54 protein-coding genes, 1 tRNA gene and 4 pseudogenes (2 of these 59 cut by a window edge) are annotated in these 57671 nt (G+C 52.2%); 22 read left to right on the plus strand and 37 right to left on the minus strand.

The genetic code is table 11. From position 1 onward, the window contains the following. Positions 1–92, plus strand: partial view of an AsmA family protein gene (locus NAZ64_RS10820; RefSeq protein ID WP_000766665.1) — the final stretch only. The gene continues 1618 nt to the left of window position 1, outside the view; only the last 92 of its 1710 coding nucleotides appear in the window; the start codon falls outside the window, past its left edge; the stop codon is at positions 90–92. Positions 93–194: 102 nt separating this feature from the next. Here the strand turns inward: NAZ64_RS10820 and yicI are convergent, their stop codons facing one another. Both yicI and NAZ64_RS10830 read right to left on the minus strand, forming a co-directional pair. Further along, entirely contained in the window at positions 195–2513 is a 2319-nt protein-coding gene (yicI, locus tag NAZ64_RS10825) for an alpha-xylosidase (protein WP_483640932.1), read from the minus strand. A gap of 11 nt (positions 2514–2524) precedes the next feature. Continuing rightward, entirely contained in the window at positions 2525–3907 is a 1383-nt protein-coding gene (locus NAZ64_RS10830) for a glycoside-pentoside-hexuronide family transporter (RefSeq protein WP_000834259.1), read from the minus strand. Positions 3908–4194: 287 nt separating this feature from the next. Between NAZ64_RS10830 and NAZ64_RS10835 the strand changes: the two genes are divergently transcribed. After that, positions 4195–4289, plus strand: a tRNA-Sec gene (locus NAZ64_RS10835). Between the two features lie 317 nt (positions 4290–4606). On the opposite strand, the gene NAZ64_RS10840 is transcribed toward NAZ64_RS10835, so the two are convergent. Continuing rightward, the gene (locus NAZ64_RS10840) at positions 4607–4951 is read right to left on the minus strand and encodes a hypothetical protein (RefSeq protein WP_220569548.1); all 345 of its coding nucleotides are present in this window, start codon (positions 4949–4951) and stop codon (positions 4607–4609) included. A gap of 561 nt (positions 4952–5512) precedes the next feature. On the opposite strand from NAZ64_RS10840, the gene NAZ64_RS10845 reads away from it, so the two are divergent. The 3 genes from NAZ64_RS10845 to NAZ64_RS10855 all read left to right on the plus strand — a co-directional run bounded on the left by NAZ64_RS10845 (position 5513) and on the right by NAZ64_RS10855 (position 8180). Continuing rightward, the gene (locus tag NAZ64_RS10845) at positions 5513–6082 is read left to right on the plus strand and encodes a retron system putative HNH endonuclease (RefSeq protein WP_023217901.1); all 570 of its coding nucleotides are present in this window, start codon (positions 5513–5515) and stop codon (positions 6080–6082) included. A 148-nt stretch (positions 6083–6230) separates the two neighbouring features. Then, complete coding sequence (locus tag NAZ64_RS10850) at positions 6231–7064, plus strand: DUF4942 domain-containing protein (protein WP_076935895.1); 834 nt, start codon at positions 6231–6233, stop codon at positions 7062–7064. Positions 7065–7151: 87 nt separating this feature from the next. Beyond that, entirely contained in the window at positions 7152–8180 is a 1029-nt protein-coding gene (locus tag NAZ64_RS10855; RefSeq protein WP_220569547.1) for a virulence RhuM family protein, read from the plus strand. A gap of 127 nt (positions 8181–8307) precedes the next feature. Here the strand turns inward: NAZ64_RS10855 and NAZ64_RS10860 are convergent. Beyond that, positions 8308–8611 (minus strand): annotated as a pseudogene (locus tag NAZ64_RS10860) (transposase); the annotation flags it as partial. A gap of 380 nt (positions 8612–8991) precedes the next feature. On the opposite strand from NAZ64_RS10860, the pseudogene NAZ64_RS10865 reads away from it, so the two are divergent. From NAZ64_RS10865 to misL, 3 genes and pseudogenes are all read left to right on the plus strand, one after another. Next, a pseudogene (locus NAZ64_RS10865) lies at positions 8992–9102 on the plus strand (transposase); the annotation flags it as partial. A 756-nt stretch (positions 9103–9858) separates the two neighbouring features. Beyond that, the gene (locus NAZ64_RS10870; RefSeq protein WP_000984808.1) at positions 9859–10476 is read left to right on the plus strand and encodes a transcriptional regulator; all 618 of its coding nucleotides are present in this window, start codon (positions 9859–9861) and stop codon (positions 10474–10476) included. Between the two features lie 74 nt (positions 10477–10550). Beyond that, positions 10551–13403, plus strand: coding sequence for an intestinal colonization autotransporter adhesin MisL (misL, locus tag NAZ64_RS10875; RefSeq protein ID WP_220569546.1), 2853 nt, complete (start codon positions 10551–10553; stop codon positions 13401–13403). 94 nt (positions 13404–13497) lie between these two features. On the opposite strand, the gene NAZ64_RS10880 is transcribed toward misL, so the two are convergent. Both NAZ64_RS10880 and NAZ64_RS10885 read right to left on the minus strand, forming a co-directional pair. Beyond that, positions 13498–13980, minus strand: a complete 483-nt coding sequence (locus tag NAZ64_RS10880) for a hypothetical protein (protein ID WP_000516583.1) — start codon at positions 13978–13980, stop codon at positions 13498–13500. Next, positions 13973–14830, minus strand: a complete 858-nt coding sequence (locus NAZ64_RS10885; protein WP_220569545.1) for a winged helix-turn-helix domain-containing protein — start codon at positions 14828–14830, stop codon at positions 13973–13975. Before NAZ64_RS10885 ends, NAZ64_RS10880 begins: the two co-directional genes overlap by 8 nt. Before the next feature lie 784 nt (positions 14831–15614). On the opposite strand from NAZ64_RS10885, the gene NAZ64_RS10890 reads away from it, so the two are divergent. Next, positions 15615–16295: an isochorismatase family protein gene (locus NAZ64_RS10890; protein WP_000106461.1), complete on the plus strand. Its 681-nt coding sequence runs from the start codon at positions 15615–15617 to the stop codon at positions 16293–16295. A gap of 227 nt (positions 16296–16522) precedes the next feature. Here the strand turns inward: NAZ64_RS10890 and cigR are convergent, their stop codons facing one another. From cigR to NAZ64_RS10915, 5 genes are all read right to left on the minus strand, one after another. After that, positions 16523–17002 (minus strand): anti-virulence regulatory inner membrane protein CigR, encoded by a 480-nt coding sequence (gene cigR, locus NAZ64_RS10895; RefSeq protein WP_076935900.1) that lies wholly within the window; start codon positions 17000–17002, stop codon positions 16523–16525. Between the two features lie 101 nt (positions 17003–17103). Beyond that, positions 17104–17190 carry a magnesium transporter protection protein MgtU gene (gene mgtU / locus NAZ64_RS10900; RefSeq protein ID WP_253777138.1) on the minus strand — a complete coding sequence of 29 codons (87 nt, stop codon included), beginning with the start codon at positions 17188–17190 and terminating at the stop codon, positions 17104–17106. A gap of 12 nt (positions 17191–17202) precedes the next feature. Then, a complete protein-coding gene (gene mgtR / locus NAZ64_RS10905) occupies positions 17203–17295 on the minus strand; it encodes a protein MgtR (RefSeq protein WP_001082117.1) in 93 nt (30 codons plus the stop codon). A gap of 21 nt (positions 17296–17316) precedes the next feature. Further along, positions 17317–20043: a magnesium-translocating P-type ATPase gene (mgtA, locus tag NAZ64_RS10910; protein WP_220569544.1), complete on the minus strand. Its 2727-nt coding sequence runs from the start codon at positions 20041–20043 to the stop codon at positions 17317–17319. Between the two features lie 220 nt (positions 20044–20263). Then, a complete protein-coding gene (locus NAZ64_RS10915) occupies positions 20264–20959 on the minus strand; it encodes an MgtC family protein (protein ID WP_000392699.1) in 696 nt (231 codons plus the stop codon). A gap of 505 nt (positions 20960–21464) precedes the next feature. Here NAZ64_RS10915 and NAZ64_RS10920 point away from each other — a divergent pair. Continuing rightward, a complete protein-coding gene (locus NAZ64_RS10920) occupies positions 21465–22367 on the plus strand; it encodes an EamA family transporter (protein WP_000535970.1) in 903 nt (300 codons plus the stop codon). Between the two features lie 42 nt (positions 22368–22409). Here NAZ64_RS10920 and NAZ64_RS10925 read toward each other — a convergent pair whose 3' ends face one another. From NAZ64_RS10925 to dagR, 8 genes are all read right to left on the minus strand, one after another. Next, complete coding sequence (locus NAZ64_RS10925) at positions 22410–23351, minus strand: Rpn family recombination-promoting nuclease/putative transposase (RefSeq protein ID WP_220569543.1); 942 nt, start codon at positions 23349–23351, stop codon at positions 22410–22412. Between the two features lie 235 nt (positions 23352–23586). Beyond that, positions 23587–24330 carry a 2-dehydro-3-deoxy-phosphogluconate aldolase gene (gene dagF / locus NAZ64_RS10930; protein ID WP_076935906.1) on the minus strand — a complete coding sequence of 248 codons (744 nt, stop codon included), beginning with the start codon at positions 24328–24330 and terminating at the stop codon, positions 23587–23589. Continuing rightward, positions 24317–25426 carry a D-glucosaminate-6-phosphate ammonia lyase gene (gene dgaE, locus NAZ64_RS10935; RefSeq protein ID WP_001528141.1) on the minus strand — a complete coding sequence of 370 codons (1110 nt, stop codon included), beginning with the start codon at positions 25424–25426 and terminating at the stop codon, positions 24317–24319. Before dgaE ends, dagF begins: the two co-directional genes overlap by 14 nt. A gap of 3 nt (positions 25427–25429) precedes the next feature. Then, positions 25430–26290 carry a PTS system mannose/fructose/sorbose family transporter subunit IID gene (locus NAZ64_RS10940; protein ID WP_001526325.1) on the minus strand — a complete coding sequence of 287 codons (861 nt, stop codon included), beginning with the start codon at positions 26288–26290 and terminating at the stop codon, positions 25430–25432. Further along, positions 26287–27036, minus strand: a complete 750-nt coding sequence (locus NAZ64_RS10945; RefSeq protein WP_000380259.1) for a PTS mannose/fructose/sorbose/N-acetylgalactosamine transporter subunit IIC — start codon at positions 27034–27036, stop codon at positions 26287–26289. Before NAZ64_RS10945 ends, NAZ64_RS10940 begins: the two co-directional genes overlap by 4 nt. Positions 27037–27181: 145 nt before the next feature. After that, positions 27182–27667 carry a PTS sugar transporter subunit IIB gene (locus tag NAZ64_RS10950; RefSeq protein WP_001284295.1) on the minus strand — a complete coding sequence of 162 codons (486 nt, stop codon included), beginning with the start codon at positions 27665–27667 and terminating at the stop codon, positions 27182–27184. A 10-nt stretch (positions 27668–27677) separates the two neighbouring features. Next, positions 27678–28103, minus strand: coding sequence for a PTS sugar transporter subunit IIA (locus NAZ64_RS10955; protein ID WP_000214106.1), 426 nt, complete (start codon positions 28101–28103; stop codon positions 27678–27680). A gap of 218 nt (positions 28104–28321) precedes the next feature. Further along, positions 28322–31120: a transcriptional regulator DagR gene (gene dagR / locus NAZ64_RS10960; RefSeq protein WP_024798380.1), complete on the minus strand. Its 2799-nt coding sequence runs from the start codon at positions 31118–31120 to the stop codon at positions 28322–28324. Between the two features lie 196 nt (positions 31121–31316). On the opposite strand from dagR, the gene NAZ64_RS10965 reads away from it, so the two are divergent. Together NAZ64_RS10965 and NAZ64_RS10970 are read left to right on the plus strand one after the other, a co-directional pair. Beyond that, on the plus strand, positions 31317–31610 hold the full coding sequence (locus NAZ64_RS10965) for a YicS family protein (RefSeq protein WP_000824217.1): 294 nt from the start codon (positions 31317–31319) through the stop codon (positions 31608–31610). A 105-nt stretch (positions 31611–31715) separates the two neighbouring features. After that, entirely contained in the window at positions 31716–33098 is a 1383-nt protein-coding gene (locus NAZ64_RS10970) for a glycoside hydrolase family 1 protein (RefSeq protein WP_024798381.1), read from the plus strand. A gap of 59 nt (positions 33099–33157) precedes the next feature. Here NAZ64_RS10970 and nepI read toward each other — a convergent pair whose 3' ends face one another. Beyond that, positions 33158–34351 (minus strand): purine ribonucleoside efflux pump NepI, encoded by a 1194-nt coding sequence (nepI, locus tag NAZ64_RS10975; RefSeq protein ID WP_001004800.1) that lies wholly within the window; start codon positions 34349–34351, stop codon positions 33158–33160. 215 nt (positions 34352–34566) lie between these two features. Between nepI and NAZ64_RS10980 the strand changes: the two genes are divergently transcribed. Beyond that, on the plus strand, positions 34567–34926 hold the full coding sequence (locus tag NAZ64_RS10980; RefSeq protein WP_001217953.1) for a type II toxin-antitoxin system RelE/ParE family toxin: 360 nt from the start codon (positions 34567–34569) through the stop codon (positions 34924–34926). Continuing rightward, entirely contained in the window at positions 34910–35233 is a 324-nt protein-coding gene (locus NAZ64_RS10985) for a helix-turn-helix domain-containing protein (protein WP_024798383.1), read from the plus strand. The genes NAZ64_RS10980 and NAZ64_RS10985 overlap by 17 nt, the downstream gene beginning before the upstream one ends. A 432-nt stretch (positions 35234–35665) precedes the next feature. Here NAZ64_RS10985 and NAZ64_RS10990 read toward each other — a convergent pair whose 3' ends face one another. From NAZ64_RS10990 to uhpA, 5 genes are all read right to left on the minus strand, one after another. Next, positions 35666–36118, minus strand: coding sequence for a DUF1198 domain-containing protein (locus tag NAZ64_RS10990; protein ID WP_024798384.1), 453 nt, complete (start codon positions 36116–36118; stop codon positions 35666–35668). Positions 36119–36310: 192 nt separating this feature from the next. Next, on the minus strand, positions 36311–37702 hold the full coding sequence (gene uhpT / locus NAZ64_RS10995; RefSeq protein ID WP_000879181.1) for a hexose-6-phosphate:phosphate antiporter: 1392 nt from the start codon (positions 37700–37702) through the stop codon (positions 36311–36313). Between the two features lie 142 nt (positions 37703–37844). After that, positions 37845–39173 carry an MFS transporter gene (gene uhpC / locus NAZ64_RS11000; protein ID WP_000948174.1) on the minus strand — a complete coding sequence of 443 codons (1329 nt, stop codon included), beginning with the start codon at positions 39171–39173 and terminating at the stop codon, positions 37845–37847. A 9-nt stretch (positions 39174–39182) separates the two neighbouring features. Continuing rightward, positions 39183–40685: a signal transduction histidine-protein kinase/phosphatase UhpB gene (gene uhpB, locus NAZ64_RS11005; RefSeq protein ID WP_001091247.1), complete on the minus strand. Its 1503-nt coding sequence runs from the start codon at positions 40683–40685 to the stop codon at positions 39183–39185. Further along, on the minus strand, positions 40685–41275 hold the full coding sequence (gene uhpA, locus NAZ64_RS11010) for a response regulator transcription factor UhpA (protein ID WP_220569540.1): 591 nt from the start codon (positions 41273–41275) through the stop codon (positions 40685–40687). Before uhpA ends, uhpB begins: the two co-directional genes overlap by 1 nt. A gap of 22 nt (positions 41276–41297) precedes the next feature. Between uhpA and NAZ64_RS11015 the strand changes: the two are divergent. Continuing rightward, positions 41298–41483, plus strand: a pseudogene (locus NAZ64_RS11015) (hypothetical protein); the annotation flags it as partial. Here NAZ64_RS11015 and NAZ64_RS11020 read toward each other — a convergent pair. Genes NAZ64_RS11020 through rbsK form a run of 3 tightly spaced genes read right to left on the minus strand, consistent with a single transcriptional unit; the run spans position 41429 to position 44721 of the window. Further along, positions 41429–42442: an aldose 1-epimerase family protein gene (locus NAZ64_RS11020; protein ID WP_052931543.1), complete on the minus strand. Its 1014-nt coding sequence runs from the start codon at positions 42440–42442 to the stop codon at positions 41429–41431. The pseudogene NAZ64_RS11015 and the gene NAZ64_RS11020 overlap by 55 nt on opposite strands. A gap of 11 nt (positions 42443–42453) precedes the next feature. Further along, the gene (gene fucP, locus NAZ64_RS11025; protein ID WP_000998359.1) at positions 42454–43770 is read right to left on the minus strand and encodes an L-fucose:H+ symporter permease; all 1317 of its coding nucleotides are present in this window, start codon (positions 43768–43770) and stop codon (positions 42454–42456) included. 30 nt (positions 43771–43800) lie between these two features. Then, on the minus strand, positions 43801–44721 hold the full coding sequence (rbsK, locus tag NAZ64_RS11030; RefSeq protein WP_000350272.1) for a ribokinase: 921 nt from the start codon (positions 44719–44721) through the stop codon (positions 43801–43803). 327 nt (positions 44722–45048) lie between these two features. Here rbsK and NAZ64_RS11035 point away from each other — a divergent pair, with 327 nt between their 5' ends. After that, positions 45049–45834 carry a DeoR family transcriptional regulator gene (locus NAZ64_RS11035; RefSeq protein WP_000448642.1) on the plus strand — a complete coding sequence of 262 codons (786 nt, stop codon included), beginning with the start codon at positions 45049–45051 and terminating at the stop codon, positions 45832–45834. A gap of 1 nt (position 45835) precedes the next feature. On the opposite strand, the gene ilvN is transcribed toward NAZ64_RS11035, so the two are convergent. The 3 genes from ilvN to ivbL all read right to left on the minus strand — a co-directional run bounded on the left by ilvN (position 45836) and on the right by ivbL (position 48023). Then, positions 45836–46126, minus strand: a complete 291-nt coding sequence (gene ilvN / locus NAZ64_RS11040; RefSeq protein WP_001171826.1) for an acetolactate synthase small subunit — start codon at positions 46124–46126, stop codon at positions 45836–45838. Positions 46127–46129: 3 nt separating this feature from the next. Next, on the minus strand, positions 46130–47818 hold the full coding sequence (gene ilvB / locus NAZ64_RS11045) for an acetolactate synthase large subunit (protein WP_000168438.1): 1689 nt from the start codon (positions 47816–47818) through the stop codon (positions 46130–46132). A 106-nt stretch (positions 47819–47924) separates the two neighbouring features. Continuing rightward, positions 47925–48023 (minus strand): ilvB operon leader peptide IvbL, encoded by a 99-nt coding sequence (ivbL, locus tag NAZ64_RS11050; RefSeq protein WP_001541152.1) that lies wholly within the window; start codon positions 48021–48023, stop codon positions 47925–47927. 522 nt (positions 48024–48545) lie between these two features. Here ivbL and NAZ64_RS11055 point away from each other — a divergent pair. The 4 genes and pseudogenes from NAZ64_RS11055 (at position 48546) to emrD (ending at position 51086) form a co-directional block, all read left to right on the plus strand. Continuing rightward, positions 48546–48660, plus strand: a pseudogene (locus tag NAZ64_RS11055) (hypothetical protein). Continuing rightward, on the plus strand, positions 48657–48746 hold the full coding sequence (gene tisB, locus NAZ64_RS11060) for a type I toxin-antitoxin system toxin TisB (RefSeq protein ID WP_000117642.1): 90 nt from the start codon (positions 48657–48659) through the stop codon (positions 48744–48746). The pseudogene NAZ64_RS11055 and the gene tisB overlap by 4 nt, the downstream one beginning before the upstream one ends. A gap of 92 nt (positions 48747–48838) precedes the next feature. Next, positions 48839–49699: a DMT family transporter gene (locus NAZ64_RS11065; protein WP_001636137.1), complete on the plus strand. Its 861-nt coding sequence runs from the start codon at positions 48839–48841 to the stop codon at positions 49697–49699. 202 nt (positions 49700–49901) lie between these two features. Then, a complete protein-coding gene (gene emrD, locus NAZ64_RS11070; RefSeq protein WP_220569539.1) occupies positions 49902–51086 on the plus strand; it encodes a multidrug efflux MFS transporter EmrD in 1185 nt (394 codons plus the stop codon). Here the strand turns inward: emrD and NAZ64_RS11075 are convergent. Together NAZ64_RS11075 and dsdC are read right to left on the minus strand one after the other, a co-directional pair. Further along, entirely contained in the window at positions 51013–52098 is a 1086-nt protein-coding gene (locus tag NAZ64_RS11075; protein WP_483640933.1) for a cellulase family glycosylhydrolase, read from the minus strand. The genes emrD and NAZ64_RS11075 overlap by 74 nt on opposite strands. A 63-nt stretch (positions 52099–52161) precedes the next feature. Then, positions 52162–53085, minus strand: a complete 924-nt coding sequence (gene dsdC, locus NAZ64_RS11080) for a DNA-binding transcriptional regulator DsdC (protein ID WP_001541637.1) — start codon at positions 53083–53085, stop codon at positions 52162–52164. Positions 53086–53310: 225 nt separating this feature from the next. Here dsdC and dsdX point away from each other — a divergent pair, with 225 nt between their 5' ends. After that, positions 53311–54648 (plus strand): D-serine transporter DsdX, encoded by a 1338-nt coding sequence (gene dsdX, locus NAZ64_RS11085; RefSeq protein ID WP_000543317.1) that lies wholly within the window; start codon positions 53311–53313, stop codon positions 54646–54648. Positions 54649–54665: 17 nt separating this feature from the next. Then, the gene (gene dsdA, locus NAZ64_RS11090; protein WP_000427988.1) at positions 54666–55988 is read left to right on the plus strand and encodes a D-serine ammonia-lyase; all 1323 of its coding nucleotides are present in this window, start codon (positions 54666–54668) and stop codon (positions 55986–55988) included. Positions 55989–56069: 81 nt separating this feature from the next. Here dsdA and NAZ64_RS11095 read toward each other — a convergent pair whose 3' ends face one another. The 4 genes from NAZ64_RS11095 to NAZ64_RS11110 form a co-directional block, all read right to left on the minus strand. Continuing rightward, positions 56070–56600, minus strand: coding sequence for a radical SAM protein (locus tag NAZ64_RS11095; RefSeq protein WP_017442041.1), 531 nt, complete (start codon positions 56598–56600; stop codon positions 56070–56072). Then, complete coding sequence (locus NAZ64_RS11100) at positions 56597–56959, minus strand: DUF202 domain-containing protein (RefSeq protein WP_220569537.1); 363 nt, start codon at positions 56957–56959, stop codon at positions 56597–56599. Before NAZ64_RS11100 ends, NAZ64_RS11095 begins: the two co-directional genes overlap by 4 nt. Continuing rightward, positions 56949–57296, minus strand: a complete 348-nt coding sequence (locus NAZ64_RS11105; protein WP_000703964.1) for a YidH family protein — start codon at positions 57294–57296, stop codon at positions 56949–56951. The genes NAZ64_RS11100 and NAZ64_RS11105 overlap by 11 nt, the downstream gene beginning before the upstream one ends. Before the next feature lie 119 nt (positions 57297–57415). After that, positions 57416–57671 carry the 3' portion of a hypothetical protein gene (locus NAZ64_RS11110; protein ID WP_220569536.1) on the minus strand. The gene runs 62 nt beyond the window's last position, so only the last 256 of its 318 coding nucleotides appear in the window; the start codon falls outside the window, past its right edge — the gene reads right to left on this strand; its stop codon occupies positions 57416–57418.

A 57671-nucleotide genomic window follows, 5' to 3' on the forward strand; every position in this document is an offset into this window, starting at 1 on the left:
CGGTCAACGCACAAAAGCAGCAGATAACGCAAACGATGCAAGCGGGCGTGGTGTCCGGCGGGGAAGTTACGTCAACGGAGCCAGCGCTGTAATTGAGGGCTTGCCCGGTGGCGATGGCGCTTACCGGGCTTACGGTTCTTGCTCATTTGTAGGCCGGATAAGCGCAGCTCACGGCGCCATCCGGCGATTCAGATTTAAAGCGTAATCACCATCTCATTTCCCTGCGGGGTGACCACGACGCCCAGTTCACTTTCCACATATGAACCGCATTTGGTACCGCTAATCTGCGTAATATTACGCAGACACAGCGTCCAGTTGCGCGCCTCGCCTTCGCCGCTCACCGTAATGGTATTGCCTGTGCGTTTCGCCTGCAGCGTAAAGATTGTCGAACCATCCGTAGCAGGGACTTCGCAGACCGCTTCGCAGCCGTCATCCAGATGGAATAACTGGAAGGCCGTACCCTCATGCCAGGCGTAATCGGGCTTCTGGCTATTGTTGCCCAGCGCCAGTAGTGTATTGTCACGCACGTACACTGGCAGGCTCAGGAAGCCATGCTGCTGTTTATGCCAGCGACTGCCCTGCACTTCATCGTTGCGCCACAGGTGCGTCCAGCGGCCTTCTGGCAGGTAGAACTCCACGTCGCCCGCTTCACTAAATACCGGCGCTACCATGACCGCATCTCCCAGCATGTACTGGCGATCAAGATAATCACACGCCGGATCGTCCGGGAACTCCAGCATCATCGCCCGCATCATTGGCGTACCGGCTTCGTTGGCGCGCGCCGCTTCCCGATACAGATACGGCATCATCCGGCACTTCTGTTCGGTGAAGAAGCGCACCACGTCACAGGACTCGTCGTCATAGGCCCACGGAACCCGGTAGGATTTGCTACCGTGCAGGCGGCTGTGGCTGGAGAGCAAGCCGAATGCGCACCAACGCTTGTAGACATGCGCCGGCGCGGTATTCTCGAATCCGCCAATATCATGGCTCCAGAAACCAAACCCTGACAGGCCGATGGACAGCCCGCCGCGCAGGCTTTCCGCCATCGATTCGTAGTTGGCGTAGCAGTCGCCGCCCCAGTGCACCGGGAACTGTTGCGCGCCCACCGAGGCGGAACGGGCGAACAGCACCGCCTCTTCAACGCCGACGGTCTCTTTCAGCACGTTCCACACCAGTTCGTTGTAGATGTAGGCATAATGGTTGTGCATTTTCTGTGGATCTGAACCATCAAACCACTGCACATCCGTTGGAATGCGTTCGCCGAAGTCAGTTTTGAAGCAGTCCACTCCCATCTCCACCAGGCCCTTCAGCTTGTCGGCATACCATTCGCAGGCTTGCGGGTTGGTGAAGTCGTAAATCGCCAGTCCCGGCTGCCATTTATCCCACTGCCACAAGGAGCCGTCCGGGCGTTTAAGCAAATACCCTTTCTCTTTTAGCTCCTGGAAGACCGGGGATTTCTGGCCGATGTAGGGGTTAATCCACACGCAGACTTTCAGCCCTTTCGCTTTCAGGCGGCGAATCATCCCTTTCGGATCGGGGAAAGTCACCGGGTCCCATTCAAAATCGCACCACTGAAAAGCTTTCATCCAGAAACAGTCGAAGTGGAAGACGTGCAGCGGTAGATTGCGCTCGGCCATACCGTCGATAAAGCGGTTAACGGTCGCTTCGTCGTAGTTGGTGGTAAATGAGGTGGTCAGCCACAGGCCAAACGACCAGGCGGGCGGCAGCGCCGGACGACCCGTAAATTGGGTATAGCGGTTCAGCACGTCTTTCGGGGTCGGGCCGTCGATGACGAAGTATTCCAGATACTCGCTCTCAACGCTGAACTGGACTTTGGAGACTTTCTCGGAGCCAATTTCAAACGACACGCACTGCGGATGGTTTACCAGCACACCGTAGCCACGGTTGGTGATATAGAACGGGATGTTCTTGTAAGACTGCTCGGTGCTGGTGCCGCCGTCGCGGTTCCAGGTCTCCACCGTCTGACCGTTACGCACCAGCGCGGTAAAGCGCTCGCCCAGTCCGTAGACGGTTTCGCCCACGCCGAGATCCAGACGCTCGAACATGTAGTTGCGCCCGCTGTTGGTGTCCTGTACATAGCCGTTATTTTTCAACTGGCTACCGGTGATACGTACACCGTTGCGCAGAAAATCCAGTGACCAGAGCTCGCCTTTGGTGACGCGCACGCTCAGGCTGCCGCTCTTGAGTTCGGCAAATTCGGCGTTGTTCTGCATCTCTACGTTGATATCTTGCAAGACATTGAGTGGATAATGTGGGCCGTTATCCAAAGCGCCCTGGAAGTGTTCCATCCGTACACCTATCACTCCTTCCTGCGGCGAGAAAAAGCGCAGGGTAAACAACGGGGTATCCAGTTGCCAGGTTCGTTCGCGGACATCGCGCGGCGCGGCATAGATCACCATCTCATTCCCGTGCTGTTCAACGTCGAACACCTGAACCGGGTGAATCAAATTAAGGCCAGGCTGGATCAGCCAGTTTCCGTCGCTAATTTTCATAGTCTGTTCCTTTAGTTTTGCAATTCTTTATGGGTAAATTCTTGTTCGTTGCGGTGTGCGCCCTGCGCCAGTTGTTCCAGAATGGTTTTCAGGAACGGGCTTTTCAGGGTGTAGTAGCGTTTAGCGATCGCGGCGCTCAGCAGATAACAGATGGCCGGGACGATAGTGAACAGAGCGATGATGATGCTGATCGTGGCGCTGTTTTGCGTTTTCGCCGCCGCGTCGTAACCGCCGCCGGCCAACATCCAGCCAATCAGCGCCCCGCCGAGGGCAAGACCCAGTTTCAGCACGAACAACGTGCCGGCAAAACTGATCCCCGTCAGGCGTTTGCCGTTACACCATTCGCCGTAGTCGACGGTGTCAGACATCATCACCCACTGGATAGGCGTGACTAACTGGTGCAATACGCCAATCACAAAGATAAAGACGAACATAGCGATCGTGGCGTGCATCGGTACGAAGAACATCGCCACGCTGATTACTGCGAGTAAAGCATTGGTCCACCAGAAAACGCTCACTTTGCATTTCCAGTCGGTCAACGGTTTTGCCAGCGCCGAGCCAATCAGGTTGCCGACGCAATAGGTGGTGAGGAAGGCGACAAACACGCCCGGCTTGCCCAATATCCAGGTGACGTAATACATCATCGCCCCGCCGCGCACGCATACCGCCAGAATATTCAGGATGGTGAGCAGGCCGACTATGCGCCACTGGTCGTTGTGCCAGATATCACGCAGGTCTTCACGCATGGAGGTATGGGTGGCAGGCGCTTCAACGCGCTCTTTGGTGGTAAAGAAGCAGAACGCCAGCATCAGGAACGCCACCACCGAGAGCGCCGCGATACCCCCCTGGAAGCCCAGCGCCTTATTCTCGCCGCCAATCAGTTTCACCAGAGGCATCATCAGTACGGTAGAGAGCATTCCGCCCGCCGTTGCCAGCACAAAGCGCCAGGATTGCAGGGAGATACGCTGCGTTGGGTCATTGGTTATTACACCCCCCAACGCGCAGTAAGGGATGTTGACTACAGTGTACAGAAGGGTGAGCAACGTGTAGGTGATGGCGGCATAAATCATTTTGCCGTTCAGACTGAGATCCGGCGTGCTATAAGCCAGCACACAAACGATACCAAACGGCAACGCGCCAAACAGCACCCAGGGTCGGAATTTGCCCCAGCGAGAGCGGGTACGGTCGGCCAACAGGCCCATGCAAGGGTCGGAGATGGCATCAAGCGCACGCGCCAGTAAAAACATGGTGCCGACAAAACCAGCGGGAATGCCGAAAATATCGGTATAGAAGAACATCATATATAACATGACATTATCAAAGATGATGTGGCTCGCGGCATCGCCCATACCATAGCCAATCTTCTCCTTAACGGAGAGAATCTCACTTTTCATTACGCATCCTTAACGCTTACAACGCTCACTGATACCGGTTACAGTTTTTGTAAACCTTCCCTGCGAGCGTGAATATTCCGTTATTTGGTTATCAAATTACGATTCTTGTTTTCTGTGATCAGGGTAGCGCCAAAAAGTGTGATGAAATGTAACTAATGGATTTTATGGGGGTTTATATGAAACCGATCATGGCAGAAGGAAAGGGAAGTTAAAAAAGCACGGGAGGGGATGTGGAAACGCCAGGAAGTAGCTATAATGCGCGCGCCTCCATGTAGCAATCGAGGCGCGGAAGATCGTCGTCTCCGGTGAGGCGGCTGGACTTCAAATCCAGTTGGGGCCGCCAGCGGTCCCGGGCAGGTTCGACTCCTGTGATCTTCCGCCAAAATCCTTCTCTCATGCCCACCATTCGTCCTCTATTGCGGGACAAAGTATTTGCTTATTATTAAGACTAGTTCTTGCATATAATACGAAAGGAAAGGTGGAGAGAGAAAGTGGAATATTATTTTATTAATCACCATTTACCGATTGCTAAAACCGAACGTCCATTTATTGTGGGATATCGTCCGCAAAGAAGGGATAAAAGTACGCCAGGACTAACGCGGGCGGGACTTAACTAATCACCAAACGAACTTGTGGGTCATACTTACAGACTCATCCTTTCTCAAAAGAGATAACGCTTACCAGACCAAAATTATGAGATCAACGTATAGAGCCATCCGGATAAAGATACATGCCTCCCTCCAGATACACGGGTTCTCCTTCTTCTACCGCTAAATTATGATATAGCGATTGCATTTCATCATCTGCAATTTCCTCCTGTTGGTTTTCAACTCGATAATAGGTATCTACATCATAGTTCTGTTTACGGAGATCGTCGTCGCTGTATACGCCAAGCCGTTTTTTTAAGCCTGTTATATTAAATATCCATTTTAACCCATCTTTAATATAATAGGCATCACCATAAGCATTTTCATCTGGGCATTCTTTATAGCCCATCCGCAATGCAACATCACAGCCATGCTTACTAACATATTTATAACTCATATCCCCCCCACAATATGTTGCTTCAATATCCCAGATAAAATTCCTAACGAAAACCTATCCTGATAACCTATGCCACATGAAGGATAGAATTTAAACTAAAGTACGCGTTATATTATCCCCTAAGTCCGTATCAAGTATGCGTATTCTGTAGTAGGTAGTAATATGTTCTAATTTATTAATGTGAGTTATATATGAAGAGATTATTTACAGCGATGATTATCGCTTTTATTACCGTCACGGCATCATCCGGTGCGCTTGCCTGCCCAAAGGGTCAACATCCACATGGGGGTACGGGCTCACATCATAAGGGTGGATGGTGTTCATACGAGCAGTAACGTCGCAGCTTACTCATCTACTTGAAGGCACTATAGCCTTACGTTTATTAACGCAGGCGCTACGTTTGTCGATGCCGTAACTTTCTGAAAGGGAAGGCACAATGAGGCATGTGATCAAAACTCGCCGGGGACAGATGCCTTACTCACTGCAAATGAAAATCCACCACAAGATTCGGATCAATCGACCCATCGCTGGCGAAACTTTAGACGAGACAAAGCAGATTTAGTGACGCTTCTGCTCAATGAGCAATATCATCTTTGCTGTTACAGCGAAATCCGTGCTGATTTGCGTGGCCTCGGCTATCACATTGAACACGTCGAAAATAAAAGCCAGCAGCCAGGGCGAACCTTCGATTATCAAAATCTCGCCGCCAGCGCATTAGATTCAGGGGAGAACGGCGGTCATGCCCAAGGAAAACAAGATGCTGTGGATATGGCAAAATTTATCCATTGCCATATTCGCGATTGTTCCCGTTATTTTGCTTACCTTTCTGATGGTCGGATCGTTCCTGCTGATGAGCTAAATGCACAAGAGACGGAGAACGCGCAATACACCATTGATCTACTGAACCTGAACAGCGGATTCCTTCAAACGGAACGCCGTAATCATTGGGAAGAGCTGGAACTGCTTTTTGAGGAACATATTGAGAAAGGCTGGGATCTGCAACAATTACTCCAGCTTGATCTGGTCCCTTCGCCAGATCATAAACTGCATGAATTCTTCAGCATTACACGCCAGTTTTTCCAGCAAGAAGCTGAACAGGTATTACAGAGCCACGCCCCTGCATTAATTTAACACCACTATTCCTGATTCAGGGCGACGGCATGATTTATTGCGAGTCGCCTTCCTGATTTACACCCTCAATATTTATTCACCTTTATTTCACCGCATAATGCGCCTGCCACTCCCGGCAGGCGCGTTTGCTTTTATATGGACCAAAAATATGCAAACAGAAGCTGAAGTCTTAACTGACCATAATGAGCTAATTTGCTCGACCAGTATTGAATGCATCGTCACAGGGCGCGACGCTGCGCTGAGCCTGATAGAAATCCTGATTCATAAGCTTGATGACATCTCGCGGCTTACCTCCAGCATCGGTGGTGATGTAGCGGAGCATTGGGCGATGCGACAGGGCCATTCCTTTGACTGCTGGTTGATGCAACCGGTTGATAAAGCGATGCCGGTGATCACCCGTAATATTGACCGCAGCATTTGGCGCGATCTGATGCTGAAGTCCGGGATGTTGACCTTAATGGACGCTGAAGCCCGCAGCCAGTGGGCTAAAAATCTCGAAGGAGGAGATCTTCCGGCCATCAGCGAAGCCAACATCCTGAGCACCTTTGAACAACTCCACCACAATAAACAGGATGTTTTCGAACGTGGGATTATCAATGTATTTAAAGGGCTAAGCTGGGACTATAAAACCAATAATCCCTGCTGCTTCGGTAAGCGGCTCATCGTTAACGGCCTGGTAAAGCACGACCGATGGGGCTACAGCCTGAATTGGGGCTGGCGGCGTGACCAGATTGCGGATCTGGAGCGCATGTTGTTCCTGCTGGATGGTAAAACCATTCCCGATAACCGACACGATGTGACTATCCGACTGATGGACTTCATTCGTGATAACCCGTATCAGCAGGTTTTTGAGGATGATTTATTCTCTATGCACTACTTTCAGAAAGGCAGTGGGCATATCACGTTTAAGCGTCTGGATCTGGTGGAGAAGATGAATGATATCGTGGTGAAACACTATCCGGGGGCGCTACCCGCAAAATAAACGCTATCTGCGTAATGAGCTTCACCAGGAATTTCTGGCATACTAAGCGGATTACAGCATCGCGAGTCAGATGTAAGTGGAGGCGACATGGAAGATAAATACTTAACCCAATCCCCGGCAGGTGAATTCATTATGTTTGCCAGCGGTGACGGGAAAGTGCGTGTTGAATGCCGCTTTGAAAGCAATACACTGTGGCTCTCTCAGGGAATGATCTGCGAACTATACGGTAAAGCTAAAGCCACCATCAGTGAGCATATAAAGAACATCTTTGCAGATGGCGAGCTTGAAGAAAATTCAGTTGTTCGGTTTTACCGAACAACTGCCAGTGATGGGAAAAATTATCAGATTCAATACTTTAATTTGCCGTTGATACTCGCTGTCGGCTACCGCGTTCGCTCCCCGCGCGGCACGCAGTTCCGCCAGTGGGCAACCCAGACGCTCCAGGAATACCTGATCAAAGGTTTTGTGATGGACGATGAGCGCCTGAAAAATCCGCCCGTGGGTTCATCGGCTGTACCCGACTATTTCGATGAGATGCTGGAGCGTATCCGCGATATCCGCGCCAGCGAACGTCGGGTTTATTTGCGGGTACGCGAGATCTTTGCTCTGGCCGCCGATTATCAACCGTTCCTCAAAGAAACCACGCAGTTTTTTCAAACCATCCAGAACAAGTTACATTTTGCCTGTACCGGGTATACCGCCGCTGAACTCATTCATCAGCGTGCTGACGCCTGCCAGCCGCATATGGGGCTGACCAGCCATAAAGGTGAAGAGGTGCGCAAATGTGACGTGACGGTGGCAAAAAATTATCTCACTCAGGATGAAGTCAGCGAGCTTAACCGCGTAGTTAACATGTGGCTGGATTTCGCCGAAGATCAGGCCCGTCGTCGTCAACAGGTCTTTTTACGCGACTGGCAGGATAAGCTGGATCAGTTCCTGCAATTTAACGACCGTGAGGTTTTGCAAGGCGCAGGTAAAGTCAGTAAGAAAATGGCCGATGAAAAAGCGCAGGCGGAATATAGCCAGTTTGCCGAGCAACAACGGCGTTTAAAAGAAGCCGAAGGTGAGAAAGATATCGCCGCTTTGTTACAGTGGAAAACAGAGCCTAAAAAGTAGCTCAGGATGTCCCCAAACCCCACAAGCAAAATCATTTGGGGTGCTTATGGGGGTTACTCATTTATCCAATACAAAATATAAACATAAAATCAATAAGTTAACATTCAAATACGATTCCTGTGATCGCCCGAGCCTTTATCCCCACACGTTGCATCAACCACCAGACTTTGCTTACACCGCATTGTTCCTGATATCCCGCAGATCTTGCGATAGCCATAAACACAGCCCGATTCCAGCCAGAACTGCCTGATATACCCCGTCAGATTCAGGTCAACATGATGCCGTCGTGAATGTGGCGGCTTTATCCAGGCGTAAAGACTATGGGTAGTAATATCAAGACGTGTTGCGATGCTGGAAACAGAATGGCCGCGCTCAATAATCTGTTTTACCGCTTTAATTTTAAACGCTTCGGGATAACGTTTACCGCTCATGGGCTCCTCTTTTTAAGTCATCTTAAATGACTCTGCGGTGTCTGTTAAACCTGTGGCGATTCACTCCTCCGTTTTATCCAGACGAAATTATCCTGATAATGTGCTGTAGCGGCTGAATGACTTAATGTCACACCATCCTAAACATTGAATAGTTGCTCAGTTACCTGATTTTTCATTGTTATCTATTAGATACTGCAAACATTTCATCTTTATACCTTTGTTCTTCCATACGTCCTGTTTATTCGTAACCCCTCCCATTATTATATTTCAGCAGTAAAATACCCGTATACATTCTTATACCAGGTACTCATATTACTCCACATAATCGTGCTATTCACATTTAGAGATCACGTAATCGATCTACTAACGAAGGAATCTCTATGCGTAAAGTCCGTCTTACTGAGCATCAGAACATCGCCGTAATTAAGTTGGTCGAAGCTGGACGAGCGGTTAAAAATATCTGCCAGGAGGCGGATATTTCTGAGGTGACTGACGACATCTATGGACATTAGGTTTGACCACATTATGTTTCTCACTAATGTGCTCCGGGAAAGAGTTTTCATCAAATGAGCAATTGAAAAGAGAAGCCAGAAGCTGAAGTTGCTTCGACCGATAAGTCTGTCGGTTGCTCAGACTGTCACGATCAGAATTAAGTCAGATCAACTCATTGGCAAGGTATAACTCCCGGCGTTAAGTTACAAGATTTTCTCATAGCATTAGCATTTCACCCCCTTAAAGTTTACATGCGTCTCTATAAAATAGTCTTAAATTTGTATATAAGAAGTTGATGAGAGCACAAATGTCACCATTAAGTCATTGAATAACAATGCAATGAAAGAAAAAATCTTAAATTAGGTTTTAATAATAAGAATTCATTACAGGTTTACAGGAATTACTTTTATATTTCATCACATCACCCCGATAGTGACGAAGGCAGCAGACAGATGGTATTGAGAACCATTATTTATCACTCTCATGATTTAGCAAATAGTGCTGTTTTAAGATTTTTTCTGATATTGGAGATTATGTATAAAAATCCCAATGGGTGAAATACAAATCCGAAATGATGTATTACGACTGTCGAATCTGTCATGGTTCCTTAAAGCTGTATTTTAGGTCTTTCCAGGAGTTTATGACACTGACAATAATCCGCGACTTTTGACAGTCGTAGCACTGTATATTATCTGGATTGACACATTTATTTACCAATGAAATATTAATAGAAACATCGACGGGAGTCGTTCAGGATGATGAGAAAGCCTTCACAAATTGTCCATTGCATTAGTTGCGATTTATCCTGTCAATTATTCCCTGACAGCGCAGTACGGGTGCAATACTGTCATAATGCGGCATTTTCCATCTGGCCAGATGGTAATGCTTTCCTGAAAAAAGGGTTTATTGAAAAGTTATTGCTTGATAGACACAACCATTTATCCAGCGGTTTTATCTTTGTTGATTTTTCTTTCCCGAATCTTCGACGATTTACCGATTTGCAATGGGCTGACAGTCTGGCAGACAGTGGCATGCATATTGTCCTGATTTCTGACAGAAGTTTAACTCCGCTGGCCAATTACTGGATTTTGAAAAGCAATAAAATACAAGGAATTATTTATTCCGATGACGATGATATTGTGCAACAGCAAAAGATGCACCGCTTGTTTACCGGTCGGCTCGCCAACAGTAAACGTGGACGAACGCTTAACTATACGGAATTTATATTACTGAAGCGCTTTGTATCAGGAATAAGTATTCAGCAGATTGTAAATACTGACAATATTGATATTAAGAAACTTTATGTGCATAAGCTGCGGCTTGAAAATAAGCTAGGGCATAGCATTCATAAAATAATATCAAATATTTTATAGATCCGTTTCCATTTTTATTATTTCCATATTATTGCGATGTGGAAGACGCTTTACGCCATAATGCAGGAGGCAGAATGCCAACTCCCCAAAATTACTCATTCATCGCTATAGCGGTATCAGCAGCGTTAGCCTCTATGGTATTTTCCTCCCAGGCGGCCTGGGTTGACGTTGATAGTCTGCCATCCAGTGGGCTGGTCAGCCAGTTGCCGCCGGAATTACAGGCTATTATTCCCGCTCAGGCCAGTACCGGTTTCACCAAAGTCGGTACCATGCCCAACTACGTTTATCAGTGGAACACCGGCACCATCCCGGTTTATGGCAATGGCCTCACGCTTAATGGGCCGGGCGCGGAGGCGTTTGAACACACTGTCACGGTTATTCAAAACAGCGGAACGGGAAGTCCGGGCGTGATTTTTGGCAACGACCTGACCATTCGGACGCAGTCGGCGAATGCCGCGAATAATGGTAGAGACGTCGATGGCATCCGTACTCACGGCGCGAATACTCCGGATAACCCAGTATTTATTATTACCGGTGACCGTACCCACATCTACGTGGATGGTCAGGATGGTGACGGTATTAACGCCGGATATAACTCACTGGGCCAGGGTTGGACCGGATCGGCCAATATTTACGTCGGCGACGATCTGTATATCAAAACAACCGGTAGCCAGGGACGTGGAATTACAGCCAACGCCATGAGGGATGCGTCACGTGCCCAAAATACGATTGTCGTCGGCAATCGTGCACATATTGTTACTACCGGCGACAGTTCGGAGGGTCTGCGTACCGGACAAAGTGGTTCGTTGATTCGTCTGGGTGACGATGCAACCATCGAAACCTCCGGCGCATCCTCAACGGGGATTTACGCAGCATCCTCCTCCAGAACCGAGCTTGGCAACAACGCTACTATTACGGTGAACGGTGCCAGCGCACACGCGGTATATGCAACTAACGCTACCGTTAATTTGGGAGAGAATGCCACTATTAGCGTTAACAGCGCCAGTAAGGCTGCATCCTATAGTAAAGCTCCTGCCGGTTTATACGCCCTCTCCCGAGGCGCCATTAATCTGGCAGGCGGTGCGGCTATTACTATGGCGGGCGATAACAGTAGCGAAAGTTACGCCATCAGCACGGAAACTGGCGGCATTGTTGACGGTTCTTCAGGAGGTCGTTTCGTCATCGACGGTGATATTCGTGCTGCTGGCGCCACCGCTGCCAGCGGTACGCTACCGCAGCAGAACAGTACGATTAAGCTCAATATGACGGACAACTCGCGATGGGACGGGGCGTCGTACATCACCAGCGCTACGGCGGGCACAGGCGTTATCTCTGTACAAATGAGCGATGCGACCTGGAATATGACCAGCAGCTCAACGCTCACTGACCTGACGCTGAATAGTGGCGCAACCATTAACTTCAGCCATGAAGATGGCGAGCCATGGCAAACGCTCACCATCAATGAAGATTATGTAGGCAACGGCGGTAAGCTGGTCTTTAATACTGTGCTCAACGATGATGATTCCGAAACGGACAGGCTGCAGGTTCTCGGCAATACTTCAGGCAACACATTTGTTGCAGTAAATAATATTGGAGGAGCCGGGGCGCAAACCATTGAAGGTATTGAAATTGTTAACGTTGCTGGCAATTCTAACGGTACTTTCGAAAAAGCAAGCCGTATTGTTGCCGGAGCCTATGACTACAACGTGGTGCAGAAAGGTAAAAACTGGTATCTGACCAGCTACATTGAGCCGGACGAACCGATTATTCCCGATCCGGTAGACCCTGTTATCCCTGACCCTGTCGTTCCCGATCCGGTGGACCCTGATCCAGTAGACCCGGTCATCCCTGACCCTGTTATTCCCGATCCGGTGGACCCTGAGCCAGTAGACCCGGTCATCCCTGATCCGACAATTCCTGACATAGGGCAATCTGACACACCGCCGATAACAGAACATCAGTTCCGTCCGGAAGTGGGCAGCTATCTTGCCAACAACTATGCGGCAAATACGCTGTTCATGACGCGTCTCCATGACCGTCTGGGTGAAACCCAGTACACCGACATGCTGACGGGTGAGAAGAAGGTCACCAGCCTGTGGATGCGTAACGTCGGCGCCCATACTCGCTTCAACGATGGCAGCGGGCAGCTAAAAACCCGCATCAACAGCTATGTGTTACAAGTGGGAGGCGATCTGGCACAGTGGAGCACTGACGGTCTTGACCGTTGGCATATTGGTGCAATGGCAGGTTATGCCAACAGCCAGAACCGCACGCAGTCGTCCGTGAGTGACTATCATTCCCGTGGTCAAGTCACCGGTTACAGCGTCGGCCTTTACGGCACCTGGTATGCTAACAATATCGATCGGTCTGGGGCTTATGTGGATACCTGGATGCTGTACAACTGGTTTGATAACAAGGTCATGGGTCAGGATCAGGCCGCTGAGAAATATAAATCCAAAGGAATTACCGCCTCGGTTGAAGCCGGTTACAGCTTCAGGTTAGGTGAAAGCGCGCATCAAAGCTACTGGTTGCAGCCCAAAGCGCAGGTGGTATGGATGGGCGTGCAGGCTGACGACCATCGCGAAGCCAACGGTACTCTCGTGAAGGATGATACCGCCGGTAATCTGCTAACCCGCATGGGCGTAAAAGCCTATATTAACGGCCACAACGCTATTGATGACGATAAATCTCGAGAGTTCCAGCCGTTTGTGGAGGCGAACTGGATCCATAATACGCAGCCTGCCAGCGTGAAAATGGACGATGTCAGCAGCGATATGCGTGGTACAAAAAATATTGGTGAACTGAAAGTGGGTATTGAAGGACAAATTACCCCGCGCCTGAACGTATGGGGCAACGTGGCGCAGCAGGTAGGTGACCAGGGCTATAGTAATACCCAAGGCCTACTGGGGGTTAAATACAGTTTCTGATTCAGGTAACAACAGAGCCGCTGATCTTCAGCGGCTTTTACCCGGAAGCGCTTTCATTTGGCTGATATGTTTCATGAACGGCTCCCAAAACCGCTTAATGTGTACAGAAAAATATCGGGCGTTTCCCGATGGTGAACATAAAGCCACGATGGCCCTGAGTCAGGATGGTGTAACTGATACTTTTCCCTGGATAGACATAAAAATCGGGTAAAACCGTCTCGATAACCGCATCGGACAGTGTTTCGTCACGCGTGACTTTGTTGATATCCGTCGATATAAAATGGGTACTGTCTTTATTTTCACTCCATACATAGGAAACATCACGGCGGATCACGCCGCTCATTTTATTATCGACGTAATACGTTCCGCTGATGGAAACCACCCCGGTACGTTTTTTCAGCGAATACATAAAGTCCAGCGTCAGGTTAGCCTGAGTGTTGTTATAAAACACAATCACAGGTGCCGTACATTTCTCTGGATCCCGGTTCTTTTCCGTATATAAATGAACAAGATGCCCAAGCCCTACTCCCAGAAACAGTAGCGTCAGGCAGGCTAACATCAGTGCCTTTTTACCCATGTGTCACCCCGCGGAAAAAAAGCGTCACGCAGCCTGTATCACCGCGCGTTTTATAAGGTTGCTGACAAATCAATGCCGTAACCGCTGGGGTGCGACTGCTGGAAGGAAAATAGACCCATGGGTATTTCTGACAATCCATACCGGTTTTTAGAATCATTGACTTATAGCCTGCAAAGCGGCTACCGCTTTCGATATCTTCATTCCGCGAGAAAAAATGACAACCCTGGGTTGTTTCAACCAGCGTGTAGCGATCGTAAAAATCCTTATCGGGAACGGTTTGCCAGCTTATAGTGCCAAGCAAAATACCGACAGCAAATGTCCCGGTCATCCAAAGTACAGGTACATAATGTTTAAACCAACGCCCTGACGTACGCGGCGGCGTCTCACCCTTTTTTTCTATTGTCTGAGCGAAGTCTTTGCGGATGGTCATGATGCTCACACCAGGCTCAATCTGAAAGCCTCTACGCGGAACCGTGATTATCAGCGTATCTTCATTTTCGCCAACGGTACGTAATCCGCGGCGAATAATGGAGATATTCTGATAAAGCGTATTTGCCGACACCACCATGCCGTCTTCTTCCCACACTTTTTGAAAGAATGTTTGTTGTGAGACGACGGAGGGGGCGTTTTCCAGCAGAAGGCGCAAGCAGCGGCTGGCAGGCGTTGTCAGAATAATGTTGAGATCTGGCCTCGATAATGACGCCAGGCGATTCATTTCTGGATTAAATTCAATATTATCGTTAATTATCCATAACATCGCATTGTTACCATGCCAAAACATAACGTAGTTGGAGAGGGTTAATAGACACCACTGATTATAGTCTGATGCTGTGGCTGCGTAGCAGGACATGGATTGTCCCCTGCACATACCGATCATATAGAAGAGCGAGAGGCATAAGACATTAACAGGTAAGCGTAAACACCGCTTTTCTCATTATAGCAGACTCAGGGGTGAAAGTACGTTTGGTTTTCTTGTTCGTTAAGTCTCCTGTTTTGTATTGAGGTGAGAATATCACCTTTAATAAAGTAGCCAAATTTACTGTGCCACTACGCTTTAATATCTCATATATAAATCATGAGAAAAACATATCCTGATAATCTACCCCACATAAAAGACAGGGTTTTATTCAACGTGTTCCTATAATGGCTTGTAATATCCAAAAAAGCAGCACTCGTTATGTAGGGATAGTTTTCAATTTATTAAGAGTTACAGTAGCCATACTTAATAGCATCACGCTTCCCACTTAATATTTAAGCTACGCTTTATGTTATTTAAATATAAATAAGTTAACTCTTAATTGAACTATTTCAAACTTATACTAAACAAGTTTAAAACTATCTATCAGAAACAATTTGTAGGGATATTGCCTGTTTTTTCAATCAATAATCCTCTCTGACATGTAAAATAGAAACATTTATTCATAATATGAATATTGTTGTGATAACAGATTCGCGTGAAAGTAAATCGACTGAAGGTGATGCCGATGAATATTCCTTCAGAAAGAACTCAACAGGGTAATCCAGGATCGGCAACGGATTACTGTCATCAGCTTAAAAACGGAAATCGCCCCGGCGATTAATGACTTTAACACTGATAGTGATTATCAGTGAAAGGCAACAACAAGGAATGAATTATGTCTACACCCGCGAATTTTAACGGTCAACGCCCTGCCATTGATGCTAACGACGCAGTAATGCTGCTGATTGACCACCAAAGTGGCCTGTTTCAGACCGTCGGCGACATGCCGATGCCGGAATTACGCGCGCGCGCCGCGGCGCTGGCTAAGATCGCTACCTTATGCAATATGCCGGTCATTACTACCGCATCCGTACCACAGGGACCGAATGGTCCGCTGATTCCGGAAATCCATGCGAATGCGCCCCACGCGCAATATGTCGCGCGTAAAGGGGAAATTAATGCCTGGGATAATGCCGATTTTGTACAAGCGGTAAAAGCGACAGGCCGTAAAACGCTGATCATCGCCGGTACTATTACCAGTGTCTGCATGGCTTTTCCAGCCATCAGCGCCGTCGCGGAAGGTTACAAGGTATTTGCGGTAATTGATGCCTCCGGTACGTACAGTAAAATGGCGCAGGAAATTACGATGGCCCGCGTGGTGCAGGCGGGCGTAGTACCAATGGATACCGCGGCGGTAGCCTCTGAGCTGCAACGTACCTGGAATAGGGAAGATGCCGCAGAATGGGCGGATGTATATACCAAAATATTCCCGGCCTATCAGCTACTGATTGAAAGTTATACCAAAGCGCAGGAAGTAGTAAAAAATAATGAACTGCTGGATTCTCAACGCGCATAAATAACGCCCTGAAGCGGCTAAATAGCCCCATTTAATGGGGCTATTTTACTTGCCATTTGGTCCTGGGCAGTGCTCGCCAAAACGCGTTAGCGTTTTGAACGCCGCTTGCGGCGGCCCGAAGGGCGAGCGTAGCGAGTCAAACCTCACGTACTACGTGTACGCTCCGGTTTTTGCGCGCTGTCCGTGTCCAAACTGGCTGCGCCAATAACGCCTGGTGGGATAGGCTCTTAATCAAATACGCCATTAATAATCGCCGTGACCACCGCGGTACTGAGCGCGATCAGCACCAGATTATCCCCAACGATTTTCCACTCATAGCCCGGATAATAAGGTAATTGTCCCAGCATAGACGCCGGCACCGTTTTTTTAGCGATTCCCGGCGGCAGCGGTTTTCCTCTCGCCAGATTTTTCGCAATCCCCGGAGGTAAAGACTGATAACCCGTCAGCCCTAAATTCACTGCCAGTTGCCTGGCGACAGCATAGCTAATGTCCGACTCGACGTGATCCGGTTTACCGCCATTTTTACGGTGTTCCGTTTTTTGCCCGGCATTTCCTTTATGTCCGTTACCGTTATTACCCTGATTAGCCGCGTTATTACCATGTCCGCCGCCATTGCCATTTCCCGGATTCGCCAGCACAGGCGTAGCGCTCAGGGAAAACATAATCAACGTCGCCAGGACGGCGGTTAAACCACGACGATTATTCATGATATTGCCCTTCTGATGTGGGATACCATGAAAATAGCGCCCCGCCATAAAAAGAACAACTGCATCGATTCTTATTTTAAGCGGGGCTCGCCAACAGCAGCTTATCGTATCCAGATAGTCAGTAAAATCAGGATGATTGCTATCAGGACAACCTGATAAAAGATTTCGTCCAACCCTCTTTTTTGCATGGCGTCACCTCGTTAGAAAACGATTTGCCAGAGGGCTAAACACAACACCAACAGGCTAATCAGTAAAAATATCAGCGCGATGATTTTATCGGGTGAGCGATTCATCTGGGCGATCCTCAAACATCATTAAAACCACTGGCCAAAGCGTTTGATATAAAAGCGCTTCATGCCTTGCGCCACCAGACAGTAGCTCAATAATGTCGCCACCAACCACGGGAAGTAGCTCAGCGGCAGCGGCTCCAGTCCAACCATCGCACCCAAAGGTGAGAATGGAATATAAATGCCTATCGCCATAATCAAGCCGGTCGTCAATAATACCGGCAACGTCGCCCGACTTTGGATAAACGGTATTTTCTGCGTCCTTAGCATATGCACGACCAGTGTCTGCGAGAGCAGACCCTCAATAAACCAGCCGGACTGAAAGAGCGCCTGCGCCTCTACGTTATTAGCCGCAAAGACGTACCACATCAACGCAAAGGTTGTGATATCGAAAATAGAAGACGTTGGGCCAATCCATAGCATAAAACGACCAATATTTTTCGCGTCCCATTTCCGCGGCTTACGCAGGAACTCTTTATCCATTTTGTCCCACGGCAACGACAACTGCGAAATATCGTACATCAAATTCTGGATCAACAGATGAATCGCCAGCATCGGCAGAAACGGAATAAACGCGCTGGCTACCAGTACCGAAAAAACATTGCCGAAATTAGAGCTGGCGGTCATATTCAGGTATTTAATGATATTACCAAAGGTTTCCCGCCCTTTGATGACGCCTTCCTCAAGCACCATGAGATCTTTTTCCAGCAGAATAATATCTGATGACTCTTTAGCAATATCGGCGGCGCTATCGACGGAAATCCCCACATCCGCATCACGAAGCGCGGGCGCGTCGTTGATCCCATCCCCAAGAAAACCAACGGTATGACCATTTTTCTGTAGCGCTTGCAAAATACGCGTTTTTTGTAACGGCGTCAGCCGGGCGAATACTGCGCGTTTCTCCACTTCAGACCCTAGTTCGGCATCTGACATCGCCTCAACCTGGGTTCCGGTCAGGATATCGTGCGTATCAATACCCACTTCCAGACAGATACGCGCCGTCACGACCGGATTATCGCCGGTGAGGACTTTGACCGCCACGCCGTTATCCCGTAACGCGGCAATCGCTTTTCCGGCGCTCTCTTTCGGCGGATCGAGAAAAGTGAGCATCCCTTCGATGGTAAGTTCGGTCTCGTCCTCCACACTTAATGTCGGATTGTTCCCGGAACCATCCAGCTTACGTGTCGCTATCAGCAATACACGGAATCCCTGCGCATTGTAATCTTCGGTTTTCGCCAGCAGCAGCTCGCGACGTGTTTCCGTCAGCGCCACCACACGATCGCCTTCGCGAAGATGAGTGGCTACCATCATCATCTCTTCAACTGCGCCTTTACAGATCAGGCATCTGTCTCCATGCTGCGCATCCTCCACCAGGACCGATACCCGGCGACGTACAAAGTCGAATGGCAGTTCATCGCGTTTAACGAAGCGCGCTTTTGTCGATGGCGCGATGCGACCCTCGCCAAAACGCAGTATGGCGCGATCCATCACATTCCGGGCGCCGCTCTGGCTGCTACTATTCAGCCAGGCCAGCATCAATACCCGGCTGCTTTTTACACCGCTCACATCCAGATGATGCTCCAGAAAAATATTGTCCTGGGTTAAGGTGCCGGTTTTATCTGTACACAACACATCCATCGCGCCGAAGTTTTGAATAGCGTTCAGGCGCTTGACGATCACTTTGCGCCGCGACATCGCAATCGCGCCTTTTGCCAGGTTGGAACTGACAATCATGGGCAACATTTCCGGCGTCAACCCCACCGCAACCGCCAGCGCGAACAGCGAAGCCTCTACCCAGTCTCCCTTACTGAAACCATTGATCAGCAGGACAACCGGCACCATGATCAGCATAAAGCGTATCAACAGCCAGCTCACGCTGTTGACTCCGCGATCGAAAGCCGTCTGGGTACGCGTACCCACAATGGATTTCGCCAGCGAGCCGAACCAGGTACGGCTTCCCGTCGCAACCACGACCGCTTGCGCTCTGCCGCTGGTTACATTGGTTCCCATCAGACAGATATTGCCCAAATCTAACAGGCTTTTATCTTTGTCAGGCAATTGCTCGCTGTCTTTACCTGCCACATCAGCCATAACATCGTATTTTTCTACGGGTAATGATTCACCACTAAGAATTGACTGGCTGATAAAGAGATCGCGCGACGCCAGCAGACGGACGTCGGCGGGCACCAGATCGCCTGCGGCCAGAAAAACCACATCGCCCGGCACCAGTTCTTCAATGGGAATCTCTTCCTGCACCGCGCCTATATTGCCCGGCCCACGACGCAACACCGTGGCGGTGGTGCGAACCATCTTTTTCAGCGCCTGTGCTGCTCTGTTAGTGCGAAACTCCTGCCAGAAACGCAATAACCCGCTCAAACTGACCATCGTCAGAATAATCAGCACGCCGGTGAGATCGGTCTCTTCGCCACGGCGTAACGGGAGCCAGTAATCTGTGATAAAACTGACCCCTGCCAGTGCCATCAGAACGTAAATAAAAGGGTTATTAAATGCCTGCAGAAGCTGAACCAGCACCGGAGGAACTTGCTCATGCGCCACTTCATTGCGCCCATACACTTTCAACCGTTCGCTGGCCTCTTCTATCGTGAGGCCCTGACGATGGCTGTTCAGCCGCGCCAGTGTCTCCTCCGGGCTATGAAAAGCTTCCGCTTCGATCGGAAATACTTTTTTATGCTGCTTATCATTTTCTGACGCCGGGCGATTGATTTTCCGGTTTTCAATGTTCATGTCAGTCATGATGAATCCCCAAAATTAAGGTGTAGTGTTTCCTGCATATCACACCCAGGGAATAGCGAACTCACGATTTGAAGGTGAATGCCCCGGGAGAATTATCTATGCATAAAAAAGAGTTATTGCTTACTCACTATTTTGAGTGGGTTTTATTTTATCGACTCGGGAATATCCATCATTCCCTCCTTATACGCCTGGCGTAATGTTGCAATTGAATAAAAAACTATTATTGACTATCAATGCTCCAGTGAATTGCGGTGATATTATCGTTATCACCTATTCTGGATATAATCAGTTCTCGCGTTTTACGATAATCAGCATGACCCACGAGCTCGGCACGAATTTCTTTATAGCCCTGTTCCTGAGCGGGGACCGAACCTAACCCTTGTAAACAGATCGCGGCCTCTTTTACGATATTCAGTAACCACTGACGAACCGCGCTCTCATCTTCTTTATTACAGGTTACTTTCAGGATATAACGTTTTTCTCCCTCGGCGGATACCGGGAGTTGATTTATACGCTGCGCCGCTTCACGCAATAAAATATTGGCGCAAAGAATAATGATCGTCGCCGCCAGCGCATTTTTGAACTGCCCTAAACCGCATAACACGCCGATGCCCGCCGAACACCATAGCGTTGCCGCAGTGTTCAGTCCGCGCACATTCATCCCTTCGCGCATGATGACGCCCGCCCCCAGAAAGCCAATACCAGAGACAATCTGCGCCGCAATTCTCCCGGGGCTGTCTGGCGATGTCGTCATGGAGCTCAGAATAAAAACGGCGGCGCCTGTCGCCACCAGCGCATTAGTGCGTAATCCCGCCATACGTTGACGCCATTGTCTTTCCGCGCCAATCAGCGCGCCCAACAGCATAGCAGCCAGTAAATTTAAAATATAAGGAAACATTAACATACGTTCCTCCATTTTTTCTGGAAGAATAAGTACGTGCTATATTTAGCACACGACAAATTTCTGCCCTGAGGCAATTAGCGTCGTGTTAACGGCGGAGGAAATAAAGCGTGTTTAAACATGAACATGACGATTACCTCGCGACAATGCGCGTGTTGTAACATTATTGGGATGACAATCGTCACAAGGGGAGATTGCTGCCCACCGGTTCGGCAAGCAGCGCAGGAATAGCGTGCGTTAACTTGCCAGATGATTTACGTAAAAGTGACTGTCCAACATATTACTCCTGCATGAATTTGCGCTTATTATAGTCAGTCAATATGTTCTGTAAAGTGCAAAGGCGGGGATAGTGACGATTTGTTTAAGTTTGTTTGATATTTTCTATGACAAAAAAATGACAATATTATGTCAATAACAGGCTCGTCTGAAATCATTAAACAATAAATTCCTGCTTAATGCCGGCGATAGCTCTGTTATGATGCCTGCACGTAAAAAAATAAAACAACATGACGAGGAAAAAATGGGTTCCACCAGAAAAGGGATGCTAAACGTCCTGATTGCCGCCGTATTGTGGGGGAGTTCAGGTGTTTGCGCGCAGTACATCATGGAGCAAAGCCGTATGTCGTCACAGTTCCTGACGATGATACGTTTGTTATTCGCCGGGCTGATACTGGTGACCTTCTCCTTTATGCACGGCGATAAGATATTTTCGATTCTTAAAAACCGCAAAGATGCACTGAGTCTGCTGATTTTCTCCGTGGTGGGCGCGCTCACCGTTCAGCTAACCTTCCTGCTTACGATTGAAAAATCCAATGCCGCCACCGCGACAGTGCTGCAATTTTTATCGCCGACCATTATTGTGGCGTGGTTTGCATTAGCGCGAAGAACACGACCAGGCATTCTGGTCTTAACCGCCATTCTTACATCGCTTATCGGCACCTTTTTACTGGTGACTCACGGCAATCCAACATCGCTGTCGATCTCTTCAGGCGCGCTGTTCTGGGGTATCGCCTCCGCATTTGCCGCCGCCTTTTATACGACCTGGCCTTCCAGGCTAATCGCCCAATACGGCACGCTGCCAGTGGTCGGCTGGAGTATGTCCTTTGGCGGCCTTATTCTGCTGCCCTTCTACGCTAAAGAAGGAACGCACTTTGCGGTGAGCGGCAGCCTGATTCTGGCCTTTTTCTACCTTGTGGTGATCGGTACGTCGCTGACGTTCAGCCTGTATTTGAAAGGCGCGCAACTGATTGGTGGCCCCAAAGCCAGCATTTTAAGCTGCGCGGAACCGTTAAGCAGCGCCCTGCTGTCGCTGCTGCTGTTGGGGATTAGTTTTACCTTGCCGGACTGGCTGGGCACGCTGCTCATTCTCTCGTCAGTGATTCTGATCTCCCTCGATTCCCGTCGACGCGCGCGGGCCGCTTAACGCCGTTGATAATCACGATGACCGGGCGGAAGAGGGAAAAGTTTAATGGCGCTTTGCCTTAATCTCTTCGTCAGAAAGCCCGGTAATCATCAGCACCATCTGCCGATCTATCCCCTGTTCCAGCATCGTATGCGCAATACGCAAGGCTTCCTCCTGCTTACCTTGATGTATACCTTGCTGTATGCCTTGTTGCACGCCTTCACGCTTACCTTTTCTGCGCCCCGATTCACGTATTCTGTCTACGATCGTCATTAATCTCTCCTTGTGTTGGGGAACACGACGCGCCACCTCGCGGATAAACTTGCCAAAACGAGGCGTGCTGCCATGCTGTATTAGCAAATAATTAAACAGCGCTTTTAGCTGACTGTCATTAGCGTTTCCCGTAATCAGAAGTACCGCTAAGCGCTCGACCAATCCCATCAGGTCGCGCTGACGTATATGCTTTTGTACCAGCTCCAGCATCGCGATACGTCGATGCTGCATGATCTCGTTATCCGGCACCACCGTAATGTCTACCAGTGGAAATGCCGTCGCATAAAGCTGACGCGCCAGTGCAGGATCGTCAAACTCATCCAGCCAGCACAGCGAAAAGGGATACGGGCTTTTCGCGCCATGGTAAAACAGCATGGGAATCACCAGCGGTAACGTTTTATGGCCAGCATCCAGATGGCGCTGCATCGCGGCAGTCGCGTAACGCATTAACCGGAATGCCATATGCGCGTCCGGCGTACTCTGATGCTCTATAACGACATAGATATAACCGTCGCCTTCACACGTTTTTAGTGACCAAAGGGCATCGGAATAAAACGCGCGTAAATTTTTCTCGATAAAACTGTCCGGCGCCAGTTTTAACGTCGTCAGATCGCAACGTATTCTTAGCGAATGGGGAAGATGAATATTGAGAAAATCCCGCGCGGTATCCGGATGGCGTAAAAACGTTTTGAATACCGCATCATGAGGCGTGGACGTGGGGCTTTTTTTCATGGCGATCCGTCACCTGAGGAATAAGATGACGCCACTGTACTCGCCAAAAATACAGACAGCATTCAGGAAAATTTAACCCTGCGAGGAGGCTCGAAAGGGAATCTCTGACGGCTGCAATACGTACATTTTTGCCCAGCCTGCTACGCATTATCGCCCAATAGCGTAACGCTAACCGGGCCTACAAATACACGTCATCTGTAGGCCCGGTAAACGTAGCGCTCTTCAGCGATAAATCTCACACCAGCGCTTTGACTATCTCCATCAACCGAATGACGTCTTCGGGGCGCGTATTGCCGGTTTGCGGATCGATAATCGAGCTGTAAACATGCGGCATGACGCGCGGCACGCCTGCTTCCAGGCAGGTTTGCAGGATAATACCGAAATTATCCAGTGAGATACCGCCGGTCGGCTCGATGAGTGTCATACCGTGGCGGGCGGCGGTTGTCGCCAGCGCATAGAGTTCCGGTAACGACTTTTCGCCGCCCATCGGGAAAAACTTCGCCGCATGTGCGCCCATATCCTGCATCATGCGTACCGCCGCTTCACAGGAAACGCGGGCTGGCGTTCCCTGGCTGCTGCTGACGCCGGTAGAAATCACCACCTCGCCAGGCGTTCCCGTCGGGCTGACCAGCGCGTTGATATGCGTTTGCTCGCCGCCCGTCGCCGCCAGCGCGCCCGCCGCGAAGCCGCAGCCGGTAAAAGTCTGGTTAACATGCGCCGGGTGGACGGCGGCGGCAATCATCGCCGCTTTATAGAACTGCGCCGGATCGCCCGCGCCCAGGCCGACAGAAATTGACGGCACCTCCGCCATCCAGCGTTTCACCTCCGGCACGCCCTCTTCTACCGTAGCGAACTGCGCGGAAAGTACGCCAATGACCGCATGGCCTTCGGCGGCTTCATAGATAGCCTTCGCGTTGGCGATATCCTTTGCCAGCACGTTAATCGCTACCCGCTGACGATAAAAATTAATCTGCTGCATGTTCTGCAATCTCCCTGAGTCGCGCCACAATCAATGCCATTTCCCCTTCGGCTACCGTGCGTGGATCGAGGCTAAAAACCCCCTGATGAAGCTGATATTTGCGGGCGTAAATCGCTATCTCACCGCCGCGCAACTGCGCTTCGACGTCCTGCGCATTCAGTCCCAATTCAGATGCGTTCACCCGCACACGAATACGCCAGATTGCACGCCCGGCCTCATCCTGTTCGATATCGGCATAAAGCCCGCGAATGGCGGAGATTGCCTCCGCCACGGGACGCAGCTGTTCTGCGGTAACGGTAGTCTGCCCCTGGTGGTAATTCTCCAGCGCATACACCAGCCCAACCATGTTTTCCTTGCCGATTTTCATTGCCCTGGCAATCCCCTGGTGCTGCGCTTTGCAGGCGGCAATCCACGTTTTCTTACCAGTGATAAAGCCGGAGGTTGGCGCATTAAAGGCTTTCGCGCCGCTATAGATAACCATATCCGCGCCGCTCGCCACCCAGCCGCGCAAATCCTCTTCCGCCGCGGCATCGACAATCAACGGCAGGTGGTTGGCCTGCGCCACCTGTACAAAATCGTCAATGCTCAACATGCCTTTCTGTACGCAATGGTGTGATTTCACATACAGTAGCGCGGCGGTCTTTTCGTTAATGGCGCTTTCCAGTTGCCAGCGGGCCGCCAGATTGCTCGACCCCACTTCCACTATGCGCCCGCCGCCAAGACGAATGGCGCTGGTGACTGGCGCGCCGTAGTCCACATTATGCCCGCGCAGCATCACTACCTCATTGGCCATACCGCTACTGTCTGGCATCAGGGCGACGCGCGCCCGATCGCCGTGGGTGATAGCGGCAGCGACGGCAATGGCAATACCCGCCGAGGCGCACGAGGTGATATAGCTATCTTCAGCACCCGTATAGCGCGATACCAGTTCGCCGGTTTTTTCCACCAGCGCATCAATCTCGACGAAAGCGGAAGCCGCGCGCGCGGTGGCCTGCATGACCTCCGGCGCGACGCTTGAGACGCCCAGAATGGTCATTTTGCCGCAGGCGTTAATGACCTTTTTCAACCCCAGTTGTTGATAGATATTCGGCGTCATGATTTACAGCACTCCCAACAACGAACAGACTATGCTCAGTGCGACAATCGACAGCAAAATGGTGGTGTAGCGCGGCCCTTTTTTTACCAGATAGAAGTAGATGGCGAATACCGCCGCTAGTGGCAGTAAGCCCGGCGCGATAGAGTCGAGGATCTGCTGAACCACCACTTCAGATCCTTTCAAGGCGCTAATTTTTAACGGCGTGGTGATTTTGACGTAGCTGGCGGAAAGCGCGCCCATCATGATCAAACCCAGCACGTTGGCCCCGTAGATCAGTTCTTTGATTCGCCCCCCCTGCAGCAGGCCGATAATCGAATCACGCCCCAGCGTATATCCCTTGTGGACCATACCGTAGCTGATCGCCAGGGTGATCGCCGGGTAGAGAATCAGCGGGATAATACCGCCCATCGCGCTGCCATTTGCTGCGAACGGAATAAAGATCGCTATCAACAGCGGCATCACCGCCGCCCAGATAATCGAGTCGCCCATCCCGGCAAGCGGCCCCATCAGGCCCGTTTTAATGCCGGTGATAGACGAGTCGTTAATCGGCTCGCCGCGCGTTTTTTGTTCTTCCATTGCAATAGAGATGCCCTGAATCACCGCGCCGAAGGTCTGCTCGGAGTTAAAGAAGTTAAGGTGGCGTTTTAGCGCTTCTACCTGCTCCTCTTTTTGCGGGTAGAGTTTTTTGATGATCGGCGTCATCGAGGCGCAGAAAATCAGGCTTTGTAAGCGTTCATAGGAGCTGGAAACCTCGGCGCCCAGCCAGTAGATAAACCAAGCTTTGGTGATATCTGCTTTGGTCAGCGCCCCGCTTTCCCGCGCGCGCTCAACCAGTTCATGTTGCATTACGTCACTGCTCATCATGCTGCTCCTTCATTTTTCGCCAGGCCTTTAATCAGGAAGGCGACACAGGTGCCGAAGATGGCCATCGCCATGATGTCGACCTTGAGGTACAACACCGCGAAGAACCCGCCGATAAACCACGGCAACAGGCTCTTTTTACCGATCACCATAATGGTGATGGCAAAGCCCAGCGCCGGCAGAATGCCGCCCATGATTTCAAAGGAGTGGGTTAACCAGTGCGGCATCAGTTTAAGGAAACTTTCCACCACATCCTGGCCAAAGTAGTTAGCGGCAAAGACCACCGGGAAGCGCAGTACCAACCCCAGCAATGCCGGGTAAAGAAAGGCGCAACGCATGATGCCCGCCATGTTTGCCGTTTCCGCGTGTTTATCCGCCATATGCACCCAGGCGGCGTTCAGCGTGCGCCTAAGCTGATCGAGAAACACGCCAATCACGCCAAACGGGATTGCCAGCGCGATCGCCAGGTTTGGGTCCATACCGGCCTTCACCGCGATAGGAATGGAGATACAAGCCGCCAGCGCCGGGTCCGACGGCACGTTGCCGCCCGGCGTTGAGGTCACGCCCAAATAAACGAGCTGCATCCCTGCGCCGATAATCATCGCGGTCTGCATATTGCCAAGCAAAAGCCCGACAAATACCGCGATCACCACCGGTTGTAACAGCATCGCGGAGAAGGTGTAGCCGAGGCGTAAACGGGCAAACCAGTAATACAACCCCATCAGGCTTGCAAAGAGTAAGGTATCCATAGTGTTATCCTATACACTTCATCCTTCAGGCTGCCTCTTTGTTGGCTGCCTTCGCTCACCCCAGTCACTTACTTTAGTAAGCTCCAGGGGATTCACTCAGTTGCCGCCTCGATGCATCCAGAATGATTTTGTGTCTATTAAAGGGTTAGAATTTTTTCAGGATATCGTCGAGCGGCTGCGGCTTATCTTCCGGAATGGTCTGGAAAAATACCTGAACGCCACGGTTTTTCAGGTCGTTAAGAATGCCGACGTCTTTTTCATCCAGCGTAATATTCTGAAAAACCGCCTTGCGGTTTGGCCCGCCGCCGAGACCGCCAACCTGAATGCGGGTGACGTCAAAGCCCAGTTGTATGGCGTCCTGCACCGCCGCCAGTGAGGGAAAAAGCACCAGCACGTTACCGTCGCCAAGCTGATTTTCTTTCCATGCGGCGGCAAAACTCTGGTTGCCGAAGCAATCCACTTTGATATTTGGCGGCGCGGCCATCAGGTAGATATTTTTCATAAACGGATCGGCATCCAGTTCATCACTCACAACGGCTATCCGGTTCGCCTGAGATTGTCCGACCCACTTCGTGACAACCTGCCCATGAATGAGACGGCTGTCGATGCGGCATAAAACGATATTGGCCATGATGTTTTCCTTAGAGTGATTGTTGTAGCTGACGTACATGGGCGACCACATCCAGGCAGCTACTGCGCCCGGCCTCAACTAACTCATCCACGCAGGCGGTTAGCATCCCTTGTTCGCGCCTGTCCAGCGCCTCCAGCAGTAGCGACGCATTCAGTCCGGCAATCACTGCCACCGGATAATCGGCGCTTAGTCGCGCCGCGACGTTGGATGTCGTGCCGCCGACAAAATCCGTCAGGATCAGCGAGCCTTCCGGCAGCGTTTTCACCACGGCCTCGACGCGTTGATAAAACTCGCCCAGCGTATCGACAGGCATTAGCGCGATTTCCGTCACGCCTTTAATTTCGCCCGTGACCATACGCAGGCTGTTGCAAAGCGGTTGTCCCCAGCCGCCATGCGTCAGCAGCAGGATGTGGGGCAACGGTTGTGTGGTAGTCAAAATGGCCTCCTGGCGCAATTACATGAGAACACCGGCATATATTGCCCGGTGGCACTGCGCTTACCGGGCCTACAGAACACTCCCGGTAGGCCGGATAAGGCGTTTACGCCGCTATCCGGCATAACGCATCATCAGAAGAGCAAAGGTTGTGCCAGAATTTGTGTCACGCGAGGAAGAAGAAAGGTCTGGCGAGGCGCGAAGCCCCGCCAGTAAAAGGATTAGCTATAGAGCAGTTCGTAGATATAAAAATATTCCGCATCCGATAAACGGATGGCGTAGGCGTCTTCGATCGGCAGAAAAGCGGATTTGATGACACTAAACGCGCGCACGTCCAGATTCGGCTGACTTTCCAGCGCCATCTGTAACGGTTTACGGTTAATCACAATACGCTCTACCATACAGCAGCAGTGGATCAGGAAGCGCAGTGTCACCTGGCGGCTTGGTTTCAGGGAAAGCGAAGACGTCAGATGGTTAAAAACGCCCTCCATCTCTTTCAGAATACGCTGCGGGTTAAGCACGGAAATATGGTTGATGATGCTCTCCATCGTTAGCGCGCTGATAAAGCGCATGGCGCTGCGCTCCATCTCCAGACGGCGTTCAGCGTTGGACAGATCGGGCGTTAACAGGCTCAACACCAGTTCCGGCCCTTGTTCGGAGAAAAGCTCTTCCAGCGAAATAAACGGAATATCCGGCAGCCCCGGCTGGAAAGTGCCGACAATCCCCGCCAGCCGCTCGCTGGCATTCAATGCCTGCTGAACGCGCTCCAGACTTCGTACCTCGTTATAATCAAGGATCACCATCCTGGTATCTTGCGACATCAGTTCGCCAAAGCTCTCCTCCAGCACCTTTTTGATTTTTTCCGCCGTTCCCATGCCGGTAATACAGGAGATGACCAGCACTTTGCCGCCGTTCTCCTGCTGCGGCGTACAAAGCTGGCAGGGGATATTTTTACTCTGCAGGAGCGCCGTCAGCTGTGGTAAATCGCTGGTTTCATAGCTTAAATCCAGCCCGACTTCCAGCAGACTGGTCAGCGTGATGTTCGGCATGAGCAAAACATCTATCTGGAATAACTTACTGATCGTACTGCCAAAATGGATCAATGAACCGATGTCCACCAACAGGATAAGCCGCCGATATTGGCGGGTTTGAATCATTTGGGTCAGCGTTTCCAGCGTGTCATGCACCGACTGTTCAAACGGCATGTCGATGGCGCTGAACAGCTCGCGCTCCAGCACGCGGTTGACATATTGCGCCTGACTGGTGGCGGTGGTCGCGCCGTGGGCGATCAAAATGACCCCGCAGTCGGGGCTGGCATCGATACGCTGACGATAATGGCGGCACTCTTTCAGGAACAGGCATAGCCAGACCACTTCCGTCGCCGGACACTGAATATGCAACAGTTCGTTGATTTTCCGACACAGCAGCGTGGCGTTGTCATATTCGTCTTTGCAGCGATCCAGGATCAAACTGGAAGAGTAAAGCTGCGGGATCAGGCCGCGCTGCACGTAGCCTATCAGCGCCAGGAAGTGTTTACGCAGTGGGTTAACCAGATTTTCCGGCAGCGAAAAGCCCAACACCTGCTCTACGCAGCCAATCAGCAGCGTCACGCGCTCTTCAATCTGGTCGCCATAGCGCGGCGGATGCGCCACGCTGTCGCGGCTGTAGAGACCGTATTCAAAAATCGAGCTGAGTTTATTTTTCAGGATCGCCAGCGTCTCCGCCGGGGGGACGTTACTGTTGCGCAAATTAACATATTCGCGCGTCAGGAAGCTGTAAAAGAGGTCGCTCTCTTCAATTTCCGCCCCGGTCGCCAGCGACGTCTTCAATGCGGGCAGCGTGCGCGCGTCTATATTTAGCCGCGCTTTACCGTCAAACAGAGTATCCACCAATAGACGCTGTTCCGGCGTCGGGTTAACCGACATCTCCGCCAGCCGTTTATCCAGCTGTAGCGTGTCGTTATGCTCGGTCATTCCCGATGCCCACGCCTGAGCGCAGAGAAACTGAATATCGCTTTTTAGCTGGCCGATATTGCCTTCCAGGGGTTTATTCAGCAACCAGAGCAACAACGGTTTATCAATGCTGACCGTGCGTTCTATTTTGCGGCTTTCCCGCTGTAAGAACCCCACGATCAGTTCGATCTGTTCTTCAACGGAGCGCTGGCGAATGCCCGGCAAATCAATGCATACCTGAATACGCCGCTGGAAAGTACGTAACAGCGCCGACCCGACCGGCTCTGTGGTGGCGCAAATCAGGCGTACCGAAATTGATCGCGGCTGGCTGCTCACGCCAAGCGGACGGTACTCGCCTTTATCCAGAATAGAGAACAGCTTTTCCTGCCCTTCATAAGACAGACGGTGCACCTCGTCCAGCAGCAGATAACCACCGTCCGCCTGCTCCACGAGGCCTGTTTTATGTTCATTCGCGCCGGTAAACGCCCCCTGCCGATGACCAAACAGATGCGAGGAGAGCAGTTCCGGGTTATGGGCGTATTCCGCGCAGTTAAAGTAGACCAGCGGCGGGATAGCGCCGCTCGCCTGTTCACAGGCGAAACGGTGCATCAGTTCCGCAAAAAAGGTTTTACCGACGCCGGACGGCCCGGTAAGCAGAACGTGTAAACCGTGCGGATAGAGCACCGCCGCACGGCCTTTTTCTACCGCATCGCGCAGGCTGCGATCGTAACCAATCAGGCTGGTAAACGGATCGTCAGGCGCGTAATGCTCTTCATGCGGCAGCACATCCGCCACCGACCGCACCTCGCGTTCAGACTCTTCCAGCTGACGTCCCAGCAACGTTTCCAGCGCCTGGCGATGCAAAAAATAGACCGGGCGGCCACGGCTTTTGATTGCCAGGCCGTCATTCCATAACTGATTGAGATCTTTGCTGACGGAGTTACGCGCCAGCCCAAGATTGAAACCTATCGCCTCCGCCGTAAACGCCGTCTCCTGCGCCAAATCGGCAAGACATAGCCCGCGCGTCAGCCGTTCCAGCTCTCCCAGTACGATCTCAATACGTCTCATTACACTACCGCTTACAAAATAAAAGAGTAGTCAGAACATACACTATTCTGCCACGCAAGAAAGTGAAGGCGCAGCGAGAAACCGCCTTCCCACTTTTGCCTGACTTCAACGCCAACGGATAGCACGCCCCGATGAGTGAACGTCGCACGGTCTACACTTACTCTTGAAAAAGTGCAAACCGATAAGGATACCGTTTATGAAACGAAAAACGCTTCTGCTTATTGCCACACTTGTCGCGCTACCGGGCGTCACGTATGCCGACTCTCCGTTTAGCTCACTCCAGTCGGCGCATGAAAAAAATACGATTTTAAAGGATTTGCGCAAAATGTGTACGCCCAAAGGCGCGCTAACCGATGAAGCCTGGGAGAAAAAAATCATGGCAAGCGAGGGGAACCAGCAGCATATTCGGGAGGCGATGATCGCGATAGAGCGCAACAATCAGCATAACTACTGGCAGGCTCTCGGCAAGGTGGAATGCCCGGAGATGTAGCACAGCTTTTCCGCTTTTTGGTCGCGAAAATGCGGACTGTAACCGGTTTCTGTTCACCAAAAGCGCGTATTCTGGAGCGAATTTACGCGATCAAGGAGCACGACAATGCGATACCGTTTTCCCGATAACTTCTGGTGGGGCAGCGCCTGCTCAGCGTTGCAAACCGAAGGGGATAGTCTGAATGGCGGTAAAAGCCAGACCACGTGGGATGTGTGGTTCGAGCGCCAGCCGGGTCGTTTTCATCAGGGCGTCGGTCCAGCAGAAACCTCAACGTTCTATCGCCACTGGAAGCAAGACATCGCGCTACTGAAACAGTTAAAACATAACAGTTTTCGCACCTCGCTAAGCTGGGCGCGGCTCATTCCAGATGGCGTAGGCGAGGTGAATCCACAAGCGGTGAGCTTCTACAATCACGTCATCGACGAGCTACTGGCGCAGGGCATCACGCCGTTTATTACGCTGTTCCATTTTGATATGCCGATGGTCATGCAGGAGAAAGGCGGCTGGGAAAATCGCGACGTCGTAGAGGCGTTTGGTCGGTACGCGCAAACGTGTTTTACCTTGTTTGGCGACCGCGTGAAGCACTGGTTTACCTTTAACGAGCCGATTGTGCCGGTGGAAGGCGGCTATTTGTACGACTTCCACTATCCCAATGTGGTGGATTTTAAACGTGCGGCCACCGTGGCGTACCATACCGTGCTGGCGCACTCGACCGCCGTGCGCGCCTGGCACGCCGGGCGCTACGACGGTGAAATCGGCGTGGTGCTGAATCTGACGCCGTCCTACCCACGCTCGCAGCATCCCGCCGATGTGCAAGCCGCGCATCATGCGGATCTGTTATTCAACCGCAGTTTTCTTGACCCGGTATTAAAGGGAGAATACCCGGCGGAGCTGGTGGCGCTGCTGAAAACCTATGACCAGTTGCCTGCCTGTCAGCCAGGCGACCGTCAGCTTATTGCCGACGGCAAAATCGATTTACTGGGGATTAACTATTATCAGCCGCGCCGCGTGAAATGCCGTGATACGGCGGTGAATCCGCAAGCGCCGTTTATGCCGGAGTGGTTATTTGACTATTACGACATGCCGGGGCGCAAGATGAACCCTTACCGCGGCTGGGAAATTTACGCGCCAGGAATTTACGACATCATCACCAACCTGCGGAATAATTACGGCAATCCGCGCTGTTTTATCTCCGAAAACGGGATGGGCGTTGAGAACGAGCAGCGTTTTGTGCAAGCGGGACAGATTCACGATGATTACCGGATTGACTTTATCTCTGAGCATCTTAAATGGCTGCATAAAGGCATTAGCGAGGGCTGTCACTGTCTTGGCTACCACATGTGGACCTTTATCGATAACTGGTCATGGCTGAACGGCTATAAAAATCGCTATGGTTTTGTACAACTGGATTTAGCCACCCAAACGCGCACGGTGAAAAAAAGCGGAGAATGGTTTGCCGCCACCGCAGAGCATAACGGTTTTGATTAAGCATTTATTATTGCCGGATAACGACTAACGTCGTATCCGGCCTACAAATGGCAGCAATATCAACTCATTGGCGTAATACGGACTTTCGCCGCCACGACTAATGCCGTCAACAGCATCAGTCCGCCGGAAAGCGCCAGCGGCGAAAGCAGCCCGAAATTGTCGAGCGCATAACCGCCCACCGCCGCGCCACAGGTATTTGCCAGTTGAATCACCGCGACCTGGATGGAACCGGCTTTTTCCGCCTGATCGGCAAGGGAACGAGTGATCCACGTTGACCATCCCACCGGCACCAGCGCAAACGCCAGCCCCCAGATAATCGCTATGACCGCCGCCACGGTTTTGTCGCTCCCCCACACAATGAGCGTCAGCGCGCTCAGCGCCAGTAGTAGCGGCGCACCGGCCAGCGCCAGTTTTACCGAACGTTTCAGGACATAAGATGAGAAAGAAGTGCCAACGAAGCTGGCAATACCAAAACTGAGCAACACCAGCGTCAGACCATCAACGTCAAAGCCCGCCAGATTCATATAGACCGGGCGAATATAGGTAAAGAAAGCGAACTGCCCGGCAAAAGACATAAAGATGGCGATCATCCCGGCCATCACGCCAGGGCGTTGCAACAGGCTAAACATATTCTGTTTCTGGTGAGAAGGTTCGCCCGGCAGCGACGGCAGTGATTTCACCACCCAGATGACGCACAGTACGCCCATCACCGCAGCGGCGTTAAAGACATTACGCCAGCCAATAATACCGCCCAAAAAACTGCCCAGCGGCGCGGCGATCACTAACGCGATGGAAACCGCGCCAAAAATCACCGACAGCGCTTTCGGCACGGTACGCGCGGGAACCAGTCGCATGGTCAGCGACGCCGACATCGCCCAGAATCCGCCCAGCGCCAACCCAAGACAGGCGCGGCCCAGCAATAGCAGCGTAAAGCTGTTGGCAAAGGAGACCATCAGACAAGAAGCCGTCAGCAAAACGGCGAACAGAATAACGATATAACGCCTGTCGGTCGCCTGAATAATCTGGGTAATGAACAGGCTGGAAAACATCGCGACAAATGCCGTAACGGTGACCGACTGACCGGCGACGCCCTCGGAGATCCCCAGATCCTGCGCCATCGGCGTCAACAGACTAACGGGCAAAAACTCAACGGTAATCAGGCAGGCGACACAAAACGCCACGGCAAAAACGGCTGACCAATTAGGCCTGGCAACCCCATCAGCGCGGAATTTTTCTGCGATATTTTCATTCATTGTGGTTACCTGCGTCGTTTTAGTGCGGAAAATCCACGCAGTGTAACATTACAAAATGTGATCTGATTAACGTTTTAGCAACTGACATTGTTGCGCTGCATTTTGCGAGGCTGGTCGAGCGTTGAGAATTATCTTCTCTCGCTGCGTGCAAAACCAAAAGGTAAGACATAGTGTATCACCTGGTGCTATACTTTAGATTACAGGATGTCAACCTGATGCGAATCTTCAAAACCAGGTGGTTTAACAGAGAAGCGAAGTCCCACACGATAAAAGATGACGAGTTAAGCGAAGCCATCAACGCCGTACTGCAAGGAAAAGCAGATAATCTTGGCGGCGGAGTTTATAAAAAACGTCTCAATCAAAATCGCGATCGCGCAATCGTGTTGGCAAAGGGAGGCGAGCATTGGTTTTACACCTTCCTGTATGCCAAACAGGATATGGCCAACATTAGCTATCGTGAACTCGCGGGTTTCCGTGAGTTAGCAAAACACTATGCTTGCCTGACCGAAGATCAGATAACGGCACTCATTAATAACAAAGAACTGGTAGAGGTGCGCCATGTCAGCAAAAACTAAATTCAAAAGCCCTGCCTTTGAAGCGATTCATAGCGCGGCATCTGGATTATTTAGCGTGGATGCCATTCCCCAGGAGACAATGCGCAGTTTTGACACGGCCTGCTTAAGCAGCATCAAAGATCTGCAGCCACTTGAAATAAAAGCGTTACGAGAAGAACTCAACGTTAGCCAGTCGGTTTTCGCTCGCTACCTGAATACCAGCGTATCAACGGTTCAAAAGTGGGAAAGCGGCGCCAAGCGTCCCAGCGGGATCTCACTGAAACTACTTAATGTTGTCCAAAAACACGGGCTAAAGGTGCTGGTATGAGAGTTTTACCGATGGTCTGTTAAGGCTAAGTCGGATGTCTGGGGTTGGGCTAATTCAGTGTACCACTACAATGTTTTCATGGGGCGCGCCTAAACATTTAGAGTTGTCTATAGACAATCATGTACAACTTCGAGTTTATGATAAGAAATTTTGAGACAGGAGGTATGGCAAGGAGTCACAGTTTTGGTGTTCAAAACAAGATCACATTTCCGTGATATATGTCACGGAAATGATGAGCTACAAGTCTCTGACGTTTTGGCGTCGTTAGCGGTTATTCGGTGCGTTACTTCTGTGGTTCACCCTTAGCAAATACGATGGCGGCTACGCTTTATTTGGCTAACGATGAATCGCGCCATCCGGCCGTTAATCGTGGCTCGCCGCCCTTGCCAGCCTCATTCATCTCGTCTTTTGTTAACGAGATAGTGAAGAGTATCAATGCAGCCAGTGGACACCCTCTTCCGGCTGAAAAAAGGCGTTATAGCGCAGTTGAAACGCGTTGATCTCCGGCATATCGGGTTCCATTTCGCGCAAAAAGCCCAGCGCCAGCCGTACCTGTGTATCGGTGATCGGCGCGGCTAAACGCGCTTTTTGTAGCAACCGATGCCACCGCTGCAAATTCTGATCGCCGCCATCGACAATCACCATTTGCCAGATAAGTAACACCTGAGCGGCATTTTGCAAATGCGACTCATCAGGGCGATGCAGATACTGTAAAAACTCACCGCCCGCCGTTTTACCCATCTGATCAATCATCGATTCTATCGGCACGACATCAATATTCAGACGTTCGCTCAGGCGGCGAATCGCCCGGCGGGTATCCGATGTCAGCACCCGAAAACCCACAATAAACACCACCACAAACGTGGCCAGAATCAACCAAATCATGCGCACATCCGTCACCAAACAGGATGCCCATCATAACGGTAAATTTATAACTGTCGACGTTCTGGCCTGTCAGGATGTGATTTATTAACGCCTGTCTTCATTTACGCCAGACGCCGGATGTCCTGTCTGACGAACGCAAGGCATAAAAAAGCCCGGCGTTAAGCCGGGCAAAACGTTACCAAATGCACACATTTAAGCGATATTGACTTGCTGAATTTTTTTCTCACGGCGGATTTTGCGCTCTTCCATCACGGCGACCATCGCCATCAGGCAGATACAGCCGATCGCGGCGGCGTCCAGCGCGGCGAAGGTGCCCGCCCAGCCGGTCAGACCAAAAACGGGGGTGCCGTCGGCAATCATGCCCAGACCCAGCTTGGCAAAGCTATCGCCGATAAGATAAGCGAAGGTTCCTTTGATACCGTCCGCAGCGCCGATGGCTTTTTTCGGTACGAAACCGACTGCCGCCACGCCAATTAATAGCTGCGGCCCAAACACCAGGAAACCGAGCGCGAACAGCGAGGCCAGATAGACATACTGGTTGCTGGCGTGCTGGTAGACGCCGAGGGTGGCGATGATTAACGCCAGCGCCACACAGGCTACCAGCGCACGACGACCGTTCGCCAGGTCAGAGAGCCAGCCCCACAGCAACGTGCCGACCAGCGCGCCCACTTCAAACAAGGTAAAGCCCTGAATCGCCACCTCTTTAGAAAGTTTCAGCTCCTGGAAGGCGTAGACGGTTGACCACTGGTCGATACCAATACGTACCACATACAGGAAGATATTGGAGAAACACAGCAGCCAGATCACTTTGTTTTTCAACACATATTCAACAAAGATCTGCCACTTGGTCATTTCGTTTTCTTCAGTCTCTTTATCCTCTTCGCTGATCTCTTCGCCGAACAGTTCTTCAGCTTTACCCAGACCGTAAGACTCCGGGGAGTCGCTGCCAAAACGCAGACCGATAAAGCCAACAATCAGCGCGATAATCGACGGGAAGATAAACATGCCGATGACGTGACCGTCGAACAGGTAGTTGGCGCCGAACAGCGCCACGCCTGCCGCGCCCGCGCCGCCGAGGTTGTGGGAGATATTCCAGAAGCCGAGAAAGGTGCCGCGTTTACGACGCGGAGTCCATTTGGTGATGGTCGAGTAGCTGCACGATCCGCCGGTACTCTGGAAGAAACCGCTCAGGGCATAGAAAGCGATCATCAGAAACAGACTGGTTGACCCCGCGCCCATGCTGGCGCTGAAGCCGAGCATACAGATAGCGGAGAGGATCAACATAAACGGTAGAAACTGCTTGGTATTTTTACCGTCAGCGTAGTAGGAAACCAGCGTTTTCCCCACGCCGTAGGTGATCGAGAAGCCCAGGCCAATCATCCCCAGCTCGGTCATGCTCAACCCGTAGGTAGAGATCATGTCGTTCTGCGCGATGTTAAAGTTTTTGCGGATCAGGTACATGGTCAGGTAGCCGATAAAAACCACCAGATAGGACTGCATGAACGGCTTGAACCACATTTTACGCCGCACATCGAGCGGCAGATCCAGGGTCGGCTTGCGCACCTGGTTTAAGAAGGCCAGCATGGATTACTCCTGAGCTAATTTTTATACCTGCGAATGGCAGGCATTGTAAAAATCCACAGGAAAAGTGGCCTGCGACAGCGTCCAGGCAAAACCGGGAAAATTTCTTAATTTTGCCCCATTCAGCGCAAAAAGGTGAGGTGCATCACGCTTCGCTGGTCTCGCGCGGGGCCTGAGCGTTCAGAAATGGCAGCAGCAATAGCGCAGAGATCCCTGCCGCGATGGCGATGACCGCAAAAAAACCGGTCCAGTGCCAGATCTCCAGCACTTTCGCTAACGGCCAGCCGGAAAGCGACGCGCCGAGATAGGCGAACAGGCCGACAAAGCCGGTGGCCGCGCCCGCCGCCTCTTTATGCGAGCACTCCGCCGCCGCCATGCCAATGAGCATCTGCGGGCCGAAGACAAAGAAACCAGTGGTGAAGAAACAGGCCGCCTGCATCACGTAGCTGGCGAACGGCATCAGCCACAGCGAACCCACAGAGAGCAGAATCCCGGCAGCGAAGATTAAATTCATCGGTCCGCGGTTGCCGTTGAAGAGTTTGTCCGAGCCCCAGCCCGCCACCAGCGCGCCGATAAATCCACCCAGCTCAAACATCGATACTGCCGTGTTGGCCGTGACCAAATCCACGCCCAGCGTCTCGGACATATACAGGTTGCCCCAGTCGTTGATCGCCGCGCGCACCACGTACACTAAGACATAACACAGCGAAAGCAGCCAGATATAGGGATTCAACAGCACATATTTAGCGAGGATTTCTTTGCGACTTAGCCCCGCGCCCTCTTGCTGTTGGGCGACCTCCAGCGCATCGTGCCGCCAGTCGCCTACCGGCGGTAAACCAATCGCCTGCGGACGGTCGCGCAGCCGCCAGCAGAGGACCATGCCCACCCCGATGGCAAGCAATCCGGCCACCATCATCCCGACGCGCCAGCCATAATGCAGGGCGACAGCGGCCATAACGAGAGGGATCAGCGCCCCGCCGACATTGTGCGCGGTGTTCCATAACGCCCACCAGCCGCCGCGCTCGGTACGCGAGTACCAGGCGGTCAGCAAACGGGCGCAAACCGGCGATCCAAACCCCTGGAAAAAGGCGTTCAACGCCCATAGCAGAGCAAAGGCCCACAGCGAGGTCGAGAAGCCGAACAGAATATTCACTACGCCGGTCGCAATCAGCCCGATGCCCATAAAATAGCGAGCGTTGGAGCGATCGCTAACGATGCCGGAAACAAATTTCGACACCCCGTAGGTGATGTAAAACAGCGTCGCCAGCAGGCCGATATCGCTGCGGGTCAGAATGCCGCTGGCAAGGATTTCCGGCGCGGCGGCGTTAAAGCTTTTACGGGTGAAATAGAACAGCGCGTAACCCAACCAAATGGTGATCAGGATATGCCGCCGCCAGTAGCGATAGCGGGCGTCAACCTCGTGCTTATCGGTGATGAGCGGCGCGTTGGCCGGGGCTTTTAAAAACGAAAGCATTATCCTTCCTTAAACGTAACGCTGGGGCAACGAGACGCTCACCCGCGTACCGTGGGTACAAGAGATGGTTAGCGTCCCGCCGAGCGCCGACACGCGTTCGCGCATTCCGGTCAGGCCGAAGCCCTGCTGCTGAGAGCCCGGCGGCAGGCCGCTGCCGTCATCCTCAATCACCAGCATCAGCCGCTCATCCTGCTGCCAGCCCTGGAGCGTCACCGCGCTGGCATTGGCATGTTTTACGATGTTATTCAGCCCTTCCTGACAGACGCGAAACAGCGTCACGCGCTGACTTTCACTCAGCGCCGTTTCGTCAATTCTCCAGTCGAGGTGACTGACAATACCGCGGCTTTCCAGCTCCATTTCGCGCAGCAACGAACGGATGGCCTGCGCCAGCGTTAAGTCGTCTAGCTGACGCGGGCGCAAGCGCCCCAGCAGGCGACGCACGGCGTCATACACGCCCAGCGAAAGCTGCTCGATAAGTTGCCCGCTCTGCTTCACGCCGCCGTTATCCGCCGCCAGTCGTTGCACAATGCCCGCCTGGGTTCGAATCGCGGTGATGGTCTGCCCGATGTCATCGTGCAGCTCACGCGCAACATCGCGCCGCACGCTCTCTTCGGTCTCCAGAAGACGCTCCGCCAGCCGATGGTTGCGCGCCAGCTCCTTTTGCAACGACTGGTTCAGCTCGCGCAGACGCTGAATGCCAGCGCCAAGCAGTAGCCCGGTCAGACTTTGCGCCAACAGCGAAAGTAATAAATCGACGGGATGATCGTGCCAGGTCTGGCTGGCGATCAGCGCGATAGCGTTCATCAGTGTGGCAATGAGCGCGCCCTGCCAGCCATAATGCCAGGCGAGCGCGATAATCGGCAACGCCAGGCAGAACGGCGTGAAGCGCGAAAGTTCAGCAGGTAAACCCAGTTGCAGCCACAGACTGACGATAAATAGCAGCAGATACCAGATCAGATGCCGCCCGCGCCAGTTTACCGGCTGCGATACCAGCGATGGTCCCAGCGGCAGCCAGGTAGTGCTGGTAAGATAGTGCCAGAAAACCAGGCAGATGGGGGCCAGCGTCAGACCACCCGTGAGGGTCAGCAGTAGCGCGTTCCATGCCGCTTCCCCCTGCCCCAGCCAGGGCAGGGATTGCAGTAGCGCCGCGGCGGTGAGGGCCGCGCCCTGAAGCAATAACGTGCGCCAGTCGCGCTGATGGCGGTAACGCGAAGTCAGCGCCACGGGCAGTAGCGTCAACACACCACCGATCATCAAAAGCGGCAGATGGGCCAGCGCAACTTCCTGCGCCAACCAGTACACCAGCAGCCACTCCGCGCCCAGCAATACTGGCCAGTATCCGCGCGGGCATTGCAGCATAAGTCCCAGGCGCAGGCCGAAGGGAAAGAGTAGCGCCGCCAGCTCCGGGCGCTCTACCAGATGCAGGCTGATGCTCCACAGGCAGAACCACGCGGCGGAGAAAATAAAAAAGCAGGCAGCAACGGTGATTAAACGGGAAAAAAAGGTGTTCATTACCAACCGTCAAACATGCGATGCGCCAGTTCAACGTCATTGCTGACGCCTAATTTTTCCAGCAGATTCGCGCGATGGACATGCACCGTTTTTGGCGACAGCCCCAGCTCGGCGGCAATCTCTTTTACCGCCATACCCTGGGCGAGTTTTTCCGCCACCTGACGCTCGCGTTTGGTCAGCGGATCTTGCCGACCCGCCGCCAGTTTCACGGCAATATCGGGGGTCAAATAGCAGCCGCCCGTCGCCACCGTATGCACCGCGGCGATCAGTTCATCCGGACTACAGCGTTTAGAGAGGAAACCGCGCGCGCCGGCGTTCAACGCCTGTTCCACCAGCGCCGGGCTATCGTGAACCGAGAGCATGATCGTCGCCATCCCTTTTGGCAGTTGGATTAGCAGCTCCAGTCCGGAAATATCCGGCATCGAGATATCGCAGATACACACCTGTACGCCGCGCCCCGGTAAACCTGCCAACGCTTCGCGCCCGGAACCAAACTCAGCGACCACCTGCAAATCAGGTTCCAGCCCCAGTAGCTGTGCAAAGCCGGAGCGGACGATAAGGTGGTCGTCGATAAGGGCAACGGTAATCATGGGTTCATCCTGGCGCTAAGGCATGCCTGATGGCGCTGCGCTTATCAGGCCTACGGGCAGGTGCCGTTGTAGGCCGGATAAGGCATTAATGCCGCCATCCGGCAAAAGCACTTACCTTAACGATAAGTGCCTGGGTGTTCAAGCCTTGAGCGGTCAGACAATGCCTGTCGTGACGGTGAACGTCCGGGTTTGCTGCGGTTCCAGTTGAAGCAAGGTTCCATTTCGCTGCGCCGCGAGAAAACCTTCAGGCCGACAGGTCGCGGGCAGGGCAAAGGCGGCTACCTGCTGATCGCCGTTATAAAGAATCCAGCGGGTCACGTAATTCAGCTCCGCGCTGGCGAAACGTGTCACGAACGTAGTGCCATCCGGGGCGATCATACTGAATTCCGGGGTATCCGTGTACCTGTCCAGTTCATCGGCGAAGAACACGATTTCCGGGTCGTAAAAGCCAGGCTCGTTGAGCGTTGCCAGCGAGGCTTCACCCTGCAAAAGCCGTTGATTAAACGCCAGCCACTGCGCCGTGGGTTTGACATGCGCCGGCACCGACTCGCGTAGCTTCAGCGCGGTATCCGGGATATTCTGGCGGAACGTGGCGTTCGGCACATAGGCATAGTTCATGTGGCACATGTACTGTAGCGGCATGGCGACTGAAGCCAGGTTAGTCACTGTCATCTGAATATCAAACAGCGCGCTTGATTTACGCATTACCACCGCAGGTTGCGCCTGATAATGATGACCGAACCCCATCACATACTCGTAGCGCCCGGTCACGCGCAGACTGTCGCCCTCTAACTCCAGCCAGGCATCGTCCATGGCAGCGCAGGGCATCTCGCCGTGCAGCGGATGTGTATCTTCCGGCGACGGGCAGCCATTCGCCAATAGTCCGGAATGGAAAGCAAAGCAACCATACGTTGCCACCACTTCCGCAGCCGGCTTCGGCTGGCGGAACATGTTGCGCATAGTCAGGTCATGACCGTCAAACTGCGCGTCCCAAATCATCTGCCCCATCCAGGGCAGAATCACCAGATGACCGCGGCTGTTTTGTATTTTCAGTCCTTCCACGCCGCTGGCGTAACGAAACGCCGTAACCGTAAAATCATCATTTTCCAGCAAGATACGCGGCTGCTCGTTAAAAAGCTCCCGCCATAATGTAATACGTGTTGTCATGGTTGATCTCCTCAGGACGCGGCGACTTCAGCCAGGTTGCCGCGCACTTTGCTTTCGCGCCAGAAGTAAACGCCAACGTAAACAAAGCACAGCATGGAAACCAGGAATGAAAGCTGTAACGAGTGGAACATGTCCGCCACATAACCCTGAATCGCAGGAACCACCGCCGCGCCGACAATCGCCATCACGATCACCGCCCCCGCCATTTCGGTATGTTCGTTATCGACGGTATCGAGCGTTCCGGCATAAATGGTCGCCCAGCAGGGGCCAAACAGAACACTGACCAGCACCGCCACGTATACCGCGCTAAAGCTGGGCGCCAGCGCCACATAGGCCAGGAACAGCGCGCCGATCACAGAGTAAAGGATCAGGACTTTTTCCGGGTTAAAGCGTGTCATCAGAATGTTGGCGATAAACTTGCCGATAAAAAAGCAGGCGAAGCTGTAGACCATAAAGGTTGAGGCATCGCGCTCATTGATATCGCCTAATTCCAGCGCCAGACGGATAGTGAACGACCAGACCGCCACCTGCATTCCCACATACAGGAACTGCGCCACAATACCGCGACGGAAACGGGCATTGCTGGCGAGATAGCGTAACGTATCCAGCGCCGAGGGGCGTTTATGACTCGCGGTTTGCGCGACTTTACAGGTCGGGAAACGCGTCAGCAGGAACAGTACCATCACCACTACCAGAACCATAATCATGTACTTATACGGTTCCAGAGTGTTTTCCAGCATCAGCACCTTGAAGTTGTGGACTTGCTCGGCATTCATGCCCGCCATCTGTTTTTCCAGGCTTTCCCCTTCGGAAAAGACCAGATATTTACCCAATAAAATGCCTGCCGCCGCGCCGATCGGATAAAAGGTCTGGCTGATATTCAGCCGCAGCGTGGCGTAGGCTTTCGGCCCGATCATCGAACTGTAGGTGTTCGCCGCCGTTTCCAGGAAACTCAGGCCAATCGCAATGGCGAAAATCGCCGCGAGGAACATGGTGTAGGTCGCCATGTGCGACGCCGGGAAAAAGAGCGTACAGCCGACAATGTATAGCGTCAGGCCGATAAGTATCGCCACTTTATAACTGGTTTTTTTAATGACCAGCGAGGCCGGAATAGCAATTAAAAAATAACCGCCATAAAAGGCGCTTTGTACTAATGCCGAAGCAAAGTTGCTCAGCGAAAATACACTTTTAAATTGCGTAATCAGAATATCATTTAACGCGGCTGCGCATCCCCATAATGGGAATAAACAGGATAACAAAATAAACTGGAACAGAGGTGTCTTATTCAGATACCCGTCGGGCATCTGAACGATGTTTTTATCGTTCATAGTGCTACCTTTAACAGTGCAGGGTGATTGTTATTCGTTCAACGAAAGATACTCATTAAATTGCTCAATGCTTGGATAAGAGGATTGGGTGCCTTTCCCGGTGACGCTGAAAGCGGCAAAGAGGACGGCTTTTTTCATGGCGGCTTCCACATCCCCGCTCTGGACGTAGTAATGCGCGAAACAGCCGATAAAAGCATCGCCCGCGCCGCTGGTATCGACAGCGTTCACTCTAAACGCCGGAACATGGACTTCCTGGTCACGCGTCATCCACAGCGCGCCTTTCTCACCCATGGTGACGATAATATTGTTCAGCCCTTTATCTACCAGCGAACGTGCCGCTGCGCGAATATGGTCATAGGTATCCACTGGCATACCGGTTAATATTTCCAGCTCGGTTTCATTGGGTACAAAGAAATCGCATTTACAGGCATAAGACATATCTAATTCCCGTAATGCTGGCGCAGGGTTTAATAACACTTCAATCCCGTGTTTCTTGCCAAATTCTATTGCGTGATAAACCGTTTCAAGCTGAACTTCCAGTTGCAGAACAATAAGCTGGCATTTTTTTAAATCTTCCGCCGCGCGATCGATATCTTCCGGCGAGAGAAACTTGTTAGCGCCTTTGATGATCAGAATGCTGTTGCTGGAGTTGGCGTTGACGAAAATCGGCGCTACGCCACTGCTGGTACACGGTACTTTTTCTACATACGTCGTATTGATCCCCCAGGATTCGAGATTACGAATGGTGTTGTCGGCAAAAATATCGTCGCCCACTTTGGTCAACATCAATACTTTTGAATTGAGCTTAGCGGCCGCCACGGCCTGGTTCGCCCCTTTTCCGCCGCAGCCGATTTTAAACGCCGGCGCTTCCAGAGTTTCCCCTTCTTTGGGCATCTGGTTGGTGTAGGTGATAAGGTCCACCATGTTAGAGCCAATAACCGCGATATCCATTTTACTCCCTCTCAGAAATCGTCACACGACAATGATATTAAAATAACATTATCATGTTACTTCAGTATCATTTGTGACTATGATCGCGATTAGAGGATCATTTTGCCATTTACTTCGTGAACAATCCCTGGCGGAACATACGCCGCGCATTAAATCATTTTTAGGGTTACAATTTACTGAAAATTAACTATTTATTGTTATAAAACGCGAATAAACCCACTTTTATTTCCTGACGGCCAGACGTATAGTAGTGCCACACTGTAATGTTCTCAGAAACACATAAATGTTACTGATGGAACATAACAACATGATTTGTGGAGAGGGTGAATGGAGACCAAGCAAAAAGAACGTATCCGACGCTTGATGGAGTTACTGAAAAAGACCGATCGAATCCATCTGAAAGACGCCGCGCGGATGCTGGAAGTTTCGGTGATGACCATTCGCCGCGATCTCAGCCAGGATGATGACCCTTTACCGCTGACACTGCTCGGCGGCTATATTGTCATGGTAAATAAGCCTACGTCTTCAACCAATATGCCGCTGCCGGCGAAAAAGACGCATCATCGGGACGACCTTCCCGTTGCGATCCTGGCCGCCGGCCTGGTGCGTGAAAACGATCTGGTTTTTTTTGATAACGGTCCGGAAATGCCATTAGTTATCAGCATGATACCGGATGATATTACCTTTACCGGGATTTGCTACTCGCATCGGGTATTTATCGCGCTGAATGAAAAGCCTAATGCCACGGCGATTCTGTGCGGCGGCACCTATCGGGCCAAGAGCGATGCCTTTTATGATGCCAATAATCCTTCGGCGCTGGATTCGCTCAATCCGCGCAAAGTGTTTATTTCCGCCAGCGGCGTACATGAACATTTTGGCGTGAGCTGGTTTAACCCGGATGATCTTGCCGCCAAACGTAAAGCGATGGAGCGCGGTCTGCGCAAAATTTTGCTGGCGCGTCACGCCCTGTTTGATGAGGTCGCGCCTGCCAGCATTGGTCCGCTTTCTGCCTTTGATGTCCTGATTAGCGATCGCCCATTACCGACAGATTATGCCGTTCACTGTCGGAATGGTTCCGTCAAAGTCATCACGCCTGATTCGGAAAGTGAATAACTTACTCAAAAAAGACGGCAATTTTATTGAACATGGTGGGATCGGACTGGTTTCGTACCACCTTCGCCACGTCTTCCAGTTTATCGATCTGACTGATCATCTGTTCAAGCCGCTGATCGTCATTGACCAGAAGCCAGATGCGGCTCTGATCGCTACCCTGAATCGGTAAACAGAGAATACCCTCAACGTTGAAAGCGCGTCGGGCGAACAGCCCGCAGACGTGGGTCATCACGCCAGGATGGTTGCGAACGGTCAGCTCCAGAATAACGTTATCATGTGATTGTTTCTGCATGGCTTATTCCCCCACCATCTCTGTATTTGCCGCGCCCGGCGGCACCATCGGATACACTTTTTCTTCTGCATCAATGCGCACATGGATCAACGCCGGTCCAGGACGACGAATGATAGCCTGCAACGCCGCCTGCGGATCGGCTTCGTTATTCAAATCACAGGTGTCCAGACCAAACCCGGCGGCAATCTGCATAAAGTTGATGCTTCCCGGATAGGTCGCCGCAAAAACGCCCTGTTTATAGAACAGACTCTGTTGCTGATGTACCAGTCCCAGCGCGTCGTTATTCATCAGGATAATTTTCACATCCAACTGGTTTTCGCTGGCGGTAGCCATCTCCTGAATATTCATCATCAAACTACCGTCGCCGGAAAAACACAGCACCTTGTGGCCCGGATTCGCCAGCGCCGCGCCAATCGCCGCGGGCAGACCAAACCCCATGGTGCCCAGCCCGCCGGAAGTCAGCCACTGACGCGGACGGTTGAGCGGATAAGCCTGCGCGGTCCACATCTGATGCTGACCTACGTCAGTGGTAATAATCGCGTTGTCGTCCACACAGGCGGCGACCGCATTAATCAGCCCATAGTGACTAAGCGGGTTATTTTCCTGGGGAATACTGCAAGGGAATTCTTGCTGCAAGTCCGCCACCAACTGATGCCATGCTTCCCGCGGCTGTGCCTCGATATGGGGAATTAACTGTGCCAGTACATCATCGACATCCGCCTGAATAGCCACATGCGGCTGCTTAATTTTGCCTAACTCGGCGCGATCGATATCCACATGAATGATTTTGGCATTCGGACAAAACTGCTCCGTTTTGCCAATCGCCCGGTCATCAAAACGCGCGCCCAGGACAATCAGTAAATCGGCCTCTTGCAGAATAAAATTGGTACTGCGCGCGCCGTGCATCCCCAGCATTCCTAACGACAGCGGATGCGCCTTAGGCAGCATTCCCAGCGCCATTAAGGTCATTGTCGTCGGCAGTTGCGCTTTTTCCGCCAGTTCGCGCACGCGTGTCGGCGCATTGATCACGCCGCCGCCCAGATACAGCACCGGACGCTTCGCCGCGTTAATCATTGCGGCGGCCTCGCGGATACTCTCCGCGCTAAACTCCGGCGGGGGTGATTTTTCCGCCGGCGACGGCAACGCATCCAGCTCAATTGTCGCCGTCTGCACATCTTTAGGAACGTCTATCCACACCGGGCCGGGACGCCCCGACTGCGCCAGACGAAAAGCATCGCTCATCACCTGAGGCAGCTCGTTGATATTTCTGACCAGATAGTTGTGCTTGGTGATGGGGATAGAGATACCGTAGGTATCCACTTCCTGAAACGCGTCAGTACCGATCATGGACGCCGGAACCTGCCCGGTAATGCAGATTAACGGAATGGAATCCAGGCGCGCATCGGCAATGGCCGTGACCAGATTGGTCGCGCCCGGCCCGCTACAGGCCATACAAACAGCAGGTTTACCCTCCGTTCGCGCCATCCCCTGCGCAATAAACCCCGCGCCTTGTTCGTGGCGCGCCAGAATATGACGGATTTGCGTACTTTGGCTTAACGCGTCGTAAACGGGGAGGATCGAACCGCCGGGAATGCCGGTGACGATACGAATCCCCTGACGCTCCAGAAAATGAACAATAAATTCCGCGCCCGTAAAGCGCTGAGGTGTAGATGTTGTGCCCGAACTTGCCATGCTCCATTCCTTTTATTCTGAGCCGACGTTCCGGGAAGGTGTCTTAAACAAAAAACCCCGCCCGGTTTGCGCCGGCGGGGTTTTGGAATCGTGTGTGTTCCGGACCCTACGGCGCATTGCCGACGACCACCACCACACGCACGACGACCACTGCGCGAGATGGCGCAGTTGTTAGTAGGGTCGCGTTCAGCATGGAAGGGTTCATTAGGGGCCTTGTCTGTTTGTTATTAACACGTTTTATACAAGCACAGCGCTTTCAGCATGACAACGGAAAAATTTTCATCTGCACAAAAATGCGTCAGCGATCACATTTTTCTACGAATTTACACGCTTTGAGTATAGGCGTGATAAGCGTAGCGCCCTCCGGTAATCGCCGGGATTGATGATCACGCGTTTCACAATGCCGGAAAACAAAAAACCTCGCCGAAGCGAGGTTCTTACAGCGTAATGCGGGTGGTAGCCGCGAAGCACACTGTGTTATGTCAACAGCAGAAGTATACGCGTTCTGTGCAGAACGCGCAATTTCGGCGCGAATTTTGATGAATTTGAGTATGGATCAGAAGCTCCGTTCTGTCTATAAATTACTGTTAATTTATACAGTACTTAACTATAATGTCTTTGACACAATGTGTTATGCGGGGGCCGCATCGTAAACCGGCGCAACGAAGTCCTGGCTGAAACGGGTGGTGCCGTCAGCGCCTTACCCCCCTCGTGAGCACACTGTGTTATGTCAACACGCATACTATTCCTCGCAAAAGGGATCGCGTGCGCAACAGCTGGCAACAGGCAGCGGAAAGGTACGTCGGCTGGCAGTGCTCCTTAACCACAGGAGACGCGTATGAGCGTAGTGGATATCACCATTCTTATCCTGAAACTCATTGTTGCAGCACTGCAACTGCTTGATGCTGTTCTGAAATACCTTAAGTAATTCAGATTCAAGCCGCACCGAAGGGGAGCGGGCAACCGCTCCCCTTTCACCTTATCCGCTGGTCTTTCGCTTCCCGGGTATGTTACGTTTTTATGACATCCTCAACGACGCCTGACGCTATGACCCTTTCCGTTTTCTGCATTTTGCTGTTCGCCGCGCTGCTACATGCCAGCTGGAACGCCATTGTCAAAGCGGGAAACGATAAGCTCTACGCCGCGATCGGCGTCAGCGGTTCCGCGGCGGTCATGGCATTGATCCTTTTGCCCTTCTCGCCGCAGCCAGCTCACGCCAGTATCCCTTTTTTAGCGGCCTCTACCGCGCTCCAGGTGGTGTATACCGTCCTGGTGGCGAAAACCTATCAGGTCTCGGACATGAGCCAGACCTATCCTCTTATGCGTGGCACCGCGCCGCTGCTGGTGGCGCTCATTAGCGTTCTGTTTCTTGGCGACAGCCTGTCGTCGCTGGCCTGGGTCGGCATCGCAGTGATCTGCATGGCGATACTTGGGATGGCCTGTAATGGCCGCGCCAGCTCTCAACGTGGTGTCGTGCTGGCATTAACTAACGCCTGTTTTATTGCCGGATATACGCTGGTGGACGGGACCGGCGTAAGACTCTCCGAAACGGCGCTGGGCTATACGCTATGGTCATTTTTTCTCAACGGCGCCTGCCTGTTAACCTGGGCGATGATTGCGCGGCGGCGGGAAGCGTCGCGTTATCTGGCGCAACAGTGGAAAAAAGGCATTTTTGGCGGGATTGGCACTATGGGATCTTATGGGCTGGCGCTATGGGCCATGACCCAGGCGCCGCTGGCGGTGGTCGCCGCGCTGCGTGAGACGTCGATTTTATTCGGCGCGCTGATAGCCTGGCTGTTGCTTAAAGAGAAAGTGGCCGGGCTACGTCTGGTGGCGGCAGGCGGGATTGCCCTCGGGGCGATTTTACTCCGTCTGTCATGATCGCCCAATAACAGCCGCAGACGTAACACATTCTCGGCAACATTTGTTGCCGCTTTTGTTTACATATCCTGCCGTTCCTTCGTCTGCCATTGCTGGTCGCTGTCTGGCCTTCTTTTTCTGGTGTGATAGATTCCTCTCGCATTTATGGGAATGCGCAGCAAGTTATTCTTATTTTTTCTTTTTTTGAAAAGTAATCAGCGAAATGAAAAGGCAGAGAAACGTCAATTTGTTGTTGATGTTGGTATTACTGGTGGCCGTAGGGCAGATGGCGCAAACCATTTATATTCCCGCCATCGCCGATATGGCACAAGCGCTAAACGTCCGGGAAGGCGCCGTCCAAAGCGTAATGGCTGCTTACCTCCTGACCTACGGCGTCTCGCAACTGTTTTACGGCCCGCTTTCCGACCGGGTTGGGCGCCGCCCGGTAATCCTCGTCGGCATGTCTATTTTTATGGTAGCGACCCTGATCGCCATGACCACGCATAGTTTGACGGTGTTGATTGCCGCCAGCGCCATGCAAGGGATGGGAACCGGCGTTGGCGGAGTAATGGCGAGAACACTCCCGCGCGATCTGTATGAAGGAACGCAACTTCGTCACGCCAATAGCCTGTTAAATATGGGGATTCTGGTCAGCCCGCTGTTAGCGCCGCTGATTGGCGGCCTGCTGGATACCCTGTGGAACTGGCGCGCGTGTTACGCTTTCCTGCTGGTGCTTTGCGCTGGCGTCACCTTCAGCATGGCGCGCTGGATGCCGGAAACCAGCCCCGCCGGCGCGCCGCGCACACGGCTGATCGCCAGCTATAAAACGCTGTTTGGCAACGGCGCATTTAACTGTTATCTGCTGATGCTAATCGGCGGGCTGGCTGGCATTGCGGTCTTTGAAGCCTGTTCCGGCGTGCTGATGGGGGCAGTATTAGGTCTCAGCAGTATGGTGGTAAGCATTCTGTTTATTCTGCCGATTCCGGCAGCGTTCTTCGGCGCCTGGTTTGCCGGACGCCCGAATAAACGCTTCTCAACCCTGATGTGGCAGTCAGTTATTTGCTGTCTGCTGGCAGGCCTTATGATGTGGATTCCCGGCTGGTTTGGCGTGATGAACGTCTGGACGCTACTCATCCCCGCAGCGCTGTTTTTCTTCGGCGCTGGGATGTTATTTCCACTGGCCACCAGCGGCGCGATGGAGCCGTTTCCGTTCCTCGCAGGCACCGCTGGCGCGCTGGTCGGCGGGCTGCAAAATATTGGTTCCGGCGTACTGGCGTGGCTTTCGGCAATGCTGCCGCAAACCGGTCAGGGCAGTCTGGGACTGTTGATGACCCTTATGGGATTGCTGATCCTGGCGTGCTGGCTGCCGCTGGCGTCACGGATATCGCATCAGGGACAGACGGTTTAACGTTCCCCTCGCCCGGCTTTTTGCCGGGCGTTTCACATTCCGGCGCGATCATCGCATTGAGCAGGGGCTCCTGCGCCGGACGCCACGCTCCTTCTTCGCCGTCATAAAACTGAGTGTCCGCGTTTATCGCATACGGAATATGCGCTTTTTTCAGCTCGCAGGCCATAAAACGGGCAAACGCGAACTGTGAAGCGACCGGCGTGATTTTTATCGACTCTCCCGGCGCCCATCCGCCCACCCAGCTTGCATGGCCAGTCTTATGCTGCCAGCGAACCGCAGCGTTGATCCGTGCCCGAATCGCCGCTTTTTCCGCCGCCGTGCCTGACGTCCACGGATATTTACCGCCGCTTTTCAGGGGGCCCCACGGGAAGATGTGCCACTCCGCCAGTACATAGTTCTGGCTTTGCGCCGGCAGTTTAAGCGCCGACAAATCCTCCGGCGCGGCGCGCATGCGGGGGGCAACGAAAATCATCCGCTGTGGATCAATGGCGTGAATCAGGCGGATGGTTTTGTCATATACGCGATTCAGCGACGCCATATTATGATTGAGTTTGTCGGCAGGCTCATAAATGAGATCGAACCCCAGAAGCGGGGATGTCTGGCCAAAATAGCGCGCAACCACGCTCCACCAGTTGATCAGCTCCTTTTCATGGCTGGCGCTGGGATCGGTTTTATACGCATCCGCCTGATAGGCAATAATGGGTATGACACCATAGTATTCGCAGGCTTCTACCAGCTTACGCAAATGGATGAGGCGCGCTTCCGTCGGCGCGCCTGCCACACGAATACAGACATGCGTTAACCCTTTTGCCTTAAAATCCCGCACGACCAGCGGATCAAACTCGCGGATACCCCGTTCCGTTCGCGCCCAGTCAACATCCATCCCAACGCCAAGCTGCTGCGCATAGCGCGCCGCCGTCAAAGGCATCGGTTTCGCATAGACGACCGCGCTGGTCAGCATGAGAGAGGCAATAAGCGGTTTAAACACGACGCCCCCTAAAATTTTTACCACGGTGATAGCACGTATTTAGCATATTCACTCCCGGCAGGTGTAGCGACAAAGCGTAATAAATCTTCACACCTGTTCCTGCAACCAGCGAATAAATGCCTCGATTTTCGGCCACTGCCTGCCAGGCAGAGTGGTGACATAATAATGCTGATGACATTTCAGCCTCATGTCACCAAAAGGCGCAATCAGTTCGCCGCTGTCGAGACGCTTTTGTACCAGCCGTTTACGCCCCATCGCCACGCCAATGTGGTTCATCGCAGCAATCACCGCTAAATCAGAACGATCGAAGCCAATGCCGGATGAATCCGGCAAATTTACTGCAAAATGCTGCGCCCAACTGTGCCACTCATCGGTGCCCGAATCGTTACTCCACGCCTGTCTGTCGTGTAAGAGCGTACAGTGCCGTAGGTTATTCAGGTTGTCCTGCAAGGCGAAACGACGGGCGTAATCCGGGCTGCAAACGGGCAAAATCGCCTCATCCATTAAAAAATGGTGCGTGAGCTGCGCCGACGGCGCATCGTCAAAATAGATAGCCAGGTCAATGCCGGCACGCTGTAGGTTAACGTTATCGTTGCCGGTCAGCATAGTGAGAGAAATTGACGGATAGCGACGGGTAAAGTCCCCCAGCGCGGGCACCAGCCAGCACTGGGCGATAGAGGGACGTGAATACACGGTCAGCGTGCCGGACAGTTCCTGATTTTTGATATCGAGGATTTCCTGATTCAACGTATCCAGCGACGATTTCAGCGCCCAGAATACCCGTTTGCCTTCATGGGTAAGCTCCACTTTACGGTGAGAGCGAACAAATAGCTGGATTCCCAACTCGGCTTCCAGTTGATTGATACGATGGCTTACCGCACTTGGGCTTAACGACAGCTCATCTGCCGCCAGAGCAAAGGACTGGTGTCTGGCCGCGACTTCAAAAGTATAGAGTTTGGATAACTGCCAACCGTTGAGTAAGCGGTTTCGGGTATCGCGAAGGGGTTCCATGGCAACCTCAGTCATCTTTTAATTTCCCGAAGTGTAAAAAAACACGCTGAAAAAATCCGCACATAGATGAAGCAAAATGAACCATATCGCAAAATAAAGGCAATATTAGATGGAAATCACATAGTTGATTCAATTTACATCATGTGAATGGCAAATTATATCGTTTGTCAGGAGGTGCTGTTTTTCTGTCCAATAAGAACAGATTAATCACAGGGTAGGTGAGATATGCACGCTCAAATCTGGGTAGTGAGCACGCTGCTGATCAGCATCGTGTTAATCGTATTGACCATCGTGAAGTTTAAATTCCACCCCTTCCTGGCGTTACTGCTCGCCAGTTTCTTTGTCGGCGCGATGATGGGCATGGGGCCGCTGGAGATGGTCACGGCGATAGAAAACGGAATAGGCGGTACGCTCGGTTTTCTGGCCGCCGTTATCGGTCTTGGCACCATCCTCGGCAAAATGATGGAGGTTTCCGGCGCGGCGGAACGCATCGGGCTTACGCTCCAGCGCTGCCGCTGGCTCTCTGCTGACGTGATCATGGTACTGGTGGGGCTGATTTGCGGTATCACGTTGTTCGTGGAAGTGGGCGTCGTGTTGCTCATCCCACTGGCGTTTTCTATCGCTAAAAAAACCCACACCTCGCTGCTGAAGCTGGCCATTCCGCTGTGTACCGCGCTGATGGCCGTCCATTGCGTGGTACCGCCGCATCCGGCTGCGCTGTTTGTCGCAAATAAACTGGGGGCGGATATCGGCTCGGTGATTGTCTACGGTCTACTGGTCGGGCTGATGGCCTCATTGGTCGGCGGCCCGCTGTTCTTAAAGTTTCTGGGTAATCGTCTGCCGTTCAAGCCCGTACCGACAGAGTTTGCGGATCTTGAAGTGCGCGCCGAAAACACCCTGCCGTCGCTGGGCGCAACGCTGTTTACCGTTCTGCTGCCGATTGGCCTGATGCTGGTGAAAACCGTCGCTGAACTGAATATGGCGAAAGACGGCACGTTGTATACGCTGCTGGAGTTTATCGGTAATCCGATCACCGCAATGTTTATCGCTGTCTTTGTGGCGTATTACATACTCGGTCTGCGCCAGCATATGGGTATGAGCGCGCTACTTACCCACACCGAAAACGGCTTTGGCGCCATTGCGAACATCCTGCTGATTATCGGCGCGGGCGGCGCGTTCAACGCCATTCTCAAAAGTAGCGGGCTGGCGGACACGCTGGCGGTGATCCTCTCAAATATGCATATGCACCCGATTCTGCTGGCATGGCTGGTAGCGCTGATTCTGCACGCGGCGGTCGGCTCTGCGACGGTGGCGATGATGGGTGCCACCGCGATTGTTGCGCCAATGCTGCCGCTCTATCCTGACGTCAGCCCGGAGATCATTGCGATTGCCATTGGTTCCGGCGCCATTGGCTGCACGATCGTGACCGATTCCCTGTTCTGGCTGGTCAAGCAGTATTGCGGCGCTACGCTGAATGAAACGTTTAAATACTATACGACGGCCACGTTTATCGCATCTGTCGTTGCACTGGCTGGCACATTCCTGCTTTCCTTTATCATCTGATCGTAAAGAGACGTACTATGGAAAACATACAAAAGCTCATCGCCCGGTATCCTTTGGTCGAGGATCTGGTCGCCCTCAAAGAAACCACCTGGTTTAACCCGGGCGCCACCTCTCTTGCACAAGGTCTACCGTATGTCGGCCTGACGGAGCAGGACGTAAACGCCGCCCATGACCGTCTGGCGCGCTTTGCGCCGTATCTGGCGAAAGCGTTTCCGCAAACCGCTGCCGCTGGCGGCATGATCGAATCTGACGTGGTCGCTATTCCGGCCATGCAAAAACGGCTGGAAAAAGAGTATGGGCAAACGATCGACGGTGAAATGCTGTTAAAAAAAGACAGTCACCTGGCAATCTCTGGTTCCATTAAAGCGCGCGGCGGCATCTACGAGGTGCTAACGCACGCGGAAAAACTGGCGCTGGAGGCGGGTCTGTTAACCACCGACGATGACTATAGCGTGTTGCTTTCGCCGGAATTTAAACAATTCTTCAGCCAGTACAGTATCGCCGTCGGTTCAACCGGCAATCTGGGGCTATCGATCGGTATCATGAGCGCCTGCATCGGTTTTAAAGTGACGGTACATATGTCTGCCGACGCCCGCGCCTGGAAAAAAGCGAAGCTGCGTAGCCACGGCGTGACGGTCGTGGAATACGAAGATGATTACGGCGTGGCGGTTGAGCAGGGCCGTAAAGCAGCGCAATCCGATCCAAACTGTTTCTTTATCGATGATGAAAACTCCCGCACGCTATTTCTGGGCTATGCGGTAGCGGGTCAGCGTCTGAAAGCGCAATTCGCGCAACAGGGACGCGTCGTTGACGCCAGTCACCCACTGTTTGTTTATCTACCGTGCGGCGTTGGCGGCGGCCCTGGCGGCGTCGCCTTTGGCCTGAAACTGGCGTTTGGCGACAACGTCCACTGTTTCTTTGCCGAACCGACCCATTCACCCTGCATGTTACTCGGCGTTTATACCGGTCTGCACGATGCCATCTCAGTACAAGATATCGGTATTGATAACCTGACGGCGGCTGACGGCCTGGCGGTAGGTCGCGCTTCGGGCTTTGTTGGTCGGGCAATGGAGCGCCTGCTTGACGGCCTCTATACCTTAGACGATCAAACAATGTACGACATGCTGGGCTGGCTGGCGCAGGAGGAAGGAATTCGACTGGAGCCATCAGCTCTGGCGGGGATGGCCGGGCCACAGCGCATTTGCGCCGCCACCGAGTATCAGCAAAGGCATGGATTCAGTCAGACGCAGCTCGGCAACGCGACGCATCTGGTATGGGCAACCGGGGGCGGCATGGTGCCGGAGGATGAAATGGAACAATACCTGGCGAAAGGACGCTAATACTCGCTCAGTGCCGGAAAGACGGCTGCGCCATCCGGCACGCCATCGCCTGATGGCGCTACGCTTATCAGGCCTGTAACGTTAACGCAGCATCGCCATCAACTCCTCAGGCGAGCGATGCTGTTTCAGTAAATCCCGCATCACCCGCATATGCGGCGAGGAGTAGTTAAAAAAGGTCTGGTAGCCCTCGCAAAGCTGATTTTTCCCCTGGCTATCCCGATGCTCAGGGCATCCGCCGCCGCAAAATCGTAATAAAGAGCACTTCTGACATTCAGCGCTTAGCGGCGCCTTGTCCGGCGCTTCAACGCCATCCTTGCCGCCGCACCACTGCTGTAGCGTCTCATCAAAAAGGCGAACCGAGATACGCTGAATATCTTCACGTACCCAAATATCAAATACGCTATTTAAAAACCGCCCCCAGTCTGCTGAACACAATGAATCCTCGGTCAACATTCCGTTCCGGTCATGTTCCAACAATGGGATAAAATGGACATTGCGAATGCCGAGCCGTTGTAAGTTACGGTACAGTTGCTGAGGGCGCTGGCTATTCTGGCGATTTACGACGACCTGAATCTGGTCATCACTCACGACAATGTCCTGACGTCCTGTCATATAAAATTCCCGATAAATGCAATAAGTTGGCGAATATGGGTAACAGCAAACAGGATTGCGAGCGACAACACCGCGAGGGAGATCAAAAATTTGTCACGCACGACATGAGTTTCGGAAAAATCGCTATGCGCGACATCCATCAAATTACGACCCAGGGTATAACGCCAAAGAATCACCGCCACTATCGCCAGAACGCTGATCGACACCCAGAACAAGAACCCCGCCTGATGCCAGTGGTGCCTGACGGCTAACGCCATTAACGCCCCGTATCCCAGCAGCGTGCGAAACCAGGCCAGCGACGTACGCTCCGGTTGCAGTCCCGGATCGTTCTGCCGACGGGCTTTACGACTATCCGGCATACAGTACCAGCCCCATCACTATCACCGCGACAATCATCAAAATAACGCTGATGATCAACAGGCTGTGGGTATAGGGCAAATCCTCTTTCAGACGCATCGCTTTTTCATTACGTAACCAGCGTAGATAGCCATAAATCGCCAGGCCGCCCGCAAACAGACACAACAGTAGCGCCAGCAGTTCACGGATCACCGGCGTGGCAAAATCCGGGGCGAGCTGATCAAGACCGACGCCTGCCGCCAGAAATCCCAGCGAGGTGCGAATCCACGCCAGAAAGGTACGCTCATTTGCCAGTGAGAAGCGATAATCCGGCGCTTCTCCGAGGCGGGAAATCTTCATGACGACTCCTTTTACGTTCTTATGTATTCCCGTTCGTTTTCAGAATACCACTCACGTTGTTGCTGATATGCTTCACATTATCCCGCAGCAAGGGAATCTTATTGCAAAATAACTGTAGTTCACTGGTGACGTGTTTCGGCGCAACCGCGCTCATTCCCGCTATTTTTCATTTCAGTTGCGACCTTTTTCAACGCCACCGCCAGGAAAGGCATTATTGCCGGATTAAAAGCTGAAAAACCACCCGTCGCGACGAAAAAAAAGGCGATGGAGATTGATAACCAATTGAAATGAAATGGAATTATGCTCGTTGCCATTACGCTGATTAGCGCGTTCATTGAGGAAAGAGATAAGAAGAAGAGCAGAAGTGTGGCCGGT

This window comes from Salmonella sp. A1325 (assembly GCF_056991255.1).

Coding starts and splice junctions, on each gene's coding strand:
- yicI (WP_483640932.1), bottom strand. CDS start 2,513: ATGAAAATTAGCGACGGAAACTGGCTGATCCAGCCTGGCCTTAATTTG.
- NAZ64_RS10830 (WP_000834259.1), bottom strand. CDS start 3,907: ATGAAAAGTGAGATTCTCTCCGTTAAGGAGAAGATTGGCTATGGTATG.
- NAZ64_RS10840 (WP_220569548.1), bottom strand. CDS start 4,951: ATGAGTTATAAATATGTTAGTAAGCATGGCTGTGATGTTGCATTGCGG.
- NAZ64_RS10850 (WP_076935895.1), top strand. CDS start 6,231: ATGCAAACAGAAGCTGAAGTCTTAACTGACCATAATGAGCTAATTTGC.
- NAZ64_RS10855 (WP_220569547.1), top strand. CDS start 7,152: ATGGAAGATAAATACTTAACCCAATCCCCGGCAGGTGAATTCATTATG.
- NAZ64_RS10870 (WP_000984808.1), top strand. CDS start 9,859: ATGATGAGAAAGCCTTCACAAATTGTCCATTGCATTAGTTGCGATTTA.
- misL (WP_220569546.1), top strand. CDS start 10,551: ATGCCAACTCCCCAAAATTACTCATTCATCGCTATAGCGGTATCAGCA.
- NAZ64_RS10880 (WP_000516583.1), bottom strand. CDS start 13,980: ATGGGTAAAAAGGCACTGATGTTAGCCTGCCTGACGCTACTGTTTCTG.
- NAZ64_RS10885 (WP_220569545.1), bottom strand. CDS start 14,830: ATGTCCTGCTACGCAGCCACAGCATCAGACTATAATCAGTGGTGTCTA.
- NAZ64_RS10890 (WP_000106461.1), top strand. CDS start 15,615: ATGTCTACACCCGCGAATTTTAACGGTCAACGCCCTGCCATTGATGCT.
- cigR (WP_076935900.1), bottom strand. CDS start 17,002: ATGAATAATCGTCGTGGTTTAACCGCCGTCCTGGCGACGTTGATTATG.
- mgtU (WP_253777138.1), bottom strand. CDS start 17,190: ATGCAAAAAAGAGGGTTGGACGAAATCTTTTATCAGGTTGTCCTGATA.
- mgtR (WP_001082117.1), bottom strand. CDS start 17,295: ATGAATCGCTCACCCGATAAAATCATCGCGCTGATATTTTTACTGATT.
- mgtA (WP_220569544.1), bottom strand. CDS start 20,043: ATGACTGACATGAACATTGAAAACCGGAAAATCAATCGCCCGGCGTCA.
- NAZ64_RS10915 (WP_000392699.1), bottom strand. CDS start 20,959: ATGGAGGAACGTATGTTAATGTTTCCTTATATTTTAAATTTACTGGCT.
- NAZ64_RS10920 (WP_000535970.1), top strand. CDS start 21,465: ATGGGTTCCACCAGAAAAGGGATGCTAAACGTCCTGATTGCCGCCGTA.
- NAZ64_RS10925 (WP_220569543.1), bottom strand. CDS start 23,351: ATGAAAAAAAGCCCCACGTCCACGCCTCATGATGCGGTATTCAAAACG.
- dagF (WP_076935906.1), bottom strand. CDS start 24,330: ATGCAGCAGATTAATTTTTATCGTCAGCGGGTAGCGATTAACGTGCTG.
- dgaE (WP_001528141.1), bottom strand. CDS start 25,426: ATGACGCCGAATATCTATCAACAACTGGGGTTGAAAAAGGTCATTAAC.
- NAZ64_RS10940 (WP_001526325.1), bottom strand. CDS start 26,290: ATGATGAGCAGTGACGTAATGCAACATGAACTGGTTGAGCGCGCGCGG.
- NAZ64_RS10945 (WP_000380259.1), bottom strand. CDS start 27,036: ATGGATACCTTACTCTTTGCAAGCCTGATGGGGTTGTATTACTGGTTT.
- NAZ64_RS10950 (WP_001284295.1), bottom strand. CDS start 27,667: ATGGCCAATATCGTTTTATGCCGCATCGACAGCCGTCTCATTCATGGG.
- dagR (WP_024798380.1), bottom strand. CDS start 31,120: ATGAGACGTATTGAGATCGTACTGGGAGAGCTGGAACGGCTGACGCGC.
- NAZ64_RS10965 (WP_000824217.1), top strand. CDS start 31,317: ATGAAACGAAAAACGCTTCTGCTTATTGCCACACTTGTCGCGCTACCG.
- NAZ64_RS10970 (WP_024798381.1), top strand. CDS start 31,716: ATGCGATACCGTTTTCCCGATAACTTCTGGTGGGGCAGCGCCTGCTCA.
- nepI (WP_001004800.1), bottom strand. CDS start 34,351: ATGAATGAAAATATCGCAGAAAAATTCCGCGCTGATGGGGTTGCCAGG.
- NAZ64_RS10980 (WP_001217953.1), top strand. CDS start 34,567: ATGCGAATCTTCAAAACCAGGTGGTTTAACAGAGAAGCGAAGTCCCAC.
- NAZ64_RS10985 (WP_024798383.1), top strand. CDS start 34,910: ATGTCAGCAAAAACTAAATTCAAAAGCCCTGCCTTTGAAGCGATTCAT.
- NAZ64_RS10990 (WP_024798384.1), bottom strand. CDS start 36,118: ATGATTTGGTTGATTCTGGCCACGTTTGTGGTGGTGTTTATTGTGGGT.
- uhpT (WP_000879181.1), bottom strand. CDS start 37,702: ATGCTGGCCTTCTTAAACCAGGTGCGCAAGCCGACCCTGGATCTGCCG.
- uhpC (WP_000948174.1), bottom strand. CDS start 39,173: ATGCTTTCGTTTTTAAAAGCCCCGGCCAACGCGCCGCTCATCACCGAT.
- uhpB (WP_001091247.1), bottom strand. CDS start 40,685: ATGAACACCTTTTTTTCCCGTTTAATCACCGTTGCTGCCTGCTTTTTT.
- uhpA (WP_220569540.1), bottom strand. CDS start 41,275: ATGATTACCGTTGCCCTTATCGACGACCACCTTATCGTCCGCTCCGGC.
- NAZ64_RS11020 (WP_052931543.1), bottom strand. CDS start 42,442: ATGACAACACGTATTACATTATGGCGGGAGCTTTTTAACGAGCAGCCG.
- fucP (WP_000998359.1), bottom strand. CDS start 43,770: ATGAACGATAAAAACATCGTTCAGATGCCCGACGGGTATCTGAATAAG.
- rbsK (WP_000350272.1), bottom strand. CDS start 44,721: ATGGATATCGCGGTTATTGGCTCTAACATGGTGGACCTTATCACCTAC.
- NAZ64_RS11035 (WP_000448642.1), top strand. CDS start 45,049: ATGGAGACCAAGCAAAAAGAACGTATCCGACGCTTGATGGAGTTACTG.
- ilvN (WP_001171826.1), bottom strand. CDS start 46,126: ATGCAGAAACAATCACATGATAACGTTATTCTGGAGCTGACCGTTCGC.
- ilvB (WP_000168438.1), bottom strand. CDS start 47,818: ATGGCAAGTTCGGGCACAACATCTACACCTCAGCGCTTTACGGGCGCG.
- ivbL (WP_001541152.1), bottom strand. CDS start 48,023: ATGAACCCTTCCATGCTGAACGCGACCCTACTAACAACTGCGCCATCT.
- tisB (WP_000117642.1), top strand. CDS start 48,657: ATGAGCGTAGTGGATATCACCATTCTTATCCTGAAACTCATTGTTGCA.
- NAZ64_RS11065 (WP_001636137.1), top strand. CDS start 48,839: ATGACATCCTCAACGACGCCTGACGCTATGACCCTTTCCGTTTTCTGC.
- emrD (WP_220569539.1), top strand. CDS start 49,902: ATGAAAAGGCAGAGAAACGTCAATTTGTTGTTGATGTTGGTATTACTG.
- dsdC (WP_001541637.1), bottom strand. CDS start 53,085: ATGGAACCCCTTCGCGATACCCGAAACCGCTTACTCAACGGTTGGCAG.
- dsdX (WP_000543317.1), top strand. CDS start 53,311: ATGCACGCTCAAATCTGGGTAGTGAGCACGCTGCTGATCAGCATCGTG.
- dsdA (WP_000427988.1), top strand. CDS start 54,666: ATGGAAAACATACAAAAGCTCATCGCCCGGTATCCTTTGGTCGAGGAT.
- NAZ64_RS11095 (WP_017442041.1), bottom strand. CDS start 56,600: ATGACAGGACGTCAGGACATTGTCGTGAGTGATGACCAGATTCAGGTC.
- NAZ64_RS11100 (WP_220569537.1), bottom strand. CDS start 56,959: ATGCCGGATAGTCGTAAAGCCCGTCGGCAGAACGATCCGGGACTGCAA.
- NAZ64_RS11105 (WP_000703964.1), bottom strand. CDS start 57,296: ATGAAGATTTCCCGCCTCGGAGAAGCGCCGGATTATCGCTTCTCACTG.